This window comes from Roseomonas sp. TS2, from assembly GCF_058833935.1.
Window position 1 is genome coordinate 1 of record NZ_JCACVY010000008.1, and the last position, 54,402, is coordinate 54,402.

The following is a 54,402-nucleotide window of genomic DNA, read 5'->3' on the forward strand; positions in this document are numbered from 1 at the left end:
CCGAGCGCGGCCTCGCCGGCGGCGCGGCGCGCGATACGCTGGCGGAGATCTCCCTCTCCCTCGCGCCCGGCGAGTATGTGGCGCTGCTGGGGCCGAGCGGCGCCGGCAAGTCCACCCTGCTCGCCCTGCTGGCCGGGCTGGCGGAGCCGGGGGCCGGGCGCATCCGCATCGGCGGCGTGCCGCTCGACGCGGCGAATGCCGCCGCGCTGCGCCGCCGCATCGCCTGGGTGGGGCAGCGGCCGCACCTCTTCGCCGGCTCCCGCCACGCCAATGTGGCGCTGGGCCGCGCCGGGCTCGGCCGGCCGGAGACGGCGCGCGCCCTGCGCCTGGCCGGCCTCGGCGCGGAAGGTGGGGTGGGCGAGGGTGGCGCCGGCCTCTCGGGCGGCGAGGCGCTGCGCCTGGCGATGGCCCGTGCCCTGGCCGACCCCGCCGCCACCCTGGTCCTGGCCGACGAGCCCACCGCGCATCTGGACGCCGCCACGGCGGCTGCCCTCACCGAGACACTGCTGGCGCTCTGCCAGGGCCGCACCCTGCTGCTGGCGACGCACGACCCCGTGCTGGCGGCGCGCATGGACCGGGTGATCACGCTATGAAGGCCCTCCTCCCCCTCCTGGCGCTGTTCTGGCGGGAGCGGCGCGGCGCGCTGCTCGGCGGCGCGGCGCTGGCGGCGCTGACCACCCTGGCCGGCGCGGCGCTGCTCGGCCTCTCCGGCTGGTTCATCACCGCCACGGCTCTGGCCGGCGCCTCGGCCGCCGGCGCGCTGGGCTTCGACGTGTTCCGCCCCGCCGCCGGCATCCGTCTTCTCGCCCTCGTCCGCACCGCCGGCCGCTATGGCGAGCGGCTGGTGACGCATGACGCGACCCTCGCCCTGCTGGCGGCGCTGCGCGAGCGGCTGTTCCGCGGCTGGGCCACGCCCGGCGCCGCGCGCCACCTGCTGGCCCGCCCCGCCCGGCTGCTGTTCCGCCTCACCGCCGATGTCGATGCGCTGGACGGGCTCTATCTCCGCCTGCTGGTGCCGGCCGGTGCGCGGGGGCGGCCTCCAGCGCGCCGGGCAGGGCGAGCGCATCAGGCGCGGCCAGGGCGCGCAGGGCGCCGAGCGCGGCCTCGCCGGCGGCGCGGTCGTGCCAGGCGGCGCACATCTCGCGCAGCGGCTCGAAGAAGGCCGGCGCCAGCAGCAGGATGAACAACCCGCCGCCGAGGCTGAGCGGCGCGCCCCAGCTTCCGGCCTCCAACTGCCCGAGCAGGTGGAAACCGACATAGACGGCCACCAGCGCCACGCCGAGCGCCGAGAACAGCTCCATCACCGCCGAGGAGAGGAAGGCGATGCGCAGCACCGCCATGCTCCGCTCCCGCAGGCTTTCCGCCTGGGCGCGCAGCCGGGTGGCGGTGGCCTCCACGGCGCCGAGGGCACGGATGCTGGCCAGCCCCCGCAGCCGGTCCAGCAGGAAGCCGTTCATGCCGCCCAGCTCCAGCAGCCGCGCCTCGCTGGCGGCCTTCGCCCGCAGGCCGATCAGCGCCATGAAGAGCGGGATCAGCGGCGCCGCCAGCAGGAGCGCCAGCGCCGCCAGCCAGGAGAAGGGCAGGATGGCGAGCAGGATGAGTGGCGGCAGCAGCGTGGCGCGCAGCCGCGCGGCGCGGAAGCGCAGCAGGTAGGGCAGCACCGCCTCCGCCTGCTCGGCCAGCACGCTGGCGGCGGCGCCGGAGGCGGGGCGGGTGGCGTCGAGCGGCGAGCGGGCGGCCAGCGCCGCGAGCGCCTCCGCGCGCAGCGTGCCCAGCAGGACGCGCGCGGCGGCGAAGGCGATGCGCCCGCCCCGCGCCTCCAGCCCCGCCCGCGCGAGGCCGAGCAGCGCCACCAGCCCGGCGGGCCACAGCATGTCGGCCAGGCCGCCGCCGTCCGCGAGGCGCGCCACGGCCAGCGCCAGCAGCGCCGCCTGCGGCAGCCAGAGCAGCCCGGCCAGCGCCTGCAGCAGCGCGCCGCGTCGCACGCCGGCGGGCAGCGGAGTGGCGCGCGGCCGGCGCGGAGCGGCAGCCGCCGTTGCCAAGGGCTGCCGGATTGGGTCCGGCGCCTGCGGCAAGGGAGGGCTCTCGAAGCTGAGGGAGGCGGTCTCGCGCGGGGCCACGCCGGAACATCCTTGGTTGCGCGGCGCTGCTTTAGAACCTGGGCTTGGCGGGGGCCTTGCGCTGCATCAAGTTTCAGAACGGAGCGCTTATATATTTGGCCGTTTATGAACGGCCGCTTCACGCGCGGCGCCGCGACCGGCGGCATGGAACTTGCTCTGCCCTGCGTATCCTCATGCAGGGACAGACCGCACGTGATGAAGACGAGCATCATCGCCGCCGCCGCCATGATGGCCGCGGCCAGCTGGGCTGGAATGGGCGGCGCGCAGGCGCAGGCACCGCAGAAGGTGCTGCGCATCGCCATGACCGCCGCCGACGTGCCGACCACCACCGGCATGCCGAACAATGGCTACGAGGGCATGCGCTTCCTCGGCTATCCGGTGTTCGAGAGCCTGGTGCTGTGGGACCTCTCCAGCCCTGACAAGCTGGCCGGCCTGCGCCCCGGCCTCGCCGAGCGCTGGGAGCAGGACCCCTCCGACCCGAAGAAGTGGGTGTTCCACCTGCGCCGCGGCGTCAGCTTCCACGATGGCGCGCCGTTCGACGCCGATGCCGTCATCTGGAACATGGACCGCTTCTTCCGGGAAGGCGCGCCGCAGGCCGAGGCGCAGGGCGCGGCCATCACGCGCGGCCGTGTCGCCGGCCTCGCCGCATACCGCAAGATCGATGACTTCACGGTGGAGATCGAGACGGCGCGGCCGATCTCCTACTTCCCCTACCTCTCCGTCTACATCCTCTTCGCCTCGCCCAAGGCGTGGGAGGATGCGGGGCGGGACTGGGCGAAGGTGGCGCTTGCCCCGGCCGGCACCGGGCCGTTCCGCATCACCCGCTTCGTGCCGCGCCAGAGCGTCGAGCTGACGCGCAACGACAACTACTGGGACACGGCGCGCCGCGCGAAGCTCGACCGCATCGTGCTGATGCCCGTTCCGGAGGCAACCGCGCGCCTGGCCGCGCTGCGCAGCGGGCAGGTGGACTGGATCGAGGTGCCGCCGCCGGATGGCATCCCCTCGCTAAAGCAGGCCGGCTTCCAGGTGGTGACCAATTCCTACCCGCATGTCTGGCCCTGGGTCTTCGCCGCCGGCAAGGCGGGCAGCCCGGTGACCGATGTGCGGGTGCGTCAGGCGCTGAACTACTGCTTCGACCGCGAGGGGCTGGTGGGCCTGCTGAACGGCACGGCCGAGCCGGCGGTGGGCTTCTACAACAAGAGCAACCCGCTCTTCGGCAAGCCTGAGAACGCCTATACGCTGGACCCGAAGCGCGGCCGCGCGCTGCTGGCCGAGGCCGGCTATGGCCCGCAGAAGCCGCTGAAGCTGGTGGTCGGCATCTCCACCTCCGGCTCCGGCCAGATGCTGCCGCTGCCGATGAACGAGGCGCTGCAGGAATCGCTGCGCGAGCATTGCGGCGTCGAGGTCAGCTTCCGCACGGTGGAGTGGAACACGCTGCTCGGCGCGCAGCGCGCGGCACCGGACCAGCCGGCCTGGCTGGGGGCGGATGCGGTCAACATCTCGCTCGTCTCCTCCGACCCGTCGCAGATGGCGCGCTGGTTCCTCGGCGCCAACGCCGCGCCGCGCGGCTCGAATGCCGGCCACTGGATCGACCCGGCCTTCGACGAGGCATTCCGCCGCATCGAGACCACCAGCGACCCGGCGGAATCGCAAGCCGCCATCCGCGCCGCGCATGAGCGCCTGGTCGATGGCGCGCCCTGGCTCTACGTGGTGCACGACCTCAACCCGCGCGCCATGTCCAGCCGCGTCACCGGCTTCGTCTCGGCCCAGTCCTGGTTCCAGGACCTGACGCGGGTGGACATGAAATGAGCGGCGAGACCCCGCTGCACTTCAGGACCATCGCCGAGCTCTCGGCGCTGATCCGCGACCGGCGGCTCTCGCCGGTCGAACTGATGCAGAGCTGCCTCGACCGCATCCACGCGCTGGACGGGCGGCTGAACAGTGTGCTGCTGCTGCTGGAGGAGCCGGCCCTGGCGGCGGCGCGCCAGGCGGAGGCGGAGATCGCCGCCGGGCGCTGGCGCGGGCCGCTGCACGGCATCCCCATCGGCATCAAGGACATCTACGAGACGGCCGGCATCCCCACCACCGGCCACTCCGCCCTGTTCCGCGACCATGTGCCGGCGGAGGACGCCACCACCGTCCGCCGCCTGCGCGAGGCGGGGGCGGTGCTGTTCGGCAAGCTCTCCACCTGGGAGTTCGCCATCGGCGGCACCTCCTTCGACCTGCCCTGGCCGCCGGCGCGCAACCCGTGGGACACGGAGCGCGACCCGACCGGCTCCTCCACCGGCTCGGCGGTGGCCGTGGCGGCGGGGCTCTGCCCGGGTGCGATGGGCACCGACACGGGCGGCTCGATCCGCGCCCCCGCCGCCTGGTGCGGCATCGCCGGCCATAAGCCGACCTATGGGCTGGTCAGCCGGCGCGGCGTGCTGCCGCTGGCCTTCTCGCTCGACCATGCCGGCCCGATGTGCTGGACCGCCGAGGATTGCGCGCTGATGATGGCGGTGCTGGCGGGGCACGACCCGCTGGACCCCGGCAGCGCCGATGTGCCGGTGCCGGACTTCTCCGCCGCGATCGGCGAGCCGGGCAGCCTCGCCGGGCTGCGCGTCGGCGTGGTGCGGCACTTCTACGAGGAGGACGTGCCCTGCGAGCCGGCGGTGCTGGCGGGGGTGGAGGATGCGCTGCGCGCGCTGCGCGGCCTCGGCGCCACCCTCGCCGATGTGCGGCTCTCGCCCTTCGGCCTGTGGAGCGCGGTGGGCAACCTCATCTCGCGCGCCGAATCCTACGCCGTGCACGCGGAATCGCTGAAGGCGACGCCGGAGCTGTATGGCAGCTATGGCCGCCGCCGGCTGATGGCCGGCGCCTTCGTCTCCTCGGCCGACTACATCAACGCCCAGCGCGAACGCGGGCGGCTGGTGGAGGAGGTGCGGGCGGCGCTGCGCGAGGTGGACGTGCTGGTCTTCCCCTCGGCGCGCGACGTGGCGGGGCCGATGGGGGTGGACATGCTGGGCGCGGCGCTGCCGCCCTTCTTCAGCCGGCCCTTCAACCTGACGGGCAGCCCGGCCGTCTCGGTGTGCAGCGGCTTTTCGGCGGAGGGGCTGCCGGTGAGCCTGCAGATCGGCGGCCGTGCCTTCGAGGACCCGCTGGTGCTGAAGGTGGGCAGCGCGGTGGAGCGGGCGCTCGGCACCCGCGCGCGGCGCCCCGCGCTGGCGATGGCGGAGATGGCGGCATGAGCGACGGCTTCGCGCAGCGCCTGCGCGCCCTGGGCCTCTCCGTGCCCGAGAGCGAGATCGCGCCGCTGGAGCGCATGGTGATGGACCTGGAGGCGGCCGCGAAGCTGCTGCGGGTGCCGCGCCCCGTCGCGCAGGAGCCGGTGACGGTGTTCCGGCTGGAGCATCCGGTGCCCGCGCCGGATCACGCCGGCCGCGGTTAGAGGGTTGCCGGGGGGCGAAGCGCGCTTCCCGGTTCTCGTACGGCCGCCCGAGGCTGCCAGAGGCCGTGCCGCCTCCGGCGGCCCTTTCGCGCCGTCCCCGCCATGTCGCTGCCGGCGTGGCAGGCGGCGGGCGGCACGGGCCGGATGACAGCGCCGCCATCTCCATCAACTTTGCTTCCGGCGGCCGCGACAGGCTGGTGAATCCGGGCGCCGGCTGGCCTCGCGGTCCCGGAGCACGCTTGCATCGCCGCGTCAGAATGGCATTATTCTGTATACCGCCGAGTGTATCAGGCCAAAAGACGAGGATACGTTCATGACGAAGATCACCCGCCGCGCGGCCCTGGCCGCGGGCCTGGCCCTGCCATGGCTGGGCGGCACCGCCCGCGCCCAGGCCACCCGCCTGCGCTTCGCCCACCCCCACCCCGAATCCGACAGCTGGCACCGCGCCGCGCTGCTCTTCGCGCAGACGCTGAAGGAACGCTCCAACGGCGCGCTGACCGTGCAGGTCTTCGGCAATGGCGCGCTGGGCAGCGACCCCACCACCATTTCCTCCGCGCGCGGCGGCACGCTCGACATTGCGCTGACGGGCAACCCGTTCTTCACCGGCCTCGCGCCGAAGCTGAACGTGCTCGACCTGCCCTTCCAGTTCCGCGACCGCAAGCATGTGGCCGCCGTGCTGGACGGCCCGATCGGCGACAAGCTGAAGCCCGAGCTGGAAGCCTCCGGCCTGGTCACGCTGGGCTTCTGGGACATCGGCTTCCGCAACCTGACCAATTCCCGGCGCGCGGTGCAGAACGCCGAGGATGTGCGCGGCCTCAAGATCCGCACCACGCCCAACCCGGCGCACATCAAGGCCTTCCAGCTGCTCGGCGCCAACCCGCTGCCGATGCCCTTCACCGAGCTGTTCACCGCCATGGAGACGCGCACCGTGGACGGGCAGGAGAACCCGACCACGCTGATCCTGAACGCGCGCTTCCATGAGGTGCAGAAGCATCTCAGCCTGACGCGGCACGCCTATACCGCCGGCATCCTGGCGATGTCGAAGCAGCGGCTGGAGGCGCTGCCGAAGGCGCAGCAGGATCTGGTGCGCGCCGTCGCCGCCGAGGTCACGCCGAAGCAGCGGCAGATGAACGAGGAGGCCGAGCCCGGCTCCATCGCCAAGCTGAAGCAGGAGGGGATGCAGGTGGTGGAGGCGCCGGACCGCGATTCCATGGCGAAGATCGTCGCCGAGGCGGTGCGCGACGACTACGCCAGCCGCTACGGCGCCGAGCTGCCCGAAGCCATCCTCTCCACCGGCGCCTGAATCGCCGCATCAGCCTGGGAGTACGCGGCGCGATGCGCCTGATCGACCTTTCCATGCCCATCGCGCCGCATTTCCGCTGGCGTACGCAGATCGCCATCGCCGGCGACATCGCCGCCGGCGACCAGTTCCGCATCAGCCGCCTGGATGGCCCCTGCCATGGCTTCAGCCATGTCGACGCGCAGGCGCACATCCTGGCCGATGCCCCCACCATCGAGAGCACGCCGCTCGACCGCGTGGTGGGGCCGGCGCGCATCCTGAACCTGCGCGACGCGCCGGCCAACGCGGCGATCGACGCGGCGCGGCTGCGCGCCGCCGATCCCGGCGGGCCGGAGGGCGAGATCCTGCTGCTCTCCGCCGGCTGGGACCGCCAGCGGGACTACAACACCCGCGAATTCTGGACCGAGGCCCCCTGGCTGACCCGCGACGCGGCGGAGCACCTCGCCACGCTGCGGCCGAAGGCGGTGGCCTTCGACTTCCCGCAGGACTTCCCCATCCGCCTGCTGCTGGACCAGCAGGAGGTGCCCTTCGACCAGCACGTGACGCATGACGTGCTGCTGCGCCACGGCGTCACCCTCATCGAGTACCTGGTGAACACCAGCGCCCTGGCCGGGCCGCGCACCTTCCTCTGCGCCGCGCCGCTGCTGATCCCGGGCGCCGATGGCGCGCCGGCGCGGATCTTCGCCATCGAGGGATTGCCGGAGGGCCTTCCCGCATGATCGGGCGCCTGGCCGACCGCGCCTTCTCCCTGGCGGAGTGGCTGCTGGTGCTGGCGCTGGGGGCCATGGTGATCATGGTGTTCGGCAATGTGGTGCTGCGCTACGCCTTCGATTCCGGCATCACCGTCAGCGACGAGCTGTCGCGCCTGCTGTTCGTCTGGCTCACCTTCCTCGGCGCCGTGGTGGTGCTGCGGCAGGGCGGGCATCTGGGCTTCGACCTGGTGACGAACGCGCTGCCGAAGGCGGGCCGGCGTGTCTGCCGCATCGTCTCCAACCTGCTGATGCTGCTCTGCTGCGGCGTCTTCCTGTGGGGCGCCTGGGCGCAGGCGGCGATGAACATGGGCAACCTGGCGCCCGTCTCCGGCATGCCGCTGGGCTGGACCTATGCGGCGGCGGTGGTGGCGGGGGCCGGCCTCGGCCTCGTCGCCCTGGCCGATCTCGCCGCGGCCCTGGCCGGGCGCGAGCCGCCGGCGCGCGACATGGAAGGGGAGGCGGGGGCATGACGCTCCTCATCTTCGCCGGCGTGCTGCTCGCCGCCATGTCGCTCGGCATGCCGATCGCCTTCGCGCTGATGGTCTCCTCCCTGGCGCTGATGTGGCACCTGGACGCCTTCGACGCGCAGGGCCTGGCGCTGCAGATGATCAACGGCGCGGACAGCTTCCCGCTGCTGGCCATCCCCTTCTTCATGCTGGCCGGCGAGGCGATGAACGCCGGCGGCCTCTCGCGCCGGCTGGTCGGGCTGGGGATGAAGCTGGTCGGCCATGTGCGCGGCGGGCTGGGCTATGTGGCGGTCATCGCCGCCATCTTCCTCGCCTCCCTCTCCGGCTCGGCGGTGGCCGACACGGCGGCGCTGGCGGCGGTGCTGCTGCCGGTGATGAAGCAGGCCGGGCACGACGTGCCGCGCTCGGCCGGGCTGATGGCGGCGGGCGGCATCATCGCCCCCGTCATCCCGCCCTCGATCGGCTACATCGTCTTCGGCGTGGCGGCGAATGTCTCCATCACCTCGCTGTTCCTGGCCGGCATCGTGCCGGGCATCCTGATGGGTCTGGCGCTGGCGGTCACCTGGGCGGTCTGCGCTCGCAACGAGGGGGCGGCGGTGCTGCCGCGGGCGAGCTGGGCCGAGCGGCTGCAGGCGCTGCGGGAGGCGGGGCTGGCGCTCGGCCTGCCGGCGCTGATCATCGGCGGCCTGCGCTTCGGCATCTTCACGCCCACCGAGGCGGCGGTGGTCGCGGCGGTCTATGCGCTGGCGGTGGGCATGCTGGTCTATCGCGAGCTGCACCCGCGCGACCTGCCGAAGGTGATGCTGGCCGCCGTGCGCACCAGCGCGGCGGTGATGTTCCTGGTGGCCGCGGCCGCCGTCTCCGCCTACCTCATCACCATCGCCGACATCCCCGGCGAGGTGCGCGGCCTGCTCGAGCCCTTCATGGGCGAGCGCATCCTCCTGATGCTGGCGATCATGCTGCTGGTGGTGGTGGTCGGCACGGCGCTCGACTTCATCCCCACCATCCTGATCCTGACGCCGGTGCTGATGCCCATCGTGCGCGAGGCGGGGATCGACCCGGTCTATTTCGGCGTGCTGTTCATCATGAACAACGCCATCGGCCTGCTGACGCCGCCGGTGGGCACGGTGCTGAACGTGGTCTGCTCGGTGGGGCGGGTCCGCATGGGCGCGGTGGTGCGGGGCGTGATGCCTTTCCTCACCGCGCAGATCGTGGTGCTGCTGGCGCTGGTGATGATGCCCTGGCTGGTGCTGGGCCCGCTGCGCTGGATGCGCTGAAGACGGACAGAAAAAAGAAGAGGGGGCACCGGGGGAGAATTCATTCTCCCCCGGCCTTTCTTCATCCCGCTGCCGGAAGGCCGAGCCGGTAGAGCCGGATGGCGTTGTCGTGGAACAGCGCAAGCTGCTCTGCCCAGGGCAGGTCCTCGACGGCGGCGCGGAAGCCGTCGAAGATGGTCTCGAAGCTGCCGCACAGCCCGTCCACCGGGAAGTTGGAGGCGAACAGGCAGCGCCCGGCGCCGAAGATCTCGATCGTCTCGCGGATGATGGCGCGGTTGTCCTCCAGCCGCCAGGGCCGCCCTGGCAGCCCGAGGCCGGAGATCTTCACCCAGACCTGCGGCGCCGTGGCGAGCCGCCGCATCGCCGCGCGCCAGCCGGCCAGCCCTTCCTCGCTGCGGTCGGAGGGCAGGCCGGTGTGGTTGAGCACCAGCGGCGTCTCCGGGTGCGCCGCGATCAGGTCGAGCGCCTCGTCGAGATGCCACCAGGGCGTCTGCAGCTCGAAGTGCAGCCCGTGCGCGGCGAGGCGGGCATAGCCGGCGCGCCAGCCCGGGTCGCCCATCGAGCCGGGGGCGCCGCGCTCCACCTGGGCGGGGGAGGGGGCGGCGCGCGGCTTGTGCCGCACCCCCTTCACCAGCGGCAGCGCGGCCTGGGCGGCCAGCACCGCCTCCACATCCGTCCGGTCCAGCCAGGCCTGGGCGACATGCGCGGCCGGCCGCCCGGTGCGTGCCGCCAGCCCGGCCATCCACCGGCTCTCGCCGGTGGGGTCGGCCGGGTTCCATTCCCCCTCCATCGTCACGCTGGCGACGACGCGGTGGTGGCCGGTCAGCGCGTCGTAATCCTCCGGCAGGAAGGGCCGGCCGCGCATGGCCCCATAGTCGCCATAGCGGAAGGGGATCATCGGCCGGGCGGGGTCCAGCCAGGGGTAGTCGTTGCGCACCGGGTCCCAGAAATGGTGGTGCGCGTCGATGATCGGCAGGTCACGCATGGGCGGGGCGGCTTCGGAAGGTCTTCCAGGCTGTGCCGAGCCAGAGGCCGAGCACGGCCAGCGCCAGCACGGCCGCGATCGGGCGGGAGACGAGGGTGAGCGGATCGCCCTCGCCCTTCATCAGCGTCTGGATGAAGTTGAACTCCACCACCTTGCCCAGCACCAGGCCCAGGATGGCCGGCGCCACGGGGATGTCGTTCTCCTCCATGAACCAGCCGAGCGCGCCCATCGCCAGCATCATGCCGACATCGAACAGCGCGTTGTTGATGGCGTAGGCGCCGACGATGCAGGCCACCAGGATGAAGGCCGCGATGATGCCGCGCGGCACGGCCAGGATGTGCCGCGCCGCGCGGATGACCAGCAGCCCGAGCGGGATCATCAGCAGGTTGGCCAGGATGAAGACGATGAACACGGCGTAGATCAGGTCCGGCGACTTGACGAAGATGGCCGGCCCTGGCTCCATCCCCTTCAGCACCAGCACGCCGATGACGATGGCGGTGATGGAATCGCCCGGGATGCCGAAGACGATGGTGGGCACCCAGGCGCCGGCCAGCGCGGAGTTGTTGGAGGCGCCGGCCTCGGCCAGCCCCTCGACATGGCCGGTGCCGAACTTCTCCGGCGTGCGCGAGAACTTGCGGCTGATGGCGTAGGAGATCCAGGCGGCGATGTCCGCCCCGGCGCCAGGCAGCGCGCCGATCAGCGTGCCCACGATGTTGCCGCGCAGGATCTGCTTCCGCCAGGTCCACACGTCGCGCATCATGCCGCGCAGCGGGCTGCTGTAGGGCGGCACGCGCACCGTCGCGCCGCCGCGCACCGTCATCAGCCGGATCAGCTCCGGAATGGCGAAGAAGCCGATCAGCGCCGGCACGAAGTCCACGCCCCCCATCAGCTCGGTGGAGCCGAAGGCGAAGCGGGTGACGCCCGTCGCCACGTCGATGCCGACGCAGGAGAGGAACAGGCCGAGCAGCAGCGCCAGCAGCCCGCGCAGCGGCGAGCCGACGGCCAGGAAGGCGGCGCAGGTGAGGCCCAGCATGCCGAGCCAGAAATACTCGGGCGAGGAGAAGCGGGTGGCGAAGATGGCCAGCGTCGGCGCCGCCATGATCAGCACCAGCGTGCCGAACACCCCGCCGATGGCGGAGGAGACCATGCACATGCCGAGGCCGCGCCAGGGCTCGCCCCGCTGCGTCATCTTGTAGGCTTCGTCGGCATAGGCGGCGGAGGCCGGGGTGCCGGGGATGCGCAGCAGCGCCGCCGGAATGTCGCCCGAGAAGATGGCCATGGCCGTCAGCGCGACGATCGAGGCGATGGCCGGCACCGGCTCCATGAAGAAGGTGAAGGGCACCAGCAGCGCCGTGCCCATCACCGCCGTCAGCCCGGGGATGGCGCCCAGCACGATGCCAAGGCCGCTGGCGAGCAGGATGACGCCCAGCGTGCCGGGGCTCAGCACATGGCCGAAGGCGAGCAGCAGGCTGTCCATCAGAGCCAGCCCTCCAGCAGGCCCGGCGGCAGCGGCACGCGCAGCACCATGACGAAGAGCAGGTGGAAGCCGATGGCGCCCAGCACCGCCGTGAGCGCCGCGCGCCCCGGCGCGATACCGAGGCGGAGCTGCACCGCCAGCAGGATGGCGATGGCGAGGGGGATGAAGCCCACCGTCTCGGCCAGCAGGGCGAAGAGGACGATGCTGGCCACCAGCAGCGCCACATTGGTGGCCGCCCAGCGGTCCCGCATCCAGGCGGGGGCGCGCAGCCACGGCCCCCCCGGCTGCCGGCCGGCGGCCAGCAGCAGGCCGGTGCCGGCGGCCATCACGCCGCCGCCCAGGAGCGCGGGGAAGAACCCCGCCCCCAGCTCCTGCCCCGGCACGCCCGGCAGGCGCAGGGAGGCCGCCAGCAGCAGCCCCCCCAGCCCGAGCGTCAGCACGCCCAGCGCGCGGTCGTTCAGCCGCATGTGGCTCAGCCCCGCGCCAGGCCCAGCTCGCCCAGCAGCGTGGCCGCCGTCCGGCCGAAGCGGGTGGTGAACTCGGCGAAGGCCTCCGGCGTCTCCCAGACCGGCACGATGCCGCGCGCGGTCATGGTCTGGCGCACCTCGGGGCGGGCATGGCCGCGGCCGGCCGCCTCGATCAGCCGGGTGCGCACCGGGGCGGGCAGGCCGCGCGGCGCCACCATCGCGAACCAGTTCTCATAGACCCAGTCGACGCCCAGCTCCTTCAGCGTCGGCACGTCGGGGAAGGAGGTCACGCGCTTCTCCGCCATCACCGCCAGCACGCGCACCTGCCCCGCCTCGACCAGCGGCTTGGCCTCGATGGGCGAGCCGGTGAAGACCGAGATGCCGCCCGCCACCAGGTCCTGCAGCGCCGGCGCGCCGCCCTGGCTCGGGATCCAGCGGATGCTGTCCGCCTCCATCCCCAGCGCCTTGGCCAGGCCGGCGGCGGCGAGGTGCCAGGAGCCGCCGGTGGAGACGCCCGAGCCGGTGAACTGTCCCTTGCGCGCCTCGCGCAGCGCCGCGGCGAAGGACTTGAAGTCCTGCCACGGCCCGTCCGCCTTCACCGTGATGCCGGCCGGGATGCTGGCGATGCGCGAGATCAGGTCGAAGCTCTGCGGCCCGATGTCGGACTGGCCGAGCGTCTTGAAGTTGACGAATTCCGAGGTGCCGCAGCCGATGGTGTAGCCATCGCGCGCGGCGTTGGCGATGGCGGCGTGGCCGACGATGCCGTTGCCGCCGGTGCGGTTGACCACGTTCACCGGCTGGCCGAATTCCGGCTCCAGCCCGGAGGCGAGGATGCGCGTGACGGTGTCGGCGCCGCCGCCGGCCGCCCAGGGCACCACCATGGTGACGGGCCGGCTAGGCCAGGACTGCGCCCGCGCGCGGCCCGGCAGCAGGGCCGGCAAGGCGAGGGCTCCGGCCAAGCCGGCGAGACCACGACGTGAGATCATTCTTGTTCCTCCTCCTCATGACGGGTGGCGCGGGAATGGCTGCCCCGGACCACGCATCCATGTCTCCCCTCCTCCCATGCGGCCGGGCCGGTTCGTCCGGTGCGTGGCGGAGGAATTTTTTTGTCGGAGTTTTGTGCTCTGTATGTAGTATGATTGCAAGAGGCATCGCATCGCCGCCGCCGATGCGGCATAATGCGCCGGGCGGCGCCCTTTCCGCTGCAGGAACAAGACCCTATCGATGCAAGACGCCGACCTCGCGCCCAGCACTGCCGCCTCTTCCGCCGGGGCCGCCGAGAACGCGCCCATCGCCCGGCAGACGCTGCACGAGCAGGTGGCGAGCCGGCTGCGGGACATGGTGACCGATGGCCGGCTGGCGCCTGGCCAGCGCATCAACGAGGTGGCGCTGGGCCAGACGCTCGGCGTCTCCCGCACGCCGCTGCGCGAGGCGCTGAAGACCCTGGCCGGGGAAGGGCTGGTGGAGCTGGTGCCGGCGCGCGGCGCCGTGGTGCGCGCCTTCACCATGCAGGACGTGGCGGAGAGCATGGAGGTGCTGAAGGTGCTGGAGCAGCAGGCCGCCCGCCGCGCCTGCGAGCACGCCCCGGAGGCGGAGATCGGCCGCATCCTCGCGCTGCACGCGATGATGCGCGAGCGCTACGCGGCGCGCGACCGGCTGCCCTACTTCAAGCTGAACCAGGCCGTGCACTCAGCCATCGTCGCCGCCTCGGGCAACCAGACCCTGGCACGGCATTACGACATGCTGCAGGCGCAGATGAAGCGTATCCGCTTCATCGGCCATGAGGGGGCGGACAAATGGGCCGCCGCCATGGCCGAGCATGAGGAGATGATGGAATGCCTCGCGCGGCGCGACGGCGCCGGGCTGGCCGCGGTGGTCGGCCGCCACCATGACAGGGGCGTGGAGCGCATGCGCGGCTCCCTGTAGCCACCTTTGCGCTGCGGGAGCCGCGCCGGCCGGGCTCCGTGGCAACGCCGCCCGGGTGAGGCGCAGCGCCGGCTGTGACAGCGCGCGTTTTGCCTTATAAGGCCATTGATGGAATAATCTGCTGTCATAGGCAGTGATATCCGCGTTCATCCGCCATTGGGGGAGGGGGATGCCTCGTGGAGCGTGTGGGTCGGAGCGACATGCCTGATCTCGGCAGCAGAAGCCGGAACCTCCTGTCCCGCCGCCTGCTCTGGAGCGGAGCTTTCTGCGGATGGCTGTTCTGCTCCCTCGCGGCCTGGTGGGTTGCGGAGCATTCGGCCGCCCGGATCGACCGGGAGGCACGCAGCGCCGCGCTGGCACGGGTGGAGGTGGCGGCGGAGGCGGTGCAGCAGAACATGCTGCGGCTGCTGGAGGCCGTCCACGGCCTGTACGACCTCGCCCAGACCCGCCAGAACCTGGTGGCGGAGCACCGGGGGACGATGGCCGTCATGCTGGAGCAGCACCTGGCCTCCGTCGCCGAGGCCGGCCGCTTCGGGCTGCTGCAGGTGGGGGTGATCGGCGCCGATGGATGGCTGGCCTGGTCCTCCGTGCCGGGCTGGGACCGCGTCTATCTGGGCGACCGGGAGCATTTCACCGTCCATCTCAACCGTCCTCCGGCGTTGTTCGTCAGCAAGCCGCTGGTCGGGCGCGCCTCGGGGCGCTGGAGCGTGCAGTTCACCCGGCCGTTGCAGAGCCTGACCGGCGGCTTCGGCGGCGTGGTGGTGGTCTCGATCGATCCGCTGAAGCTGTCGGAGGATCTCGCCCTGCTGCGCAAAGGCACGGAGGGCTCGTCGCTCCTGCTGCGCGAGGATGGCGGGGTGCTGGCCTACAGTCACGATGTCGGGCCCCTGCTGGGAAAGAGCCTCGGCGCCAAATCGGCCCTGTTCCAGCTCCATTCCGCCCGTCCGGCAGGCAGCTTCGAGACGGTCAGCATCATCGACGGCCGGCCCAAATTCGTCGGCTTCCGCAAGCTGGCGGAGGCGCCGATCATTGTCTGCGCGGCCATGGATGTTGAGTCCGAGATGGCGGCGACGGCCTTCGTGGCGCCCTCCCTGCGGGTCGCGGCGGCGGCCTTCGCGGCGCTGCTGCTGGCCACCATGGCGCTCGGCCTGCTGTGGCTCGACCGCCGCCGTGCCCTGCGCGACCTGAAGCGCGCCCGGCGGGAGAACGAGGCGGCGATGCAGCGCCTCTCCCAATCCGACCGGATGGAGGCGCTGGGCCGGCTGGCGGGCGGCATCGCGCATGACTTCAACAACATCCTCCAGGCCGTGCTGGGCGGCACCAAGCTGATCAGCCGCCGGTCCAGGGACGCCGCCCAGGTCGAGCGGCTGGCGCGGATGATCACCGAGGCGGCGGAGCGCGGCGCCTCCGTCTCGCGCCGCCTGCTCACCTTCGCGCGGCGGGCCGAGCTGCATGCCACGCCCGTCCAGGTGGGCGAGCTGCTGGCCGGGCTGCACGAGATCCTCAGCCATACGCTGGGACCCTCCGTGCAGGTGCGGCTGTCCATCGCCCCGGACCTGCCCCCCGCCCTGCTGGACCGAGGGCAGCTCGAGACGGTGCTGATCAACCTCGCGGTGAATGCGCGGGACGCGATGGAGCCGATGGGCGGCGGCCAGCTGACCCTGGCGGTCTCGATGGACACGCTGGCGGCCGCGCGCGCGCAGGCAGCGGGCCTGAGGTCCGGTCCCTACCTGCGGCTGGAAGTGGCCGACACCGGCATCGGCATGGATGCGGCGACGCTCGGCCGCGCCATGGAGCCCTTTTTCACCACCAAGCCGAAGGGCAAGGGCACCGGCCTCGGCCTGGCCATGGCCAAGGGCTTCGCCGAGCAGTCCGGCGGCATGCTCGTCATCGACAGCCAGCCCAGGCGTGGCACCATCGTGCGGCTCTGGCTGCCGGTGCCCGAGATTCCGGTGCCTGAGGTGCCGGCCTCCGGGCCGGCCCCTGGCGCGCCGCTGACCGGCCAGGGCGACGTGGCGGAGGACCCCGCGGAAGCGCCAGCGGAAACGCCCACCGGGCGCCTCCTCCTGGTGGATGACGAGGCCAGCCTGCGCGAGACGCTGGCCGCCTGCCTGCGCGAGCAGGGCCATGCGGTGCTGGAGGCGGAGTCCGGCGTCGCCGCCCTGGCGCAGCTTTCCGCCGCCCGGCACATCGACATCCTGGTCACCGATCTGGCGATGCCGGGGATGGACGGGCTCGCCCTGCTGGATGCGGTGCGGCAGCGCCTGCCCGCGCTGCCGGCGCTGCTGTTCACCGGCTTCGCCGGGGATGCCAGCGTCGCGGCCTTCACCGATGCGGCGCGCTCCGGCCCCTTCGCGGTGCTGCGCAAGCCGGCCTCGCCGGACGCCGTCATCGCGCAGGTGGGCGTGCTGCTGGCGGCCAGCCGCGTGCATGGCCCGCAGCAGGATCGACGGCAGGAGAAGGCCTGCGACGCCTGAGCCGCCCCGCCAGGCGGACGGACTTTCGCCGCGCCCCGCCTGCGGGCAGAATGGGAACAAAGGAGGGCCGCATGGCACAGAGGCGAAGCTGCTCCGGTGCGTGGCATGGCTGAGGCGCCGGTTCCCGAGGCGGCCATGTCCGATGCGCCGGCGCTCAGCGTCGAAGGCTTCGAGGGGCCGCTCGATTTCCTGCTGGAGATGGTGCGGCGGCATCGGGTCGATCTGGGCCGGCTGTCCATCGTGACACTGACCGACCAGTTCGTCGCCGCGCTGGAGGCCAGCGCCGGCCGCGTGCCGCTGGAGCGGCGCACCGCCTGGGTGGTGATGGCCAGCGACCTCATCCTGCTGCGCTCGCAGCTGCTCACCCCGGCGAGCCTGGCCGAGGCGGCGCAGGCGGAACAGGAGGCGGAGCGCCGCCTGGAGATGCTGAGCGAGCTGGCCCGGATGCGCACCGCCGCCGCCTGGCTCGCCGGCCGGCCGCAATTGCGGCAGGAGGTGCATGGCCGGGGCGATGTCCGGCGCGCCGCGCGCCCGCAGCCGGAGCTGCTGCTGGCCTTCCTGGAGGCCACGCTGGTGCTGCTGGAAGGCCGCCCGCGCTCCGGCAGCGGGGCGGAGGCCGCCGCCCCGGCACGCGTGGCGCCGCTCGACCTCTGGCGCATCCCGGAGGCGCTCGAGCGGCTGCGGGCCCTGCTGGCCGGGCGCCCCATGCCCCTGCCGCTGGCCGAGGCGCTGCCGCCCGCCGCGCCCGCCGGCCGCCCGGCGGGCCGGCTGCGCCGCCGTTCGGCCTGGGCCAGCACCTTCCTGGCCGGGCTCGAGCTGGAGCGGCTGGGCGAGGCGACGCTGTCCCAGGCCGCGCCCTTCGGCGCCATCGCGCTGCACGCCGCCCCGGCGGACCGGGCGGCGGCCTGAAGCCTTTTCCGCTCGCACCGGCTCACGGAAAAGGCTTTTGGCTCGTTGTTTCCACGAGCATCTTCACGCGGTCAGGCGAAGCGGCCCGCTCGCGATCCGCTCTAGCTTGTCGGGGAGCCGGCGGCGGGAGACTGCACGCCGGCCCGCACCCGCAGGCGCTCCTCCGGCAGGGGGATGAACTCCTGCTCGTCGCCGGGCACCTTGGCGAAGCGGCCGGACTTCCAGTCCGCCTTGGCCTGCTCGATGCGCTCGCGCGAGGAGGAGACGAAGTTCCAGAACAGGTAGCGCGGCCCGTCCATCGCCGCGCCGCCCAGCAGCAGCAGCCGGGCGCCGCGCGGGCCGGCCCGCAGCGCCAGGCGGTCCCCCGCGCGGAACACCAGCATGCGGCCGGGATCGAACGCCTCGCCCGCCACGCTCACCGAGCCCTTCAGCACATAGGCGGCGCGTTCCTCATGGTGGTCGGGCAGGGGCAGGGCGGCCCCGGCGGCGAGCACCGCATCGGCGTAGAACAGCCCGTCCTGGCCGCCGGCGGGGGAGCGCGCGCCCCAGCCTTCGCCGGCGATCAGCCGCAGGCGCAGCCCCGGCTCCTCCAGCACGGGGAGGGCGGCGGCAGGATGATGCGCGAAATCCGGCGCGCGCTCCTCCTGCGCCTTCGGCAGCGCCACCCAGGACTGGATGCCGAACAGCCGGCTGCCACTGGCGCGCAGCGCCGGGGCGGTGCGCTCGGAATGGGCGATGCCGCGGCCCGCCGTCATCCAGTTCACGTCGCCCGGCAGGATGGGCTGGTCGCTGCCCAGGCTGTCCTTGTGCTGGATGGCGCCCTCGAACAGGTAGGTGACGGTGGAGAGGCCGATATGCGGGTGTGGCCGCACATCCAGCCCGCGCCCGGAGAGGAACTCGCCGGGGCCCATCTGGTCGAAGAAGATGAAGGGGCCGACCATCTGCCGCCCCCGCGCCGGCAGGGCGCGGCGCACCTCGAAGCCGCCCACGTCATGCGCCCGCGGCAGCAGCACGGCTTCCACCCCCGCCGGCAGGGGCGGCAGCTTCCCGGCGGGATCGTTCTCAACGCTCATGGCCAGCCCTCCCGTTCAAGGGCGCAGCATGGGGGAGGCGCCGCCCGCCCCGCAAGCCCGGCGCCGGCCGGTCTGTTCCGCTTCCGATCAGAACCGGGGGCGCCGGCGGGCACCGGTGCGGAAGGCCGTGGGACACGAGCCCCAGCGCCTGGAAACGGGGACTGGCAGGCCACGTGAACCTTGCGCTGCGCCGTGGGTTAACCCCCCGCAAGCAAGGGAGCTGCCGATGAAAGCGCTGACATGGCATGGCAAGGGCGACATCCGGTGCGACAGCGTGCCGGACCCCCGGATCGAGCATCCGCGCGATGCCATCATCAAGGTCACGGCCTGCGCGATCTGCGGCTCGGACCTGCACCTGTTCGACGGCGTGATGCCCTCGATGAAGAGCGGCGACGTGCTCGGCCATGAGACGATGGGCGAGGTGGTCGAGGTCGGGCCCGAGACCAAGAACCTGAAGGTGGGGGACCGGGTGGTGGTGCCCTTCACCATCTCCTGCGGCGAGTGCTTCTTCTGCAAGCGCGGCTTCTACTCGGGCTGCGAGCGCAGCAACCCCAACCACGCCATGGCCGAGAAGATGTGGGGCCATTCGCCGGCGGGCCTGTTCGGCTACTCGCACATGCTGGGCGGCTATGCGGGCGGGCAGGCGGAATACCTGCGCGTGCCCTATGCCGATGTCGGCCCGATCAAGGTGCCCTCGCACCTGACGGACGAGCAGGTGCTGTTCCTGTCGGACATCTTCCCCACCGGCTACATGGCGGCGGATTTCTGCAACATCCAGCAGGGCGACACCATCGCCATCTGGGGCTGCGGGCCAGTGGGCCTCATGGCCATCCGCAGCGCCTTCCTGCTCGGCGCGGGGCGCGTCATCGCCATCGACACGGTGCCGGAGCGGCTGGCGATGGCGCGGCAGGCCGGCGCGCTCACCCTCGACTTCCATGACGAGGACATCTACGAGCGCATCCAGGACCTGACGAATGGCCGCGGCGCCGATGCTTGCATTGACGCGGTGGGCACCGAGGCGGATGGCACGGCCAGCATCGATTCCGTGGTCGACCGGGTGAAGGCCGCCGTCTACCTGGGCACCGACCGGCCGCATGTGCTGCGGCAGGCCATCCATTGCTGCCGCAACTTCGGCACCGTCTCCATCGTCGGCGTCTATGGCGGGCTGCTGGACAAGGTGCCGATGGGCTCGGCCATCAACCGCGGCCTCACCTTCCGCATGGCGCAGACCCCGGTGCAGCACTACATGCCGAAGCTGCTGGAGCGCATCGAGAAGGGCGAGATCGACCCCTCCTTCATCATCACCCACCGCGCCGGGCTGGAAGACGGCCCCGAGCTCTACAAGAAGTTCCGCGACAAGCAGGATGGCTGCGTGAAGGTCGTGCTCAAGCCCTGAGCCGAGGGGCGAGATGGAAGGGGCGGGGGGAGCGATCCCCCCGCCCTTTTTTCATGACCCGCGCGGCAGCGCGTAGGCGATCACGTGGTCGCCGGTCTTGGTGCCGAGCGAGCCATGCCCGCCGGCCACGACCAGCAGGTACTGCCGCCCGTCCCGCCCGCGATAGGTCATCGGCGTGGCCTGCCCGCCTGCCGGCAGGCGGCTTTCCCAGAGCTGGCGGCCATCCGTCACGTCATAGGCCCGCACATAGTAGTCGATGGTGCCGGAGAGGAAGGCGACGCCGCCGGCCGTGACCATCGGCCCGCCGAGGTTCGGCACGCCCATGCGGAACGGCAGGGGCACCGGCGCGGCATCCCGCGTCGTGCCGTTCCTGTGCTTCCAGACGATCTCGCCCGTGGTCAGGTCGGCGCCGGCCACGTAGCCCCAGGGCGGCGCCTGGCAGGGCAGGCCGAGGGCGGAGGTGAAGGGATAGAGCTGCACGGCGTAGGGCGCGCCGAAATTCTCGTTCAGCGCCGGCAGGCTGCCATCCGGCCGGTTGCTGCCCTGCACGTAGAGCGTGGTGTCGTCGTGCCGCGGCACCAGGCGGGAGATGAAGGCGAGGTAGGCGGGGGTGGTGAAGGCCACCTGCCGCGCCGGGTCCACCGCGACGCTGCCCCAGTTGAACACGCCGAAATTGCCCGGATAGACCAGCGAGCCCTGCAGCGAGGGCGGGGTGTAGCGCCCCTCGTAGCGCAGCCGGCGGAGCTGGATGCGGCAGGCGAGCTGGTCGAACAGCGTGGCGCCCCACATGTCGGCGCCCGTCAGCGGCGGCGGATCGTAGGAGAGGCGGGAGACGGGCTGGGTGGGCGCCGTGCGGTCGCCCTCCACGGCACCCTGCGGGACGGGCTGCTCGGTCACCGGCAGGACCGGCTCGCCCGTCTCGCGGTTCAGCACGTAGAGCTCGCCCTGCTTGGTGGGCTGCACCAGGGCCGGCACGCGCCGGCCGTTGACGGTGAGGTCCAGCAGGCTGGGCTGCGAGGGCACGTCGTAATCCCACAGATCGTGGTGCACGGTCTGGAACACCCAGCGCACCCGCCCCGTCGCCAGCTCCAGCGCCACCACGGCGGAAGAATAGCGGGCGCTGTCCTCGTCGCGGTTGGCGCCCCACTGGTCCGGCGGCTGGTTGCCCATCGGGACATAGACCAGGCCCAGCGCCTCGTCGACGCTGGAGATCGACCAGCTGTTGGGCGAGTTGGGCGTATAGGTCTGGCCGGCCGGCAGCGGCTCGGTCTGTTCCGGGTTGCCGGAATCCCAGTTCCACACCAGCCCGCCGCTGTTCACGTCGAAGGCGCGGATGACGCCGGAGGGCTCGCGGGTCGAGACATTGTCCAGCACCGTGCCGCCGACGATGACGAGGTTGCGCGTCACCACCACGGGCGAGGTGGAGTAGTAGCCGCCTGGATTGGGGTTGGGCATGTTGGCCCAGAGGTTGATCTGGCCGCCTTCGCCGAAGCTGGTGCAGACGCCGCCCGTCTCCGGGTCCAGCGCGATCAGCCGGCCGTCGGCGGTCGGCATGAAGAGCTTGCGCGCGCAGTTGTCCACGCCGCGCGCCCCTTCGGTGGCCGCGGGCACGGAGACGGAGGTGGCGGCCGTGTTCTCCATCGCCGGGCGGGCCCCCTCGGGCGCTGTGGCGGCGGCGGCGCCCGCCGGGTAGGCGGCCGGGTCGTGGTAGGACAGGCCGCGGCAGGTCAGGTGCTGCAGTGCCAAGCCGTCCCGGATCTTCGGCTCGTAGCGCCAGATCTCCTGCCCCGTATCGGCATCGAGGGCGATGACGTTCTGATGCGGGGTGCAGAGATACAGCCGCCCGCCCACCTTCAGCGGCGTCACCTGGAAGGTGGTCTCCACCGGGTCGCCCGGCTGGCCGGGGATGTCGCCTGTGCGGTACTGCCAGGCCACCTCCAGCCTGTCCACGTTCTGCGGCGTGATCTGGTCCAGCGGCGAATAGCGCTGGCCCATGCCGGTGCGGCCATAGGCGTGCCACTCGCCCTCGGGGATGGTGCGGGCCTCGGGCGGCAGCGTCGCGCGCGCCTCGGGCAGGCGGCCCTCGATGCGGTGCGGGTCGTTGAACAGGGCGGCGCCGGCGACGCCCAGGGCCAGCACCAGCACCACCGAAAGCGCCAGCCCGCTGCCGCGCAGCGCGCTGACGCGGCGCGCCTCGCCCGGCTCGCCCAGGGCCCGCGTCACCCACGGGGTCAGCAGCAGCGCGCCGAGCACGAAGATCACGTCGCCGCGCGCCGCCAGCGGCCACCAGTCGAGCCCGGCCTCCCACACCGCCCAGACCAGCGTGGCCAGGGTCAGCAGGGCGTAGAGCAGGAGGGCCGCCGGCCGCCGGCGCCAGAGCAGCCATGCCGTGCCCAGCATCGCCGCACCGGCGAGCGAATAATACCAGGAGCCTCCCAGGACGATCAGCCAGAGCCCGCCGCCCAGGGCGGCCAGGCCGAGCAGCGCCAGGAGGATGGCCAGCAGCCGTGGCGCCCAGCCCGATGATGATGTGCGCGATGTCTGCATGATGCACCCAGGTTCCATGACGGGGCGCCGGCCGCACAAAGCGCGACGCCACCCTGGCTTGTGAACCCAGGCGAGGGAACTTCGTTCCTTGGAAGGGTGGCTTTTCGGCGCCGGGGAAGCGGCGGGCGAAGCCTCAGCGGCGGCGTAGCAGCACGAAGGCCACCAGCGCGGCCGCCGCCGCCAGCAGGCCCATCATGGCCTGCACCACCGGGTAGTTCTCCGCCTCGCGTCCGACCAGCAGCGTGGCCAGCGCGCCACCCAGCAGCAGAATCACGCGCACGACAAGCCCCATGGCACGGCCTTTCCCGAAACAGGACCATCCTGCGCCAGCATCGGCCGCGCGGCCTTGACGCAGGTCAAGCAGTGGGAGCCGCGCGGCCGGGGCCGCGCGGCGGTGCCTCAGGCCTCAGGCCTCCGGCTCGTCCGGGTCGTTGATCGGCACCAGGAACATCACCTCGAGGGCGTCCTCGTCGTCCTCATCCTCATCCTCTTCGTCCTCCTCCTCCTCGTCCTCGCCCTCGTCGGACTGGAAGTCGGCGGCCTCCTCCTCCGTGGCGGGGCGCAGCGTGAGGGCGGCCTGGCCGTCCCAGAGCGGCGTGGCATCGTGCAGCAGGCGGCGCAGGTCGGCCTGGAAGGCCTCGCTTTCCACGATGTCGCGGGCCTCCTCCTCATCCGCCCCGATGACGGCGATGGGCCGGCCGGCGATTTCCAGCGTGAACATGGCAGTTCTGTCTCCAGCGTTGGTGGGTTGCTTGCGGTGCGGGGCCGACCCGCCCCCTGGGCACCTGTGCCCCGGGCCGAACCGGCCGCCACCAGGCCGCGGCCCGATGGAGGACCGGATACCGCCCGCCTCCGGCGGCAAGATGCGCAGCATTGCCGGCTTCTGGCTACCGTCTGCCGCAGATTTCATGGCGCGCGGCGCGCCACCCCTTGACCGGCCGGGAGGGAAAGGTCCTTTGACACGGAAGCGCCGGCCGCCTTCATTTGCGGCCCGGAGCGCCCGCCCCCGTCCACCGGGGCACGCCAGACACGAAGGACCGACCGCATGACTCACGACCCGGCCGCGGCGGCGCGGCAGGAGGCACCCCAGCAGACCTTCGGCACCGCCAACATCGCGCCCCTGGAGCGCCCGAGCGCGACCACGCGCTTCTTCATGGGCATCGTCGCGGCGGCGGAGCGGCTGAACCTGCGCTGTTCCAAGGTCGGCAACCCGCCCGTCTACGACAACGCCACCTTCCCCTGGGCCGCCGAGATCGAGCGCGAATGGCCGCTGATCCGCCGGGAGCTGGAGCAGGTGCTGCTGCGGCAGAGCGAGCTGCCGAGCTTCCACGACATCTCCACCGACGTGCAGACCATCAGCAAGGACAGCGCGTGGAAGACCTTCTTCCTGGCCGGCTATGGCCTGTCCTCGCAGGAGAACATCCGGCGCTGCCCGGAGACCTGGCGGATCGTGCAGAAGATCCCCGGCCTCAAGACGGCGATGTTCTCGATCTTCGAGCCGGGCAAGCACCTGCCGCCGCACCGGGGGCCCTATAACGGCGTGCTGCGCCTGCATCTCGGCCTGATCGTGCCGGAGCAGAGCGACCGCCTCGCCATCCGCGTCGACAAGCAGGTCTGCCACTGGCATGAGGGCCGCGCGCTGATCTTCGACGACGCCTACGAGCACGAGGCGTGGAACCACACCGACAAGACCCGGGTGGTGCTGTTCGTGGATTTCGTCAAGCCGCTGCGCTTCCCGGCCCGGCTGGCGAACTGGCTGCTGCTGAACATGGCGGTGTTCACCCCCTTCATCCGCGAAGGGCTCGACAACCACAAGGCGTGGGAGAAGAAGTTCTACGCCGAGGCCGAGGCCCTGCGGAACCGCAAGGACTGAGCGGGGCGGCGCCGCGCCCGGAAGCCGGGGCGGCGCCGCGTCTTCACCCTCAGGCGGCCTGCGAGGTTTCCATCATCCAGGCGCGGTGCCGCTTCTCGTCCTGCAGCGCCCGCTCGAACACCTGCCGCACCTCCGCCGGCGCCTCGCTGTGCGCGCTGGCGCGCTCATAGGCGGTGACGGTGTCCTCCTCATTGCTGCGCATCGCCTGCAGGATGGCGCCATCGCCCATGATGCTCGCCATCGCCACCTTGCCGGTGGTGAGCAGCTGCTTCATGTCGCCTTCCATGGGGGCGTCGGTGCCGAGCTGGTTCGCCATCTGCGTCAGCTCCTGCACATGCCGGTCATGGTCGCCCTTGAAGCTGGCGATCTGCTGCTTGTAGGCCGGGTTGTCGAGGCGCGCGATCACCTGCTCATAGGCGGCGATGGCGTCATGCTCGAGCAGCAGCAGGTTCTTGACCAGCTTGGGCAGGGTGCTCTCGGTGCCGACGGTGGTGACCATGGTGCTCTCCTTGTCGTTGTTGCGGAGTCGTCTTGCGGGCAGGGCTGCGGCGCAGCCCTCACATGCCCGGCGGCTTGCCGATCTGCTCCGCCTGGGCGCCGGACCCGGCGCGGGCCGGACCGAGCACCGGCTCCTCGCCCAGCGCCGTGTTCTGCATCACGCTGAACTGCGCCTTGCCGTCCATCGACGGGCCGGTGGTGAAGCGCCCCTCCGGCGGCGGCGCGCCCGTCGCGTCCGTGCCCAGGAAGACGTAGCTGAAATCCTGCCGCTCCAGCGCCTGGTCGAAGCTGTTCGGGATCGGCAGCGCGGCGCTGCCGCCCATCTCCTCGATCGCCGCCAGCCATTGCTGCTGGTGCATGGTGTCGCGCGCGATGAGGAAGCTCAGCATGTCCTTCATGCCGGGATCATGCGCGGCGTTGTAGAGGCGGACGGCCAGGGTGCGGCCCGTCGCCTCGGCCGTGACATTGGCGTACATGTCGGCGGCCAGATTGCCGCTGGCATAGACATGCGAGCAGTCGAAGGGGACGCCGTCCGCGTTGGTGGGCATCGCGGCGAGGCCGGTGGACAGCAGGTGACGCTGCAGCATCCCCTCCACGATGTGCCGCGGCCGCTCGCCGCCCATCACCGCGTTCACCACCGGGTTGGCCTCGGCGGCGCTTTCCTGCAGGCTGAGCGGCGCGGTCTCGAGGTTCATCGCCACGGCCGTGGCCAGCATCTCGATATGGCCGATTTCTTCCGTCGCCGTGTGCAGCAGCATGTCGCGGTACTTGGTGTTCGGACCGCGCGCGCCCCAGGCCTGGAAGAAGTACTGCAGGCAGACGCGGATCTCACCCTCGACGCCGCCGATCGCCTGCTGCAACTGGCGGGCGAAAAGCGGGTCCGGCGTCTCGACACGAACCGGATACTGCAGTCGCTTGTCGTGGAAGTACATGCGGATTTCCCCTGCTTCGAGTGGCCCTGATCATGGGCATCGCCCCTCAGCAAACGGGCCGCCCCGCGAAGGTTCCCGTGAAAGCGCTACCTGGATTTACGCGCGGCCGCGGGACGGTGATGCTGCCGGCCGCGCGCCGCGCGGTGCGGCGCTGAGGGGACATACGGATGGAATCGGAGACGGGCGCTTTCCTGCCAGGCCCACGCCTGGAGATCGCCGGCGCCGCGGAGGGCCCGCTCGCCGGACTGCGCTTCGCCGCGAAGGACCTGTTCGACGTGGCGGGCCACCCGACCGCCGCCGGCAACCCGGACTGGGCGCGGGGCCGGCCGCTGCCGCAGCGCCATGCCTGGGCGGTGCGGGCGCTGCTCGAGGCCGGGGCCAGCCTGGTGGGCAAGACCGTCACCTGCGAGATCTCGCTTGGCATCCTGGGCTTCAACGCGCATTGCGGCACGCCGCCCAACCCGGCGGCGCCCGGCTGCCTGCCGGGCGGCTCCTCCAGCGGCTCCGCCTCGGCCGTGGCGGCGGGGCTGGCCGACATCGCGCTCGGCACGGATAGCGGCGGCTCGGTGCGGGTGCCCGCCAGCCTCTGCGGCCTCCACGGGCTGCGGCCGACCCATGGGCGCATCCCCTTCGAGGGTGTCTGTGCCCAGGCGCCGAGCTTCGACACCGCCGGCTGGTTCGCCCGCGACGCGGAGACCTTCGCGCGGGCCGGCGCCGTGCTGCTGGGCGAGGCGCCGGTGGAGCCGGCGCCGGCGCCCCTGCTGCTCGCGGAGGACGCCTTTGCCCTGGCGGACGGGCCGGTGCAGGCGGCGCTGCGCCCGCAGGCGGCGCGGGTGGCAGCGCTGCTCGGCGGCGCGCCGCGCGCCATGACGCTGGGCGAGGCGGGGGAGCTGGCCGCCTGGGGCTCGCAGCGCAACGTGCTGCAGCGCGCCGAGGGCTGGCAGACCTTCCGCGGCTGGATCGACGCGGTGAATCCGCGCCTCGCCTTCAACGTGGCGCGCAACCTGAGCTTCGCGGCCAGCCTGACGGAGGCGCAGATCGCCGTCGCCGCCGCGCTGCGGCACCGGGTGCGGGAGCGGGCGCGCAGCCTGCTGGAAGGCGGCGCCATCCTCTGCATCCCCACCACGCCTTTCACCGCGCCGCCCCTGGGCCTGCCGCTGCAGGAGCTGGATGCGCTGTCGGAGCGGATCGGGCTGCTGACCTCCTTCGCCGGGCTGACCGGCGTGCCGCAGCTCAGCCTGCCGCTGGCGCAGGTGGCGGGGCGTCCGGTCGGCCTGTCGCTGCTGGCCTGGCGGGGGCAGGATGCGCGGCTGCTCGGCATCGCGCGCGCCCTGGCCGGCTGAGGCGCGGCTTGGCGGCGCGGCCGCCGGCTGCTTCCATGCCGCCGCAACCGAGGAGGCGCCGCCAATGCCCGATTACCGCACCGACCCCCGCATGGACCCGGAGATGGCCGCCTTCCAGGCCATGATGGACGAGCGGGCGAAGGACTTCCCGCCGATCCGCCTGGAGCGCCCCTTCGACGCGGCGCGCGCCAGCAACGACGCGCTGAACCTCACCCTCGGCGGCGGCCCGGAGATGGCCGAGAGCCGCGACATCTGGCTGCTGGTGCGCGGCCGCCGCATCGCCTGCCGGCTGCACCGGCCGGCCGGCGCCGAGGGCCAGCTGCCCGTGCTGGTCTATCTGCATGGCGGCGGCTGGGTGTGGAACAGCATCGACACGCATGACCGCACCATGCGCGAGTATGCCGCCGCCTCGGGCTGCGCCGTGCTGGGGCCGGATTATGCGCTGAGCCCGGAGGCGGTGTTCCCGCAGGCGCTGGAGGAATGTGCCGGGGTGGCGCGGCAGCTGGCCGCGCGCGGCGCGGAATGGGGGCTGGATGGCACCCGCCTGGTGCTGGGCGGCGATTCCGCCGGCGCCAACCTCGCCCTCGGCGCCGCGCTGCTGCTGCGCCAGCAGGCGCCGGAGCTGGCGCTGCGCGGCCTGCTGCTCGGCTACGGCGTCTATGACAGCCGGCTCGACACGCCCTCCTACGAGGAGTTCGCCGAGGGCTACGGCCTGACCCGCGCGCGGATGCGCTTCTACTGGGATGCCTACGCGCCGCAGCAGGCGGACCGCCACGGCCCCTTCGCCGCGCCGCTGCGCGCCGACCTGCGCGGCCTGCCGCCGGTGCACATGACGCTGACGGAACTCGACGTGCTGGCCAGCGAGAACCTCGCCATGGCCGATGCGCTCCGCGCGGCGGGCGTGGCGGTGGAGGCGGCGACCTTCCCCGGCACTGTGCACGGCTTCCTGCGCGCCGCCGGCCATGTCGGCGCCGCCGACCGGGCCTTCGCGCAGGCCGGGGCCTGGCTGCGCCGCGTTCTGGGCTGAACGCGGCGCGGCACGGCCTCAGGCGCGGCGCACGCCCCAGGGATAGGGCATGCTGCCCTGCACGAAGCCGCTCAGGTTGTTGCGGTAGGCGGTGCGGGCGACGAACTGGCCGAGCGGGATGGTGGCCACATCGTCCTGCGCCAGGGCGTTGATCTGGTCGGCCAGGGATTTGCGGGAGGCCTCGTCCGGCGCTTCCAGCCAGGACTGGATCATCGCCTCCATGCGCGGGCTCTCATACCAGCCGAACCAGCCCGACGCACCCGGCCCCTTCACCAGCGAGGACACGCCCGGATTGGCATAGCCCATGGCCGAGCCATAGGTGTGGAAGATGCTCCAGCCGCCCTTCTCCACCGGCTCGCGGCTGACGCGGCGCTGCACCACCGTGCCCCAGTCCGTCTCGGCCAGCTCGACATTCATGCCGATCTGCCGCAGCAGGTCGGCCGTCACCTGGCCGTGCGGGCCGATCAGCGGGAAGTCGGTGGGGTTGATGATCACCACCTTCTCCCCCTTGTAGCCGGATTCCGCCAGCCGGGCCTTGGCGCTGTCCAGGCCGCGCGGCGGCCGGGTCAGCTCGGAGAGATCCTCCGTGCCGTAGGGGGTGCCGCAGGGGAACAGGCTGCGGCACTCGCGCCACAGCGCCTTGTCCTGCCCGATCGTCACCTGCATGTAGTCGGCCTGGTTCACCGCCAGCGCCACGGCCTGCCGCGTCTTCAGGTCGTTGAAGGGCGGCTGCAGGTGGTTCAGCCGCATCAGGCTCATGAAGCCGGCGGGGAACAGCGTGTCCAGCTTGATGTTGCGGTTGCGCTGCAGGGTGGGCTGCAGGTCGATCAGCGGCTGCTCGACCCAGTCCACCTCGCCGGCCTGGAGTGCCGCGGCGGCGGTCGCCGGGTCGGGCATGATGTGCCACTCGACGCGCTCGAAATGCGCCACCTTGCCGCCGCTGGCCCATTCCGGCGCTTCCTGGCGCGGCCGGTAGCCGTCGAACTTCGTGTAGACGGCGCGGCTGCCGGCGACGAACTCATCCGCCCTGAAGCGGTACGGGCCGGAACCCACCACCTCGCTCACCTGCGCGTTGGCGTCGGTGCGCGCCAGCCGCTCCGGCATGACGAAGGCCACGTTGGCGTCCGGCTTGGCGATGGCGTCCAGCAGCATCGGGAAGGGGCGCGTCAGGCGGATTTCCACCGTGCGGTCGTCGGCGGCGCCCCAGCGCTCCACCACCTTGGCCAGCAATTGCCCGAAGGGGTCGCGCTTCGACCAGCGCTCAAGGCTGGCGGCGGCGTCCTGCGCGCGCACCGGCTCGCCATCGTGGAAGCGCAGCCCCTCGCGCAGGCGGATGCGCCAGACGCGGCCATCGTCGGAAACGGTGTGGCCCTCGGCCATCTGCGGCTGCGGCTTCTGCGCGGCGTTCACCGCGTAGAGCGTGTCGTACACATGGTAGCCGTGGATCTGCGTGACGATCGCCGAGGTCCAGATCGGGTCCAGCGCCGTGAGGTTGGCCTGCGGCACGAAGCGCAGCGTGGCGGCGCGCGAGGCCTGGGCGAGGCCGGGCGATGCGAGCGGCGGCAGGGCGAGGGCGAGACCCCCCAGCCCGGCGCCCTGGAGGAGCGAGCGGCGTTGCATGGCGTATTCCTTCCCTGATCCCCGTCTTTGGGCGGTTGCCGGGAGGCTAGGCAGCGTATCGCCGGAGGGTCAAGGCATGGCTGGCTGGTCTTGACGGGCACTGACCGGCGCCATACCGTGGTCTTACCAGTTGGCCCCCGAATGGCCCGGAGAGAGAACGCTTGGAGGAAACGCTGCGCATCACCCGCCCCGACGAGGCGGGCGCCAAGGGCTTCGACAAGGTCTTCGCCTTCCTGCGCGAGCAGTTGCTGAACGGCACCATCCGTCCCGGCGACCGCCTCATCGCGGAACGCGAGCTGGCCGTGCAGCTCGGCGTCAGCCGCCCGGTCCTGCGCGAGGCGCTGCGGGCGCTGGCCATGCTCGGCGTGGTGGAGATCCGCCAGGGCATGGGCACGGTGGTGCGCCGGCCGGACGTCTCGGTGCTCGGCGAGTTCTTCACCTTCGTGCTGGCGCAGCAATCCGACATCACCGACGACGTGATGCAGGCACGCATCGCCATCGAGTGCCAGGCGGTGCGGCTGGCCTGCCAGCGCGCCATGGAGTCCGACTTCACCCGGCTGCGCGAGGCGCTGGCGCGGATCGAGGCGACGATCGACGAGCCGGTGGCCGGTGGCCTGGCCGACTTCGCCTTCCACCAGCTTCTCGTCGAGGCCGCGCATTCCGCCACGCTGCGCAGCGTCTACAGCGCCATCAGCGACCTGCTGACCCGCTCCCACATCGCCCGGCGCGAGGTGGTGCGCGTCAGCCCCGAGATGCGCGCGCATCTCGTCGAGGACCACCGCCGCATCTACATCGCGCTGCTCTCGCGCGACGAGCGGCAGGTGGACGAGACGCTGCGCGAGCATTTCGCCATCGGCCATGAATTCCGCCTCCGCAATGCCATGGAGGCGGCGCGCCGGGCCCCGGCGCCGCAGGAGAACACCGAATGAAGATCGTCATCGGCAGCGACCATGCCGGCTTTCCGCTGAAGGCGGACGTCATCGCCCATATCCGCGCCCTCGGCCACGAGGTGCAGGATGTCGGCTCCTTCACGCCCGACCCGGTGGACTTCCCCGACATCGCCCGCGCGGTGTGCGACACGGTGCGGAAGGGTGGCGCCGAGCGCGGCCTGCTGGTCTGCGGCACCGGCGTCGGCGCCGTCATCGCCGCCAACAAGATGCGCGGCATCCGCGCCGCCGTCTGCCACGACGCGCATTCCGCCCACCAGTCGGTGGAGCATGACGACGTGAACGTCATGTGCATCGGCGCGCAGATCGTCGGCCCCTGGCTGGCGCGCGACCTGGTGGCGAGCTTCCTCGCCGCCGAGTTCCACGCGACCGAGGACCATGTGCGCCGCGTGCAGAAGCTGCACGCCATGGAAAACGAGGACTGATCCGCCGCCCCCGGCGGGGGCGGACACGGGAGGGAATGGCATGACGGGAACCGTCGGATTCATCGGCCTCGGCACCATGGGCTGCGACATGGCGCGCAACCTGCTGAAGGCGGGCTGGCGCGTGCAGGGCCACGATGTGCGCGAAGGCGCGGCGCAGGCCATGGCGGCGGAGGGGCTGGTGCCCGCCGCCAGCGTGGCGGAGGCCGCCGCGGGCGCCGACATCGTCGTCACCATGCTGCCGGACACGCCGCATGTGCAGGCGGTGGTGCTGGGCGAGGGCGGGCTGCTGGCCAACCCGCCCGCCGGGCGGCTGGTGGTGGACATGAGCACCATCGCCCCCACCGCCGTGCGCGAGATGCACGTCCGGCTGAAGGCGGCCGGCACCGGCTTCCTCGACGCGCCCGTCTCCGGCGGGCCGCAGGGGGCGAAGGCCGGCACGCTCAGCATCATGGTGGGCGGCGAGGCGGCGGATTTCGCCCGCGCCCGGCCGGTGCTGGCGGCCATGGGCACCACCATCAACCATGTGGGCGGCAGCGGCGCGGGCCAGACGGTGAAGCTGTGCAACCAGCTCATCTGCGGCATCAACCTGCAGGCGGTGTGCGAGGCTCTGGCGCTCGGCCGTGCCGCCGGCGTCGACCTGTCGCAGATGCGCGAGGTGCTGCTGGGCGGTTCCGCCGCCTCCTGGATGCTCGACCGGCTGGGCCCGGCCATGATCGCCGGCGAGACGGGGGCGGGGTTCCGCATCGACCTGATGCTGAAGGACCTCCGCCTGGTGCGCGAGCTGTCCGATGCCCTGGCCGTGCCGCTGCCCGGCACCGCGCTGGTGACGACGCAGTATGTCGAGGCCCGCGCGCATGGCGAGGGCGGCAACGGCAACCAGGCGCTGTTCAAGGTCTATGACCGCATGACGAACCAGGCGGCGGGCTGAGCCGGATGGGGGCGCGGCCATGAACCTCCGCCTGGATTTCGGCGTCGTCTGGGAGCGCTGGCCGCTGTTCGTGGACGGCGCCTGGATGACGCTGCAACTGGCGGTGCTGGCGACGCTGTTCGGCTTCGCCCTCGGCGCGCTCTGCGCCGTGGGGCGGCGCAGCGGCCCGCCCTGGCTGGCCGGGCTCTGCGGCGCCTATGTCGAGGCGATCCGCAACACGCCGCTGCTGGTGCAGATCTTCCTGGTGTATTTCGGCCTCGCCAGCCTCGGCTTCTCGCTCTCCGCCTTCACCGTGGCGGCGTTGGCGCTGACCATCAATGTCGGCGCCTACACCACCGAGATCATGCGCGCGGGCTTCGACTCCATCCCCCGCGGGCAGCTCGAGGCGGGGGAGTGCCTCGGCCTCTCCCAGCGGCAGGTCTACTGGCACGTGCTGCTGCTGCCGGCGATGGAACGCGTCTATCCGGCGCTGACCAGCCAGTTCGTGCTGCTGATGCTGGCCTCCTCCGTCACCTCGCAGATCTCGGCGGAGGAGCTGACGGCGGTGGCCAACTACATCCAGTCCGACACCTACCGCGCCTTCGAATCCTACATCACCGTGGCGGTGTTCTACCTGGCGCTGTCCTTCGTCATGCGGCTGGGCTTCTGGGGGCTGGGGCTGCTGCTCTTCCCGCGCCGCCGCCGCCTTGGCACGCCGCTGTGAGGAGGACGCCATGATCGCGACCCAACTCGGCGCCTCGCATCTCCAGTTCCTGCTCCAGGGCGCGCTGTGGACGGTGGTGCTCTCCGCCATCGCGCTGGTGGGCGGCGGGCTGCTGGGCTTCCTGGTGGCGCTGTGCCGCGTCTCCGCCAGCCGCGCCGTGCGCATCGCTTCCGGCATCTATGTGCAGGTGGTGCAGGGCACGCCGCTGCTGGTCATCATGTTCCTGGTGTTCTTCGGCCTGCCGCCGCTGGGCATCAACGTCTCGCCGCTCACCGCCGCCAGCGCCTCGCTGATCCTCTATGTCAGCGCCTATATGGGCGAGATCTGGCGCGGCTGCATCGAATCCGTGCCGAAGCCGCAATGGGAAGCCGCCGAGTGCCTGGCGATGAGCCGCACCCAGCGCATGTTCTACGTGGTGCTGCCGCAGGCGGTGCGCATCGCCACGCCGCCCACGGTCGGCTTCCTGGTGCAGATCGTCAAGAACACCTCGCTCGCCTCCGTGGTCGGCTTCGTCGAGCTGGCGCGCGCCGGGCAGATCATCAACAACAGCCTGTTCGAGCCCTTCCTCGTCTATCTCATCATCGCGCTGCTCTACTTCGCGATGTGCTATCCGCTCTCCCGCTGGAGCCGGCGGCTCGAACGCAGGACCGGCTATGCGCGCCGGCAGCAGGTGGTGACCCCATGAGCCAGCCCACTTCCTCCTCCGCCGGCCCCGTCGTCGCGCTGCGCGACGTGCACAAGAGCTTCGGCAGCCTGAAGGTGCTCGACGGCGTCTCCTTCGAGGTGGCGCGCGGCGAGGTGCTGGCCATCATCGGCCGCAGCGGCTCCGGCAAGAGCACGGCGCTGCGCTGCATCGACCGGCTGGAGACCATCGAATCCGGCGAGATCACCGTCTGCGGCCACCGCGTCAGCGACCCGAAGCTGCCGCTGCGCGCGCTGCGGCTCGATGTCGGCATCGTCTTCCAGAGCTACAACCTGTTTCCGCACCTGACCATCGAGGAGAACATCTGCCTCGCGCCGGTGACGGTGAAGGGACGGCGCCGTGCCGAGGCGCGCGAGACGGCGCGCCGCGTGCTGGGCCAGGTGGGCCTCGGCGACAAGCTCGATGCCTACCCCGAGCAGCTCTCCGGCGGCCAGCAGCAGCGCGCCGCCATCGCCCGCAGCCTGGCGATGGAGCCGCAGGTGATGCTGTTCGACGAGGTGACCTCCGCCCTCGACCCGGAGCTGACGGGGGAGGTGCTGCGCGTCATCGAGCAGCTCGCCGCCGGCGGCATGACGATGGTGATGGTGACGCACGAGATGGGCTTCGCCCGACGCGTGGCCGACCGCATCGTGTTCATGCACCGCGGCAAGGTCTGGGAGACGGGCCCGGCCACGATTCTCGAAACGCCGGAGACGGCCGAGCTGCGGCAGTTCGTCGGCAGCGGCCTCTGATTCCACAAACAGGACACGGGAGAGTTCCAGAATGAGCAACGTCACACGCAAGCAGTTCCTCGGCGGCGGCGCCGCGCTGGCCGCGCTCGTCGCGCTCGGCGGCCGCCCCGCCCGCGCCGACCAGCTCGACGACATCATGCGCGCCAAGAAGATCCGCGTGGCCACCGACCTCGCCATCCCGCCCTCCGGCATGATGAGCCCGCAGATGGAGCCGATCGGATCCGACGTGGAGGTGGCCAAGCTGCTGGCGCAGGATTGGGGCCTGGAGCTGGAGTTCGTGCAGACCACGGGCGCCACCCGCATCCCGAACGTGCAGACCAACAAGGCCGACATCATCATCTCCACCCTCTCCGTCACGCCGGAGCGGGCGAAGGTCGTCGCCTTCTCCAAGCCGTATGCGGCGCTGCAATCGGTGGTGGGCGGCGCGCGCGACCTGCCGGTGAAGGGCCTGGCCGACCTGCGCGGCCGCGCCGTCACCGTCACCCGCGGCACGACGCAGGACACCGAGCTGACCGGCCTCGCCCGCGAGCACGGCTTCCGCGTCGTCCGCTACGACGACGACGCCACGATGGTGACGGCGGCGGTGAGCGGGCAGGCGGAGATGGTGGCCACCTCCGCCACCCTGGTGGCGCAGATCGGCCAGCGCATCCCGGCCAAGAACTTCGAGCCGAAATTCGTGCTGCGCAACTTCGACCTCGCCATGGGGCTGCGCCAGGGCGAGACGGCGCTGATGGAGAAGGTCAATGCCTGGATCGACACCAACATCCGCAACGGCAAGCTGAACGCCATCTACAAGAAGTACCACGGCGCCGAGCTGCCCGAGCATATGCGCGGCACGGGCGCCTGAGCATCACTCCCTGGGGCGGCATGGCATGATCCTGGTCTTCGGCTCGATCAATCTCGACCTCGTGGCGCGGGTGCGCGCCATTCCCCGCCCCGGGGAGACGGTGCTGTCGGAGCGCTACGACCTCTCCTTCGGCGGCAAGGGCGCCAACCAGGCGGTGGCCGCGGCGCGCGCCCGGAAAGACACGGCGCTCGCCGTGCGCATGGCCAGCGCCGTGGGCGAGGATGATTTCGGCCGCTCGGCGCTGGACAACCTGGCGCGGAACGGAGTGGACATCGCGGCGGTGCGCGCCGTCGGCCTGCCCACGGGCTGCGCCTTCATCACCGTCAGCGCGGCGGGGGAGAACGCCATCACCGTGGCCAGCGGCGCCAACCGCGCCGTCTCCAGCGCGGCGCTGCCCGATGCGCTGCTGGAGGGGGTGCGGGTCCTGGTGTTGCAGATGGAGGTGCCGCCGGCCGAGGCGCTGGCGGTGGCCCGCCGCGCCCGCGCCCGCGGCGCCCGGGTGTTGCTGAACCTCGCCCCCGCGCCGGGCGAGGCCGAGGCGGCGCTGCTGCCCAGCCTCCTGGCGGAGACCGACCTGCTGGTGGCGAACGAGCACGAGGCGCTCACCGCCCTGGCGCTGCTGGGCGAGGCGGAGACGGACCCGGAAGCGGCCATGCGGCGCCTCGCCACGCGCTGCGGCGAGGCCGGCATCGTCACCCTCGGCCGGGCCGGCGCCATGGCCTTCACTGGCGCGGGCGAGATGCTGCGGGCCGCCGCCCTGCCCGTGGAAGCGGTGGACACCACCGGCGCCGGCGACACCTTCATGGGCATCCTGGCCGCCGCGCTGGCGGAGGGGAGGCCGCTGGCGCCAGCCCTCTCGCGCGCCTGCGCCGGGGCCTCCATGGCCTGCCTCCACCCGGGCGCGCAGGCCGGCATGCCAAACGCGGCGGCGCTGGACGCGGCCGGCTAGGAAAGCGCCGCCAGCCGCCCTTCCAGCCAGCCTGCCAGCCGCTCCACCGCATCGGGCAGGCGGCGGCCGGCGCGCGCCAGCAGGTGTGCCGTCGCGTGGCGCAGCAGCGGGTCGGCCAGCGGCACGGCGACGAGCTGGCCCGCGCGCAGCTCCTCCAGCGCGGCGAAGCCGGGCAGGAAGGCGACGCCCAGCCCCGCCCGCACGAAGCGCCGCTGCAACTCGAACGCCTCCGTCTCCAGCCGGGGTGAGAGGCGGAAACCCTCATCCGCCTCCACCCGCGCCAGCAGGCGGCGCACGCCATGGTCCTCGGGCGGCAGGGCGGCGGGCAGGGTGGCGAAGGCGCGCAGCGGCCGGGGCGTGCCATCCTCGGCCAAAGCGTGGCCCGGCGGCAGCAGCGCCGCCAGCGGCTGCGGCGCCAGGCGGCGCGACACCACCCCCACATGCGCCGGCGGGTTGTAGGCCAGGCCGAGATCCGCCTCCCCCTCGGCCACGGCGCGCAGGATCTCGCCCGTGGTGCCGAGCGCCACGCGGTAGGCGACGCCCGGATGCGCCGTGGCGAAGCCGGCCAGCCCGTTCTCCAGCAGGTCGGGCAGGAAGCCGGCGCCGCAGCGCAGCCGGACCGTGCCCTGCGGCGCGCCGCGCAGCCGGCGCAGGCGGTCCTCCAGGAAGGCGGCTTCCTCGGCCTGCCGCTCGGCATGCTCGGCCAGGATGCGGCCGGCCTCGGTGGGGGCCACGCCGCGCGGCAGGCGCTCCAGCAGCGCGGTGCCGTGATGCGCCTCCAGCTCCGCCACCTGACGGCTGACCGCCGAGGGCGCCACATGCAGCGCCTCCGCCGCGCCGCGCACCGAGCCGGCGCGCACCACCGCCAGGAAGTAGCGCAGCGCGCGCGGGTTCATCGGCGGGGCAAGGGGCTCATGCGGCGGCATCCTGCGGCCCCGTCGGCGGGCTGGCAATCCGCCGCCGCCGGCTTGCGCGGGGCGCCATTCGGCGCAGGATGCGGGGCGACAGCAGGGGAGCAGGCGAAATGCGGGTGATCGTCGTCGGCGCGGGCATCCTGGGGGCCAGCGCGGCCTATCATCTGGCCCGGGGCGGGGCGGAGGTCGTCATCCTCGACCCGATGCTGGAGGGACGCGCGACGGCGGCCGGGGCGGGCATCGTCTGCCCCTGGGCCTCCCGCGTCATCGATGCCGACTGGTACCGCCTCTCCGGCGGCGGCGCGCGCGACTATCCGGCGCTGGTGGCACAGCTTGCCGAGGATGGCGAGACGGATCTCGGCTACCGGCGCGTCGGCGCGCTGTGCATCGCCGGCGAGGAAGCCGGGCTGGAGGAGACCGAGGCGCGCATCCGCGCCCGCCTGCCGGAGGCGCCGGAGGCCGGCACCCTCTCCCGCCTGGCGCCGGAGGAGGCGCGCGCGCTGTTCCCGCCGCTGCGGCCGGGGGAGCCGGCGCTGCATCTGAGCGGCGCGGCGCGGGTGGACGGGCGGCTGCTGGCGGCGGCGCTGCTGCGCGCGGCGCAGCGGCACGGCGCCGTGGCGCACCGGGACGTGGTGACGGGGCTGGCCACCGAGGCCGGCCGGGTCTGTGGCGCTTGGGCGGGCGGGCGGCTGTTCGGCGGCGATGCGGTGCTGCTCGCGGCTGGCGCCTGGGCGCCGCCGCTGCTGGCGCCGCTCGGCATCGATCTGGCGGTGCAGCCGCAGCGCGGCCAGATCCTGCACCTGCTGCTGCCCGGCCAGCAGACACGGGACTGGCCCGTGCTGCTGCCCATGAGCAGCCACTACCTGCTGGCTTTCGACGATTCCCGCATCGTGGTGGGCGCCACGCGGGAGGTGGGGTCGGGCTTCGATCACCGGCTGACGGCGGGCGGCGTGATGCAGGTGCTGCGGCAGGCGCTGGGCGTGGCGCCCGGGCTGGAGACGGCGACGCTGCACGAGATGCGCATCGGCATGCGGCCGATGGGGCCGGACCTGAAGCCGCTGCTCGGCCCGGTGCCGGTGGTGGAGGGGCTGGTGATCGGCAACGGGCTGGGTGCCGGCGGGCTGACCATGGGCCCCTATGCCGGGCGGCTGCTGGCGCAGCACCTGTTGCAGGGCGGCGCCGACATACCGCTGGCGCCCTACGACCCGTTGCGGCGCTGAGCGCCGGCTGCCGCTCAGGCGGCCGGGCGCCCCTCCTCCACCGCCTGCAGAGCCTGCAGCTCGCCCGAGAGGCAGATCCGGTTGCGGCCTGCCCGCTTGGCGGCATAGAGGGCGCGGTCGGCCTCGGAATACAGCGCGTCGAAGCCGCGCTGGCCGCCAATGGCGGCACCGGCCGAGATGGTGATCCGCATGGCCGCGCCCTCGGCCAGCATCGGCCGGGCGGCGAAGCGGTCGCGCAGCGCCTCCAGCCGCTCCAGCATCCGCCGGCAGGGCTGGGTGGTGGAGATGAGGGCGAATTCCTCGCCACCCAGCCGGCCGAGCAGGCCGAACTCGCCGAGCATCTCCCCCATCAGCCGGCCGGCGGCGCACAGCACGGCGTCCCCCGTGCGGTGGCCATGCGTGTCGTTGACGCGCTTGAAGTGGTCGATGTCGATGATCACCAGCACCATCCAGGCGGTGCCGGCGCGCTCGGCCTCCTCCATCAGGGCGCGGCGGTTGGGCAGGCCGGTCAGCGAATCGGTGCGGCTGAGCTGCTCGAACTGCCGGCGCGATTCGGCGAGGGCCAGATGCGCCCGCCCGATCCAGGAGAGGATGGGCGCGGCGACGACCAGCGCGATGAGGATCGTCACCGCCCAGGAGCGCAGTGCGGCGGTCCAGTCGATGAAGAAGACGAGCTGGTTGACGACATCCATCAGCAGCGCCGCGACCACGGCGGCGGCGGTGGCCCCGGCCACGTAGCGGCGCAGCCCGCGCCGGTCCTGGATCTGGGGGGCGACAATCAGCCTCAGAGGGCTTCGCATGACCACAACCCTCTGGGAGAGAGATCCGGTTGGTAGCACACCTTTGCGTTACCTTTCCAAGACCTGTCTTTTCGTCCCGCGGCTTGCCAGGAGCGCCAGGTCATGGCCAAGCAGGCGGGCCGCAGCCAAGCCGATGAGGAGGCCTCCTTGCACAGCCGCCAGAACCCGGACAAGGCTGCCGCCCCCGATGCGGCGCCGATGTCCTCGCCAGCGCCGCCCTATACCGACTGGCTGCGTCACCGCCTGACCATCAGCGGCCCGGCCGAGGCCATGGCCCGGTTCCGCGCCGCGGCGGCGGGGCCGGGGCTGATCCCCTGGGTGCTGGATCTCGGGCGCATGGAGGAGGATTGGCGGCTGCAATTGCTGGCGCCGCTGGAGGGCGAGCCGGCGATCAGCCCGGCCGGGGCGCGCATCCTCTCCCGCCGCCTGCGGGATGCGGCGGCGGCCAACCACCAGGCCGCCCTGGCCCGCGCCGCGGCGGACCGCGGCTGCCCCTTCGACCTGCACCGCCTGGTGCCGGTGCCCGCCGCCATCCTGGCGCTGGGGCCCGACGACCCGGCGGCGCGGCGCTGGCTGTGGGCGCAATGGGGCACCACCCGGGCGCTGCGCCATGTTCGCGCCCTGCCCGGCATGGAGGATGGGCGCAGCACGCGGACGGACCGGATGGCGGTGGAGTTCTGGTCGGCCGACTGGTCGCCCTGGCGCGCGCTGCTGCGCCTGCGCCAGGATTGGCCCACGCTGGTGTGGGACCTGCGGCCCGACTACCAGCGGGAGGAGGAGGGCGCCGCCCCGGCCGCGCGGGGCCGCAAACGGCGCTGAGCCCGCGTCACTCGATGCGGATGTTGGCCTTGCGCGCCACCTCGGCCCAGCGCGCCGTCTCGGCGGCGACGAAGCTGCGGAACGCCTCCGGCGTGCTGCCCACCGGGGTGATGCCGAGATCCTTCAGCCGGCCGGAGACGGCGGGGCTGTGCAGCGCCGCCACGGCCTCCTTGTGCAGCCGGGCGACGATGGCGGGCGGGGTCGCCGCCGGCGCGAAGAAGCCGTGCCAGGAGAGGCTCTCGAAGCCCGGCACCACGCTGGCGACCGTCGGGATCTCCGGCGCCACGGCGGCCGGCCCGGTGGAGGTGACGCCGAGGATGCGCAGCTTGCCCTCCCGCGCGAAGGGCAGCACGGAGGAGAGGTTGTCGAACGCCATCGGCACCTCGCCGGTCAGCAGGGCGGTCGTCACCTGGCCGCTGCCGCGATAGGGGATGTGCTCGATCTGCGTGCCGGTGAGCTGGGCGAAGAGCGAGCCGGCCAGGTGGATCGAGGTGCCGACGCCGGAGGTGGCGTAGCTGGCCGCGCCGGGCTTGGCCTTCAGCTGCGCGATCAGCTCCGGCAGGGTACGGGCCGGGTTGTCGTTGCTCACCGCCAGCGCGTTGGGCTGCGAGGCGAGCTGCGTGACCGGCGCGAAGTCCTTCTGCACGTCATAGGGCATCTTCGGGTAGATGCCGGGATTGATGGCGTGGCTGCTGATGGTGCCGAGGCAGAAGGTGTAGCCATCCGGCGTCGCGCGGGCGCAGGCCTCGCTGCCGATGTTGCCGCCGGCGCCGGGGCGGTTCTCCACCACGATGGGCTGGCCCAGCGCCTTGCTCATCTCCTGCCCGACCAGCCGCGCCAGCGTGTCGGAGGTGCCGGCGGCGAAGGGCACGATCAGGCGGATCGGCTGCGCCGGGTAGGCCGGCTGGGCCTGCGCGGGGGAGGGCGCCAGGGCCAGCCCGGCCGGCGCGGCGAGCAGGGACATCAGCGCGAGGCTCAGGCCACGGCGGGACAGGCGGGACATGCGGAGTTCCTCCTCGTGGTGCCATTGGCGGCACGCATTGCGGGCGGCGCACGCGACAGGGCGGCGCCCGGATGCAAACTGATATATTAGATTTTGGTCGTCAAGCGCTCCGTGGCCCTGGGGCCGGCGCTTTGCTAAGCCTGTCCCCATGCGCCTCTCTCCCGCCCCGCCGGACCGCGACATGCCCGAGGCCGGCGCCACGCTGGCGCCCATGGCCCGCCGCCGCTCCGCCGCGGACAATGCCTATGATTCGCTGCGCGCGGCGGTGATCTCGCTGGCCCTGCCGCCGGGCACCGCCCTCTCGCGCACCGCCATCGCCCGGCGGCTCGGCGTCAGCCAGACGCCGGTGCGGGAAGCCCTGATCCGCCTGCAGGAGGAGGGGCTGATCGCGGTGGTGCCGCAATCGGCCACACGCGTCGCCCGCATCGACCTCGCCAGCGCGCGCGAGGCTGGCTTCCTGCGGCTGGCGCTGGAACTGGCGGTCGTGCGGCGCCTGGCGGAGGCGCCGCCGCCGGGGCTGGAGGCGGCGTTGCAGACCGAGCTGGCACGGATGCGCGCCAGCGCCGACGAGGATGGTTTCACCGCCGCCGACGCGGCCTTCCACGGCGTGCTCTACGCCGCCGCCGGCGTGCCGGGGCTGCACGAGTTGGTGCGCAGCCGCAGCGGGCACCTGGACCGGCTGCGCCGCCTGCACCTGCCGAGCCCCGGCAAGGCCGAGGCCGTGCTGCGCCAGCACGCGGAACTGGCCGCCGCCATCCTGCGCCGCCAGCCGGCGGAGGCCGAGCGGCTGCTGCGGGACCACCTCTCCAACACCTTCGCCGAGCTCGCGCGCATCCGCGACCGCTTCCCCGAATTCTTCTGAGCGCCGCGCAAGCCGGCAGGCGCGCCGCGCGATGCGCCTTTCCGGGGCATTTCCGGCGCCGCGCCGGCCGGTGCCCGCCCTCCCGCCGATTGCCCCGCCTTCCGAACTCTGTTCATCATGCGGAAACAGTTGCTCAGGAGGCTTTCCCATGGATTTCCGGATCTCCCGCCGCGCGGCGCTGGCCGGCTCGGCCCTCGCCCTGCCCTTCATCCGCCGCGCCGCGGCGCAGCAGACCCTGGAATTCGTGGCCGGCTCGCTGGGCGGCGGCTGGTACACCATGGCCGCCGGCGTCGCCGCCCTGGTGCGCGACGAGAACCCCGAGATCCAGATCCGCGTCGTCCCCGGCGGCGGCCTGGCCAACCCGACGCGCGTCAACAACGGGCAGAGCCAGATGGGCTGGGGCATCGATGCCTTCACCGCCGCCGCCGCGCGCGGCGAGGAGCCCTACAAGGCCAAGCATGAGCGGCTGCGCTCGCTCGGCACCGGCTACTCGCCCACCGAGCACAACTTCCTCCGCCGCGCCGATGGCGGCCCGGCCGACATGAAGGCGATCCTGACGCAGAAGGGCGTGCGCATCGGCTGCCCGCAGCGCTCCTCGACCGACGAGATGACGCTGCAGCGCATCCTGAAGTTCTGCGGCACCTCGCCCGAGAAGATCCGCGACGAGGGCGGCCGCTACCTGAACGGCTCCTACAACGACATCGCCGGCGCCTTCGGCGACGGGCAGGTGGATTACCTCTACGTGGCGCTGGCCAAGCCCGCCGCCATCCTCACCGAGATCGGCCAGGGCCGGCGCGCGGCGAAGCTGGTGGCCTTCCCCGAGGATGTGCGCAAGCACCTGATCGACACCTACGCCTACAACCAGGGCGTCATCCCCGCCTCGACCTATCCGGCGCTGCAGGATGCCGACGTGCCGGTGACGACCATGGACAGCGTCATCCTGGTGCACGACACCCTGCCCGAGCCGGTGGCCTATGCGGTGACGCGCACCCTGATCAAGGCCAAGGGCGCGCGTCTGACGCAGATCCATGCCTCGATGGGCGCCTACGACCCCGCCGTGGCCTGGAAGTATGCCGGCGTGCCGCTGCACCCGGGCGCCGAGCGCGCCTACCGCGAAGCCGGCGTGATGCAGGGCTGAAGGAGGCGTGCGCCAGCTTCGCGGCCCGCTCGGCGTCATCCTCCCGGCCTGGCTGGCCGGGGTGGTGGCACTCCATCTCTACTTCGGCGGCTTCGGCTTCCCCGAGCCGATCGCCATGCGCGGCTTCCACCTGCTGGCCTTCGTGCCGCCGATCTTCCTGCTGTGGCCCGCCCTCGCCAGCAGCCCGAAGGACAGGCCGAGCGCGCCCGACTGGCTGTGGGCGGCGCTGGCGGCGGCGCCGCACCTGTGGGTGTGGCTGAATGCCGCCGCCGTCTCCGACCGGATGGAGTATGTCGATCCCTTCGGGCAGGAGATGGTGGTGCTCGCCCTGCTCGCCATCGTCACGCTGCTGGAGGCGACGCGGCGCGCGGTGGAGCCCGGCCTCGCGGTGATGGTGCTGGTCAGCATCGGCTACATGGTGTTCGGCAACCACCTGCCGGGCGTGCTGAACACCCGCGTGTTCAGCCTTGAGGAGATCCTGGAAGCCTCCTGGCTGGTGCCCACGGCGGGCGGCGTCTATGGCCCGCTCACCGGCATCGTCGCCACCACCATCGCGGTGTTCATCACCTTCGGCGCCTTCATGCAGGGCAGCGGCACGGGGCGGCTGTTCAGCAATCTCGGCGCCGCGGCGGCGGGGCGCTACACGGCGGGGCCGGCCAAGGTGGCCGTCATCACCTCCGGCCTGTTCGGCACGATGAGCGGCTCCTCCGTCTCCAACGTCATCACCACCGGCGCCATGACCATCCCGCTGATGAAGCGGATCGGCTATCCGGCGGCGGTCGCGGGCGGCATCGAGAGCGCGGCCAGCGTCGGCGGCGCGCTGATGCCGCCGGTGATGGGGGCGGCCGCCTTCGTCATGGCCGAGATCACCAACATCGCCTATGGCGAGATCCTGATCGCGGCGACGCTGGGGGCGGTGCTCTACTATTTCGCCATCTACGTGGCGGTGCATTTCGAGGGGCGGCGCCTCGGCGTCTCGGCCATGGCGGAGGCCGACATCCCCTCCTGGCGGGAGGTGCTGGCCGATTGCCACCTGCTGCTGCCCATCGCCGTGCTGGTCTGGCTGATGATGGAGCGCTGGAGCGGCAACTTCGCCGCCTTATGCGCCACCATGGCGATGATCGCGGTGGCCATGCTGCGCAAGCGCAGCCGCATGTCGCCGCGCGCCATCTTCGACAGCCTGGTGCAGGCGGGGCTGACCATGGCGCCGCTGGCGGTGGCCATCGCCGGTGCCGGCATCGTCGTCTCGGCGCTGACGGCCACCGGCATGGTGGTGGCCTTCGGCGGCATCATCAAGGACATCGCCGGCGGCTCGCTGCCGCTGCTGCTGGTGCTGCTGGCGCTCACCGTGCTGGTGCTGGGCATGGGGCTGCCCACCACCCCCTCCTACATCATCGCCGCCGCCATCGGCGTGCCGCAGCTGATGGAGATGGGGGTCGGCATGCTGCCGGCGCACCTGTTCCTGTTCTACTTCGCGGTGCTGGCGGATGCGACGCCGCCCGTGGCGGCCGCCGCCTTCGCCGCCGCCTCGGTGGCCAAGGCGCCGCCCACGCTCACCAGCCTGCACGCCACGCGCTTCGGCATCGCCGGCTTCACCGTGGGCTTCGCCTTCGTCTACGACCCCGGCATCATGATGCAGGGCAGCCTGCCCGACATCCTGCTCGCCTTCGGCGTGCAGATGGCGGCGCTGACGGCGCTGACGGCGGCCTATGCCGGCTTCCTCGCCGGGCCTCTGGCCCTGCCGCTGCGCCTGCTGCTGGGGGCGTCGGGGATGGTCGCCGCCTTCGTCCACGTGCTGCCGGCGCCGGGGCGGCTGGCCGTGGTGCTGGCGGTGCTGGCCCTGGCCTGGACGATCAGCCGCGCCGCGGCGCCGCTGCCGGCCCGTGGCGCCGCCCCGCCGGGCTGAGCCTCAACCCGGGCGGGCGGCCCCGCCCGGGACGATCCGCCCGGGGGCGCCGGCGGGCAGGGCGCCCGTCTCCAGCCAGTGGCGGGCCAGCGGCCACAGCGTTTCCCGGAAGCGCTCGTGGAAGAAGGCGAAGTGGCCGATGGCGGCCACGCCGGCATCCTTGGGTGCCAGCCGCAGATGCGTCCGCGCGCTGCCGCGGTAATAGGCCAGCAGCCGCTCGATGGCGGGGATGGTGCCGAACGGGTCGTCCTCCAGCCCGATTGCCAGGATCGGCGCGCCGATGGCGGCGAAGCGGGCGGGCAGGGCGGCGCCGTCCCGCAGCGTGTGCTCGAAGCGGGCGGCCATCCGGCTCCAGTCCCGCGCCACGCCGGCGGGGGTGTCTTCCATCCAGCCCAGGCGGCGGGCGGGGAGGTAGCCGAGCAGCCGGGCCAGCGCCGGCATCGCCACATGCCAGCGCAGCAGCATGGGCAGGCGGGCGGCGGGGGCGTAGTCCCGCCAATGGGCATACTGCGCGCCGACGGTGACGATGCGCCGCACCTGCCGCGCCGAGGGTGCCAACCCCACCGCGAAGCCGCCGATGGAATGCGCCACCACATCCACCGGCCGGCCGGGGAAGCGCGCCATGGCCAGGCGCAGCGCGGCCTCCAGGTCGAGCTCGCCCCAGTCCCGCCAGTCCGCGCGGAAGCCGCGCAGCCGGGCGGGGCGGGATTCGCCGATGCCCCGGTAGTCGAAGGTGACGACATCGAAGCCGGCCCCGGCGAGATGGGCGGCGAAGCGGCCATAGTAGCGGCTGCGCACCGAGGTGGCGGGGCTGACCACCACCACGGAGCGGCCCGGAACCGGCTGCCTGGCCGGCCAGAGATGGCCGCCCAGCATCATGCCATCCGCCGCCTGGAAGCGGAGAGGCTCGCCCGCCTGCCCAGACGCCATGCCCATCCTGCCCTCCCGCTCCGCGTGCCGGTCTCCTGGCCATGCGGCGGGATGACGGCGACGGTCAAGACAGGACGAGGGGAGGAGCGCTTGACGCAACTTGGATACAAGAATACTAGTATACAAGTCCAGGAGTGAGGGAACGGACCATGACGGGTCTGGTGCTGGAGCACCGTGCGCCGATCGCCCGCGAGCTGTACGCGGCGCTGCGCCAGCGCATCCTCACCGGCGCGCTGGAACCCGGCACCACCATCTCCGAGACTTCCTATGCCGGGCAGATGGGCGTCAGCCGCACCCCGGTGCGCGAGGTGTTCCGCCGCCTGGCGGATGAGGGGCTGCTGGAGGTCCGGCCGCAGGTCGGCACCTATGTCGCCGCCATCAGCCTGACCGCGGTGCATGACAGCCAGTTCGTGCGCGAGACGCTGGAATGCCGCACCGTGCGCATGGCGGTGGAGCGTGCCCGGCCCGAGGATGACGCGGCCCTTCGCGCGCATCTGGAGCGGCAGCGCCCGGCCGTGCTGGCGGGCGACTACATCGCCTTCTTCCCCGCCGACGAGGCGCTGCATGTCGAGCTGATCCGGATGGCCGGCCGCGCCGCCATCTGGAGCGTCATCCAGGACGTCAAGACGCAGCTCGACCGCGTCCGCTACCTCTCCTTCGAAAGCCGCGACTGGCTCGGCAAGATCTTCGCCGAGCATGAGCGGATCGTGGAGCGCGTCATCGCCCGCGACGCCGACGGCGCCGAGGCGATCATGCGCGAGCACCTGCGCACCGTCTTCACCGCCATCGAGCGCCTGATGGCCAGCAAGCCCCATTTCTTCGCGCCCAGCCGCTGACAGCGGCGCAGCCAGGACGAATCCCCATGGTCGCCATCTCGGTCACCAGGCCGCATGTGCTGGAACTGTTCGACAACGCTCCCCTGCCCCCGCAGGCGGGGGAGGTGCAGATCCGCGTGCAGCGCGCCGGCATCTGCGGCTCGGACCTGCACATCTTCCACGGCAGCAACCCCTTCGCGAAGTATCCGCGCATCATCGGCCACGAATTCGCGGGGCAGGTGGAGGCAGTGGGCGAGGGCGTCGAGGGCCTGGCGCCCGGCGACCGCGTGGTGGTGGACCCGGTGGTCTCCTGCGGCCATTGCTACGCCTGCCGCATCGGCCGCTCCAATGTGTGCGGCAGGCTGGAGGTGCTGGGCGTCCATCGCGACGGCGGCTTCCGCGACCGCGTGACGGTGCCCGCCGCCAACGCCGTGAAGGTGCCGGGCGGCCTGCCGATCGAGCTGGCCGCCCTGGCCGAGCCCTTCTCCATCGCCGCCAACATGCTGACGCGCACCGGCATCGACGCGGGGGATTCCGTGCTGATCTACGGCGCCGGCACGGTGGGGCTGACGGTGCTGCAGGTGGCGAAGCTGCACGGCGCCCGCTGCATCGTGGCCGATCTCGACGCGGCGCGGCTGGAGCGGGCGCGGAGCTTCGGCGCCGATGTGGTGGTGAACTCCGCCACGCACTCCGTGCCCGAGGCGGTGGCCGGCGAGCATGACGGGCTCGGCCCTTCGCTGGTGATCGACGGCGCCGGCGTGCCGGCGTTGCTGGAGGAGGCCTGCCGCGTGGCCAGTCCCGCCGCGCGCATCGGCATCCTCGGCTTCTCGCCCGCGCCCTGCAATGTGAGCCAGCAGGAGATCGTCAAGAAGGAGCTGACCCTGGTCGGCTCCCGCCTGAACCGGCGGCTGCTGCCGCAGGTGGTGCAATGGCTGGCCGAGGGCCGCCTGCGCCCCGCCGCCATGATCACCCAGACCTTCGCGGCGGCCGACGCGCCCGCCGCCTTCGAGCTCATCGAGAAGGACCCGGGCAGCACCGTGAAGGTGCAGCTCGCCTTCGACGCCTGACATCCGCCCTTCGGAGGAAAGCAAGAATGGCCATCACCCTCGCCCCCCGCCGCCGCACCGTGCTGGGCGGCCTCGCCGGCATCCTCGCCGCGGGCGTCGCCCCCGCCCACAAGGCCCATGCGGCGACGACGCTGAAGCTCGGCCACCTCGGCAACGAGGACAACACCTGGCACAAGGCCAGCCTGAAGTTCGCCGAGGAGGTGGCGCGCCGCACCAAGGGCGCCATCGAGATCCGCGTCTTCCCGAACGAGCAGCTCGGCAAGGAGACGGACCTCATCAAGGGCATCCAGCTCGGCACGGTGGACTTCACCATCACCGGTGAGTCGCTGCAGAACTGGGCGCCCTCCGCCGCGCTGCTGGCCGTGCCCTACGCGGTGCGCGACCTCGCGCACATGGACCGCGTCGTCAGCGGCCCGATCGGCGCCAGGATCGCCGAGGACATCGCGGCGAAGACGCAGCTGAAGACGCTGGCCTATTTCGCCCGCGGCCCGCGCTACCTCACCTCCAACCGGCCGATCACCCGCCCCGAGGAGCTGAACGGGCTGAAGCTGCGCGTGCCGAACGTGCCGCTCTTCGTCAAGTTCTGGGAGGCGCTGGGCGCCAAGCCGACGCCGATGGCCTTCTCCGAGGTGTTCACCTCGCTGCAGAACCACACCATCGACGCGCAGGAGAACCCGCTGGCGCTGATCAAGTCGGCCAGCTTCAGCGAGGTGCAGAGCACCATCAACCGCACCGAGCATGTGCTGAGCTGGATCTACATCGTCGGCGGCACGCGCAAGCTGGGCCGCCTGCCGGCCGAGCAGCAGGCGGCCATCGCCGAGGCGGCCAAGGCCGCGCAGGAATATGAGCGCGGCCTGTTCCTGGAGGACGAGAAGAACCTCGCCGCCGAGCTGACCGCCAAGGGCATGAAGTTCGTCGACGTGGACAAGGCCGCCTTCGCCAGCAAGGGCAAGGAAGCGGTGGCCGGCGCGCTGAACGCCGAGATCCGCCCGCTCTACGAGCAGATCATCGCCGCCTGAGCCCCGGCCGGGGCGGCGGGGGCCGGCCCCCGTCGCCTCCCGCGCGGAAGGAAACTCCATGCGCCTCGTCCTCGCCGCCGTGCTGGCGGCCATCCGCTCGGTGTGCCGCGCCGGCACGCTGCTGGCCTTCGCCGTGCTGATCGGCGTCGTCACCATCCAGGTGCTCGGCCGCATCCCCGGCTTCCCCTCCTTCTCCTGGACGGAGGAGGTGGCGCGCTTCGCCCTGGTCTATCTGGTCGGCTTCTCCTGCGGCCTGGCGCTGCTGCGCGGCGAGATGGTCAATGTCGACCTCTTCGTGGCGCCGCTGCCGGCCGGCCTGCGCCGCGCCATCGAGCGGCTGGTGGACGCGATCGTGCTGGCCTTCAGCCTGCTCATCATCCCCGGCGCCTGGGATTACGTGACCTTCAGCATGGGCGAGCGCGCCCGCTCCATCGACATGCCGATGATCGTGATCTACGCGGTGATGCTGCTGATCCCGGTGTCGCTGGCCCTCTTCTCCGCCTTCCGGCTGCTCGGCCATGCCGAGACCCCGCCCGCCTCGCACGGGGAGCTCACCTGATGCTCGTCACGCTGCTCTTCGCCACCTTCGCCCTCTGCCTGGTGCTAGGCGCGCCGGTCGGCATCGCCCTGGGCCTCGCCGGCGCCGTCTACCTGATCGGCGCCGACATCGACCTCTCGGTGGTGGCGCAGTTCACCTATGCGGGCATGGACAGCTTCGTGCTGCTCTGCATCCCCGGCTTCGTGCTGGCCGGCAACCTGATGAATGGCGGCGGCATCACCGACCAGATCGTGCGCTTCGGCAATTCGCTGGTCGGCCACATCCGCGGCGGCCTCGGGCTTGCCAACGTCACGGGCTCGATGATCTTCGCCGGCATCTCCGGCACCGCGGTCGCCGAGACGGCCTCGATCGGCTCGGTCATGATCCCGGCCATGCGCCGCTCGGGCTACGACGCGCCCTTCGCCGCCGCCGTCACCGCCGCCGCCTCCACCGTCGGCCCGATCATCCCGCCCAGCGTGCCGATGATCATCGTCGGCACCCTCTCCGGCCTCTCGGTCGGCAAGATGTTCCTGGCTGGCGCCGTCCCCGGGCTGCTGCTCGGCCTCGGCATGATGATCACGGTGTACATCCTCTCGCGCCGGCGCGGCTACCCGAAGGGTCAGTGGGCCGGCTTCGGCGAGATCCTGCGTTCCAGCCGCGGCGCCTTCTGGGCGCTGCTGATGACGGCCGTCATCCTCTACGGCATCGTGGGCGGCCTGTTCACGCCCACCGAGGCCTCGGTGGTCGCGGCGCTCTACGCCTTCGTCGTCGGGCTGTTCATCTACAAGGGCTTCACCCTGCGCGACATCCCCGGCATCCTGCTGGAGAGCGCCATCGGCTCCGGCGCGCTGATCCTGCTGGTGGGCTTCGCCAACGTGTTCGGCTGGATCCTGACCAGCGAGCAGATCCCGCAGCGCATCGCCGAGGCCATGCTCTCGGTCACCGACAACAAGTACCTCATCCTGCTGATGGTGAACGTGCTGCTGCTGATCGTCGGCACCTTCATGGAGACGATCGCGGCGCTGATCATCCTCTTCCCGCCACTGCTGGCGGTGGCCACGGCGGTCGGCATCGACCCGATCCACTTCGCCATCGTCGTCGTGCTGAACCTGATGATCGGGCTGACGACGCCGCCGGTGGGGGTCTGCCTCTTCGTCGCCGCCAACATCGCCAAGGTGTCGCTGGGCGCGGTCAGCCGGGCCATCATACCCTTCCTGATCTGCAACATCATCGTGCTGATGCTGGTCAGCTTCATCCCCGGCATCTCGCTCTGGCTGCCGAGCCTCTACTTCAAGTGAGCCGCGCGGCGGTCCCGCCGGGGCCGCCGTCCCACCTCCTTCCCTCCGGTGCCCCGATGACCGAAGCCGCGCCCCGCCTCTCCCCCGCGACCCTCGGCCGCCTCGCGCCGGGCGGCGCCGTGCTGCTGCCGCGCTACGACCGCGCGGCGCTGCGCCCTGCCATCGTGCATCTCGGCCTCGGCGCCTTCTTCCGCGCCCATGGCGCCCACTACACCGAGGATGTGCTGAACCAGGCCGGCGGCGACTGGGGCATCCTCGGCGTCTCCCTCCAGCGGCCGGACCAGCGGGACCGGCTGGCGCCGCAGGGCGGCCTCTACACCACGCTGGAACGCGGGCCGGACGGCGAGCGGGCGCGCATCGTCGGCTGCCTGCTCGGCGTGATGGTGGCGCCCGAGGACCCCGCCGCCGTGGTGGCGCGGCTGGCCGACCCGGAGACGCGCATCGTCAGCCTGACCGTGACCGAGAAGGGCTACTGCCACGACCCCGCCACGGGCCGGCTGAACCTCGCCCACCCCGACATCGCGCACGACCTGGAGAACCCCGAAGCGCCGCGCAGCGCGGTGGGCTTCCTCGCCGCCGCGCTGCGCCGCCGCCGGGATGCGGGGCAGGCGCCCTTCACCGTGCTGTGCTGCGATAACCTGCCGCACAACGGCGCCCTCGTCGCCGGGCTGGTGCGCGATTTCGCGGCGCGGCGCGACCCGGCCTTCGCCGAATGGATCGCCGCCGAGGTGTGCTTCCCCGCCACCATGGTGGACCGCATCGTGCCCGCCCTCGCGGAGGCCGACCTCGCCGCCGCCGAGGCCACCACAGGCCTGGCCGATCATGCGCCGGTGGGGCACGAGCCCTTCCGCCAATGGGTGATCGAGGACCGCTTCGGCCCCCTGGGACGCCCAGCGTGGGAGATGGCGGGCGCGCAGCTCGTGGCCGATGTGGCGCCCTTCGAGCACATGAAGCTGCGCCTGCTGAATGGCGCGCATTCGGCGCTGGCCTATCTCGGCTACCTCGCCGGGCACGAGACCATCGTGGACGCCGTCTCGGACCCGGTCTTCGCCGCCTATGCCCGGCGGCTCTGGGCCGAGGTCCGGCCCATGGTGCCACAGCCGCCCGGCCAGGACCTCGAGGCCTATACCGAGGCGCTGCTGGCGCGCTTCGGCAACCCCGCCATCCGGCACCGCACCTGGCAGATCGCCATGGATGGCTCGCAGAAGCTGCCGCAGCGCCTGCTCTCCACGGTGCGGGAGCGGCGGGCGGCGGGGCTGCCCATCCCGGCCCTGGCGCTCGCCATCGCCGCCTGGGCGCGCTACGCCGGCGGCACGGACGAGACGGGCGCGCCGATCGACGTGCGTGACCCGCTGGCCGCAGAACTGCGCGCGCGGCTGGACGCCGCCGGCCCCGCGCCCGCCGCGCGCATCGCCGCGCTGCTGGCGGTGGAGGCCGTCTTCGGTACCGACCTGCCGGCCGACCCGGCCTTCGTCAGCGCCGTCACCACGGCTTATGAAACCCTGCTGAGCGCCGGCGCCCGCGCCGCCGTCTCGGCCTGACACGATCCCGCAAGGAGGGATTTCCCCCATGGAAGAAACCTGGCGCTGGTTCGGCCCCGACGACGCGGTGAAGCTGAACCACATCCGGCAGACCGGCGCGCGCGGCATCGTCACCTCGCTGCACCACATCCCCTATGGCGTGGTCTGGTCGGTGGAGGAGATCGAGAAGCGCAAGGCGATCCTGGCGGAGGACGCCTCGCTCGGCCTCTCCTGGAGCGTGGTGGAAAGCCTGCCGGTGCATGAGAAGATCCGCCGCGGCGATGCCGACTGCGCGGCGCTCTTCGAGAACTACCGCGCCTCGATGCGCAACCTCGCCGCCTGCGGTGTCAAGGTCATCTGCTACAACTTCATGCCGGTGCTGGACTGGACGCGCACCGAACTGGCGCATCCGCTGCCGGGCGGCGGCACGGCGCTGCGCTTCAACGCGCACCAGTATGTGGCCTTCGACGTGTTCATGCTGGAGCGCCCCGGCGCGGCGGAGGGCGTGGCGCCCGAGCTGCTGGCCCGCGCCAAGGCATGGGTGGACAACGCCACCCAGGCGCAGAAGGACACGCTGCTCGCCTCCATCATGGCTGGCCTGCCCGGTGCCTTCGACCGCTACGACATCCCCGGCCTGCGCCGCATCCTGGCCGAGTACGGCCAGATGACGCGCGCCGATTTGCAGGCCAACCTGAAGCGCTTCCTGCAGGAGGTGATTCCCACGGCGGAAGAGGTCGGCATCAGCCTCTGCATGCATCCCGATGATCCGCCGCGCCCGCTCTTCGGCCTGCCGCGCATCGTCTCCAACGAGCAGGACATCGCCGACCTGCTGGCCATGGTGGACAGCCCGGCCAACGGGCTGACCCTGTGCAGCGGCTCGCTCGGCGCGGGGCCGGGCAACGACGTGCCGGCCATCGCCCGCCGCTTCGCGGACCGCATCCGCTTCGCGCATCTGCGCAACGTCGCCAAGGAGCCGGACGGCTCCTTCATGGAGGCCGACCATCTCGGCGGCGACGTGAACATGGTGGCCGTGGTCGAGGCGCTGCTGACCGAGCAGAAGCGCCGCCAGGAGGCAGGCATCGCCGACTGGCGCATCCCCTTCCGCCCGGACCACGGGCACGAACTGCTGGACGATGTCGGCAAGCCGACCTTCCCGGGCTACCCGGCGATCGGCCGGATGCGCGGGCTGGCCGAGCTGCGTGGCGTCATCGCGGCCCTTGCCGCGGTGAAGAACCTGCCGGTCTGAGGCCGGGAAGGGCGGGGGAGGCCTCCCCCGCCGGGCCTCAGAGCATCGGGCGGCCGCCGGTCACCGGGATCAGCGCGCCGCTCATGTAGCTGCCCTCGTCGGAAGCCAGCAGAACATAGGCGCCGGCCAGTTCCGCCGGCTGGCCGGGGCGGCCCATCGGCGTGTTCTCGCCGAAGCTCTGCACCGTCTCGCCATCCATCGTCGAGGGGATCAGCGGCGTCCAGATCGGGCCGGGCGCCACGGCGTTCACACGGACGCCCTTCTCCGCCACCAGCTGCGCCAGCCCGGCCGTGAAGTTGGCGATGGCGCCCTTCGTCGTCGCATAGGCCAGCAGGCTGGGCGAGGGGGTCTTGGCGTTGATCGAGCTGGTGTTGATGATGGCGGCCCCCGGCTTCAGGTGCGGCATCGCCGCCTTGCACAGGTAGAACTGGCTGTAGATGTTGGTGCGGAAGGTGACGTCCCACTCCTCCGCGCTGATGTCCTCGATGCCGGAGAAGGTCGCCTGGTGCGCGGCGTTGTTCACCAGGATGTCGAGCCGGCCGAATTCCTGGACCGCGCGCTGCACCAGCGCCTGGCAATGCGCCTCCTGCTTGATGTCGCCCGCCACCAGCACGGCCTTGCGCCCCGCCTGCTCCACCCAGCGGGCGGTCTCGTGCGCATCCTCCTCCTCGTTGTAGTAGGAGATCAGCACATCCGCCCCCTCGCGCGCATAGGCGATGGCGACAGCGCGGCCGATGCCGGAATCCGCGCCGGTGATGAGCGCCGCGCGGCCCTGCAGCTTGCCGCTGCCCTTGTAGCTTTCCTCGCCATGGTCCGGGCGCGGGCGCATCGCCTCGGTGCTGCCGGGCATCTCCTGCTGCTGCTTCGGCAGGGGGTTCTCGATGGTCATGTCGGTCTTCCTCGCATAGGGGCTGCGTGGCTAACCAGCGCGCCGCGCGAGAGTTCCGGCCGCATGCCGGCGCAATGGCCGGATGGCCGGGGGCCCCGCCCGGGCGCCATCCTCCCGGCTCCAGACTTCCGGGAGAGACCCCATGCCCCGCTTCCGCTGCGTGCCGATGCCGACCGGGACGGCGCGCCGCTTCCGCCAGACCGGCTGCGACGACCGCGGCCTGCCGCTGCACCGCCGGGCGGTGGACGGCCCCGGCTTTCCCTGCCGCCACTGCCTGCGCCTCGGCCTG

The 54,402-nt window shown here is 72.3% G+C and carries 53 protein-coding genes (1 of these 53 only partly in view); 36 read left to right on the forward strand and 17 right to left on the reverse strand.

Features of this window, described 5'->3' with window-relative positions; genetic code table 11:
- Positions 1 to 593 (forward strand): ATP-binding cassette domain-containing protein (locus tag ACZJYS_RS02990; RefSeq protein ID WP_493175699.1); only part of this gene is annotated, 593 nt, incomplete at its 5' end.
- A gap of 372 nt (positions 594 to 965) precedes the next feature.
- Here the strand turns inward: ACZJYS_RS02990 and ACZJYS_RS02995 are convergent.
- Positions 966 to 2,120: an ABC transporter transmembrane domain-containing protein gene (locus tag ACZJYS_RS02995; protein ID WP_493175701.1), complete on the reverse strand. Its 1,155-nt coding sequence runs from the start codon at positions 2,118 to 2,120 to the stop codon at positions 966 to 968.
- 195 nt (positions 2,121 to 2,315) lie between these two features.
- On the opposite strand from ACZJYS_RS02995, the gene ACZJYS_RS03000 reads away from it, so the two are divergent.
- From ACZJYS_RS03000 to ACZJYS_RS03030, 7 genes are all read left to right on the forward strand, one after another.
- Positions 2,316 to 3,929 (forward strand): ABC transporter substrate-binding protein, encoded by a 1,614-nt coding sequence (locus ACZJYS_RS03000; protein ID WP_493175703.1) that lies wholly within the window; start codon positions 2,316 to 2,318, stop codon positions 3,927 to 3,929.
- Positions 3,926 to 5,350, forward strand: coding sequence for an amidase (locus tag ACZJYS_RS03005; protein WP_493175704.1), 1,425 nt, complete (start codon positions 3,926 to 3,928; stop codon positions 5,348 to 5,350). The genes ACZJYS_RS03000 and ACZJYS_RS03005 overlap by 4 nt, the downstream gene beginning before the upstream one ends.
- The gene (locus ACZJYS_RS03010; protein WP_109517334.1) at positions 5,347 to 5,550 is read left to right on the forward strand and encodes a hypothetical protein; all 204 of its coding nucleotides are present in this window, start codon (positions 5,347 to 5,349) and stop codon (positions 5,548 to 5,550) included. Before ACZJYS_RS03005 ends, ACZJYS_RS03010 begins: the two co-directional genes overlap by 4 nt.
- Positions 5,551 to 5,863: 313 nt before the next feature.
- Positions 5,864 to 6,853 carry a TRAP transporter substrate-binding protein gene (locus ACZJYS_RS03015; protein WP_493175707.1) on the forward strand — a complete coding sequence of 330 codons (990 nt, stop codon included), beginning with the start codon at positions 5,864 to 5,866 and terminating at the stop codon, positions 6,851 to 6,853.
- A gap of 32 nt (positions 6,854 to 6,885) precedes the next feature.
- Positions 6,886 to 7,569: a cyclase family protein gene (locus ACZJYS_RS03020; protein ID WP_109517336.1), complete on the forward strand. Its 684-nt coding sequence runs from the start codon at positions 6,886 to 6,888 to the stop codon at positions 7,567 to 7,569.
- Positions 7,566 to 8,072: a TRAP transporter small permease gene (locus ACZJYS_RS03025; protein ID WP_493175709.1), complete on the forward strand. Its 507-nt coding sequence runs from the start codon at positions 7,566 to 7,568 to the stop codon at positions 8,070 to 8,072. Before ACZJYS_RS03020 ends, ACZJYS_RS03025 begins: the two co-directional genes overlap by 4 nt.
- Entirely contained in the window at positions 8,069 to 9,346 is a 1,278-nt protein-coding gene (locus tag ACZJYS_RS03030) for a TRAP transporter large permease (RefSeq protein ID WP_493175711.1), read from the forward strand. The genes ACZJYS_RS03025 and ACZJYS_RS03030 overlap by 4 nt, the downstream gene beginning before the upstream one ends.
- Before the next feature lie 61 nt (positions 9,347 to 9,407).
- Here the strand turns inward: ACZJYS_RS03030 and ACZJYS_RS03035 are convergent, their stop codons facing one another.
- From ACZJYS_RS03035 to ACZJYS_RS03050, 4 genes are read right to left on the reverse strand one after another with little or no spacing between them, the layout of a single operon-like run.
- A complete protein-coding gene (locus ACZJYS_RS03035) occupies positions 9,408 to 10,331 on the reverse strand; it encodes an amidohydrolase family protein (RefSeq protein ID WP_493175713.1) in 924 nt (307 codons plus the stop codon).
- A complete protein-coding gene (locus ACZJYS_RS03040) occupies positions 10,324 to 11,808 on the reverse strand; it encodes a tripartite tricarboxylate transporter permease (protein ID WP_379640829.1) in 1,485 nt (494 codons plus the stop codon). Before ACZJYS_RS03040 ends, ACZJYS_RS03035 begins: the two co-directional genes overlap by 8 nt.
- Positions 11,808 to 12,275, reverse strand: coding sequence for a tripartite tricarboxylate transporter TctB family protein (locus ACZJYS_RS03045; protein WP_493175715.1), 468 nt, complete (start codon positions 12,273 to 12,275; stop codon positions 11,808 to 11,810). The genes ACZJYS_RS03040 and ACZJYS_RS03045 overlap by 1 nt, the downstream gene beginning before the upstream one ends.
- A gap of 5 nt (positions 12,276 to 12,280) precedes the next feature.
- Positions 12,281 to 13,261 (reverse strand): tripartite tricarboxylate transporter substrate binding protein, encoded by a 981-nt coding sequence (locus ACZJYS_RS03050; protein ID WP_379652152.1) that lies wholly within the window; start codon positions 13,259 to 13,261, stop codon positions 12,281 to 12,283.
- Between the two features lie 238 nt (positions 13,262 to 13,499).
- On the opposite strand from ACZJYS_RS03050, the gene ACZJYS_RS03055 reads away from it, so the two are divergent.
- The 3 genes from ACZJYS_RS03055 to ACZJYS_RS03065 all read left to right on the forward strand — a co-directional run bounded on the left by ACZJYS_RS03055 (position 13,500) and on the right by ACZJYS_RS03065 (position 17,587).
- Entirely contained in the window at positions 13,500 to 14,201 is a 702-nt protein-coding gene (locus tag ACZJYS_RS03055; protein ID WP_109517343.1) for a GntR family transcriptional regulator, read from the forward strand.
- Positions 14,202 to 14,401: 200 nt separating this feature from the next.
- Positions 14,402 to 16,678: an ATP-binding protein gene (locus ACZJYS_RS03060; protein WP_493175718.1), complete on the forward strand. Its 2,277-nt coding sequence runs from the start codon at positions 14,402 to 14,404 to the stop codon at positions 16,676 to 16,678.
- Between the two features lie 105 nt (positions 16,679 to 16,783).
- A complete protein-coding gene (locus tag ACZJYS_RS03065; RefSeq protein ID WP_493175720.1) occupies positions 16,784 to 17,587 on the forward strand; it encodes a segregation and condensation protein A in 804 nt (267 codons plus the stop codon).
- A 101-nt stretch (positions 17,588 to 17,688) separates the two neighbouring features.
- Here the strand turns inward: ACZJYS_RS03065 and ACZJYS_RS03070 are convergent, their stop codons facing one another.
- Positions 17,689 to 18,660, reverse strand: a complete 972-nt coding sequence (locus tag ACZJYS_RS03070) for a pirin family protein (RefSeq protein ID WP_493175721.1) — start codon at positions 18,658 to 18,660, stop codon at positions 17,689 to 17,691.
- Positions 18,661 to 18,886: 226 nt separating this feature from the next.
- Here ACZJYS_RS03070 and ACZJYS_RS03075 point away from each other — a divergent pair, with 226 nt between their 5' ends.
- Positions 18,887 to 20,056 (forward strand): zinc-dependent alcohol dehydrogenase, encoded by a 1,170-nt coding sequence (locus ACZJYS_RS03075; RefSeq protein ID WP_493175722.1) that lies wholly within the window; start codon positions 18,887 to 18,889, stop codon positions 20,054 to 20,056.
- A gap of 51 nt (positions 20,057 to 20,107) precedes the next feature.
- Here ACZJYS_RS03075 and ACZJYS_RS03080 read toward each other — a convergent pair whose 3' ends face one another.
- The 3 genes from ACZJYS_RS03080 to ACZJYS_RS03090 all read right to left on the reverse strand — a co-directional run bounded on the left by ACZJYS_RS03080 (position 20,108) and on the right by ACZJYS_RS03090 (position 23,324).
- Positions 20,108 to 22,603, reverse strand: coding sequence for a glucose/quinate/shikimate family membrane-bound PQQ-dependent dehydrogenase (locus tag ACZJYS_RS03080; RefSeq protein WP_109517348.1), 2,496 nt, complete (start codon positions 22,601 to 22,603; stop codon positions 20,108 to 20,110).
- A gap of 133 nt (positions 22,604 to 22,736) precedes the next feature.
- A complete protein-coding gene (locus ACZJYS_RS03085) occupies positions 22,737 to 22,895 on the reverse strand; it encodes a hypothetical protein (protein ID WP_493175724.1) in 159 nt (52 codons plus the stop codon).
- A gap of 114 nt (positions 22,896 to 23,009) precedes the next feature.
- Positions 23,010 to 23,324, reverse strand: a complete 315-nt coding sequence (locus ACZJYS_RS03090) for a hypothetical protein (protein WP_493175725.1) — start codon at positions 23,322 to 23,324, stop codon at positions 23,010 to 23,012.
- Positions 23,325 to 23,648: 324 nt separating this feature from the next.
- Between ACZJYS_RS03090 and olsC the strand changes: the two genes are divergently transcribed.
- Positions 23,649 to 24,476, forward strand: a complete 828-nt coding sequence (olsC, locus tag ACZJYS_RS03095; RefSeq protein WP_493175727.1) for an ornithine lipid ester-linked acyl 2-hydroxylase OlsC — start codon at positions 23,649 to 23,651, stop codon at positions 24,474 to 24,476.
- 49 nt (positions 24,477 to 24,525) lie between these two features.
- Here olsC and ACZJYS_RS03100 read toward each other — a convergent pair whose 3' ends face one another.
- Together ACZJYS_RS03100 and ACZJYS_RS03105 are read right to left on the reverse strand one after the other, a co-directional pair.
- Positions 24,526 to 24,975 carry a DUF892 family protein gene (locus ACZJYS_RS03100; protein WP_109517351.1) on the reverse strand — a complete coding sequence of 150 codons (450 nt, stop codon included), beginning with the start codon at positions 24,973 to 24,975 and terminating at the stop codon, positions 24,526 to 24,528.
- 58 nt (positions 24,976 to 25,033) lie between these two features.
- A complete protein-coding gene (locus tag ACZJYS_RS03105) occupies positions 25,034 to 25,906 on the reverse strand; it encodes a manganese catalase family protein (protein WP_109517352.1) in 873 nt (290 codons plus the stop codon).
- A gap of 167 nt (positions 25,907 to 26,073) precedes the next feature.
- Here ACZJYS_RS03105 and ACZJYS_RS03110 point away from each other — a divergent pair, with 167 nt between their 5' ends.
- Both ACZJYS_RS03110 and ACZJYS_RS03115 read left to right on the forward strand, forming a co-directional pair.
- Positions 26,074 to 27,249: an amidase gene (locus ACZJYS_RS03110; RefSeq protein ID WP_493175728.1), complete on the forward strand. Its 1,176-nt coding sequence runs from the start codon at positions 26,074 to 26,076 to the stop codon at positions 27,247 to 27,249.
- Between the two features lie 64 nt (positions 27,250 to 27,313).
- Entirely contained in the window at positions 27,314 to 28,276 is a 963-nt protein-coding gene (locus tag ACZJYS_RS03115; protein WP_493175730.1) for an alpha/beta hydrolase, read from the forward strand.
- Positions 28,277 to 28,294: 18 nt separating this feature from the next.
- On the opposite strand, the gene ACZJYS_RS03120 is transcribed toward ACZJYS_RS03115, so the two are convergent.
- Positions 28,295 to 29,896: an ABC transporter substrate-binding protein gene (locus tag ACZJYS_RS03120; protein WP_109517354.1), complete on the reverse strand. Its 1,602-nt coding sequence runs from the start codon at positions 29,894 to 29,896 to the stop codon at positions 28,295 to 28,297.
- A 161-nt stretch (positions 29,897 to 30,057) separates the two neighbouring features.
- Between ACZJYS_RS03120 and ACZJYS_RS03125 the strand changes: the two genes are divergently transcribed.
- The 8 genes from ACZJYS_RS03125 to ACZJYS_RS03160 are packed head-to-tail and all read left to right on the forward strand — an operon-like array spanning position 30,058 to position 36,129.
- Entirely contained in the window at positions 30,058 to 30,825 is a 768-nt protein-coding gene (locus ACZJYS_RS03125) for a FadR/GntR family transcriptional regulator (RefSeq protein ID WP_109517355.1), read from the forward strand.
- A complete protein-coding gene (gene rpiB, locus ACZJYS_RS03130; protein WP_109517356.1) occupies positions 30,822 to 31,268 on the forward strand; it encodes a ribose 5-phosphate isomerase B in 447 nt (148 codons plus the stop codon). Before ACZJYS_RS03125 ends, rpiB begins: the two co-directional genes overlap by 4 nt.
- A 40-nt stretch (positions 31,269 to 31,308) precedes the next feature.
- Complete coding sequence (locus ACZJYS_RS03135; protein WP_493175732.1) at positions 31,309 to 32,196, forward strand: NAD(P)-dependent oxidoreductase; 888 nt, start codon at positions 31,309 to 31,311, stop codon at positions 32,194 to 32,196.
- Positions 32,197 to 32,215: 19 nt separating this feature from the next.
- Positions 32,216 to 32,899, forward strand: a complete 684-nt coding sequence (locus ACZJYS_RS03140) for an amino acid ABC transporter permease (RefSeq protein ID WP_109517358.1) — start codon at positions 32,216 to 32,218, stop codon at positions 32,897 to 32,899.
- Positions 32,900 to 32,909: 10 nt separating this feature from the next.
- On the forward strand, positions 32,910 to 33,584 hold the full coding sequence (locus tag ACZJYS_RS03145; protein ID WP_493175734.1) for an amino acid ABC transporter permease: 675 nt from the start codon (positions 32,910 to 32,912) through the stop codon (positions 33,582 to 33,584).
- Positions 33,581 to 34,333, forward strand: a complete 753-nt coding sequence (locus tag ACZJYS_RS03150) for an amino acid ABC transporter ATP-binding protein (RefSeq protein ID WP_493175736.1) — start codon at positions 33,581 to 33,583, stop codon at positions 34,331 to 34,333. Before ACZJYS_RS03145 ends, ACZJYS_RS03150 begins: the two co-directional genes overlap by 4 nt.
- 31 nt (positions 34,334 to 34,364) lie before the next feature.
- Positions 34,365 to 35,180: a transporter substrate-binding domain-containing protein gene (locus ACZJYS_RS03155; RefSeq protein ID WP_109517361.1), complete on the forward strand. Its 816-nt coding sequence runs from the start codon at positions 34,365 to 34,367 to the stop codon at positions 35,178 to 35,180.
- Between the two features lie 25 nt (positions 35,181 to 35,205).
- Positions 35,206 to 36,129 (forward strand): ribokinase, encoded by a 924-nt coding sequence (locus tag ACZJYS_RS03160; RefSeq protein ID WP_493175738.1) that lies wholly within the window; start codon positions 35,206 to 35,208, stop codon positions 36,127 to 36,129.
- On the opposite strand, the gene ACZJYS_RS03165 is transcribed toward ACZJYS_RS03160, so the two are convergent.
- Positions 36,126 to 37,055, reverse strand: coding sequence for a LysR family transcriptional regulator (locus ACZJYS_RS03165; RefSeq protein ID WP_493175740.1), 930 nt, complete (start codon positions 37,053 to 37,055; stop codon positions 36,126 to 36,128). The two genes, ACZJYS_RS03160 and ACZJYS_RS03165, sit on opposite strands and share 4 nt — an antisense overlap.
- Positions 37,056 to 37,153: 98 nt before the next feature.
- Between ACZJYS_RS03165 and ACZJYS_RS03170 the strand changes: the two genes are divergently transcribed.
- The gene (locus ACZJYS_RS03170; protein WP_493175742.1) at positions 37,154 to 38,263 is read left to right on the forward strand and encodes an NAD(P)/FAD-dependent oxidoreductase; all 1,110 of its coding nucleotides are present in this window, start codon (positions 37,154 to 37,156) and stop codon (positions 38,261 to 38,263) included.
- Between the two features lie 14 nt (positions 38,264 to 38,277).
- Here the strand turns inward: ACZJYS_RS03170 and ACZJYS_RS03175 are convergent, their stop codons facing one another.
- On the reverse strand, positions 38,278 to 39,063 hold the full coding sequence (locus ACZJYS_RS03175; RefSeq protein WP_379650526.1) for a GGDEF domain-containing protein: 786 nt from the start codon (positions 39,061 to 39,063) through the stop codon (positions 38,278 to 38,280).
- Between the two features lie 102 nt (positions 39,064 to 39,165).
- Between ACZJYS_RS03175 and ACZJYS_RS03180 the strand changes: the two genes are divergently transcribed.
- Positions 39,166 to 39,882, forward strand: coding sequence for a hypothetical protein (locus ACZJYS_RS03180; RefSeq protein ID WP_493175745.1), 717 nt, complete (start codon positions 39,166 to 39,168; stop codon positions 39,880 to 39,882).
- Positions 39,883 to 39,889: 7 nt separating this feature from the next.
- Here ACZJYS_RS03180 and ACZJYS_RS03185 read toward each other — a convergent pair whose 3' ends face one another.
- Positions 39,890 to 40,885 carry a Bug family tripartite tricarboxylate transporter substrate binding protein gene (locus ACZJYS_RS03185; protein ID WP_493175747.1) on the reverse strand — a complete coding sequence of 332 codons (996 nt, stop codon included), beginning with the start codon at positions 40,883 to 40,885 and terminating at the stop codon, positions 39,890 to 39,892.
- Positions 40,886 to 41,033: 148 nt separating this feature from the next.
- Here ACZJYS_RS03185 and ACZJYS_RS03190 point away from each other — a divergent pair, with 148 nt between their 5' ends.
- The 3 genes from ACZJYS_RS03190 to ACZJYS_RS03200 all read left to right on the forward strand — a co-directional run bounded on the left by ACZJYS_RS03190 (position 41,034) and on the right by ACZJYS_RS03200 (position 44,791).
- Positions 41,034 to 41,747, forward strand: coding sequence for a GntR family transcriptional regulator (locus tag ACZJYS_RS03190; RefSeq protein WP_493175749.1), 714 nt, complete (start codon positions 41,034 to 41,036; stop codon positions 41,745 to 41,747).
- Between the two features lie 148 nt (positions 41,748 to 41,895).
- Positions 41,896 to 42,885, forward strand: coding sequence for a TAXI family TRAP transporter solute-binding subunit (locus tag ACZJYS_RS03195; RefSeq protein ID WP_493175751.1), 990 nt, complete (start codon positions 41,896 to 41,898; stop codon positions 42,883 to 42,885).
- Positions 42,886 to 42,892: 7 nt separating this feature from the next.
- Positions 42,893 to 44,791 carry a TRAP transporter permease gene (locus ACZJYS_RS03200; RefSeq protein ID WP_493175753.1) on the forward strand — a complete coding sequence of 633 codons (1,899 nt, stop codon included), beginning with the start codon at positions 42,893 to 42,895 and terminating at the stop codon, positions 44,789 to 44,791.
- Between the two features lie 3 nt (positions 44,792 to 44,794).
- Here the strand turns inward: ACZJYS_RS03200 and ACZJYS_RS03205 are convergent, their stop codons facing one another.
- Complete coding sequence (locus tag ACZJYS_RS03205; protein WP_493175755.1) at positions 44,795 to 45,721, reverse strand: alpha/beta hydrolase family protein; 927 nt, start codon at positions 45,719 to 45,721, stop codon at positions 44,795 to 44,797.
- A gap of 149 nt (positions 45,722 to 45,870) precedes the next feature.
- On the opposite strand from ACZJYS_RS03205, the gene ACZJYS_RS03210 reads away from it, so the two are divergent.
- The 7 genes from ACZJYS_RS03210 to uxuA are packed head-to-tail and all read left to right on the forward strand — an operon-like array spanning position 45,871 to position 53,224.
- A complete protein-coding gene (locus ACZJYS_RS03210; RefSeq protein ID WP_379640862.1) occupies positions 45,871 to 46,557 on the forward strand; it encodes a GntR family transcriptional regulator in 687 nt (228 codons plus the stop codon).
- 26 nt (positions 46,558 to 46,583) lie between these two features.
- Positions 46,584 to 47,603, forward strand: coding sequence for a Zn-dependent oxidoreductase (locus ACZJYS_RS03215; protein WP_493175757.1), 1,020 nt, complete (start codon positions 46,584 to 46,586; stop codon positions 47,601 to 47,603).
- Positions 47,604 to 47,629: 26 nt separating this feature from the next.
- The gene (locus ACZJYS_RS03220; protein WP_493175759.1) at positions 47,630 to 48,622 is read left to right on the forward strand and encodes a TRAP transporter substrate-binding protein; all 993 of its coding nucleotides are present in this window, start codon (positions 47,630 to 47,632) and stop codon (positions 48,620 to 48,622) included.
- 58 nt (positions 48,623 to 48,680) lie between these two features.
- Complete coding sequence (locus ACZJYS_RS03225) at positions 48,681 to 49,181, forward strand: TRAP transporter small permease (RefSeq protein WP_109517373.1); 501 nt, start codon at positions 48,681 to 48,683, stop codon at positions 49,179 to 49,181.
- On the forward strand, positions 49,181 to 50,458 hold the full coding sequence (locus tag ACZJYS_RS03230; RefSeq protein ID WP_493175761.1) for a TRAP transporter large permease: 1,278 nt from the start codon (positions 49,181 to 49,183) through the stop codon (positions 50,456 to 50,458). Before ACZJYS_RS03225 ends, ACZJYS_RS03230 begins: the two co-directional genes overlap by 1 nt.
- Positions 50,459 to 50,514: 56 nt before the next feature.
- Positions 50,515 to 51,999 (forward strand): mannitol dehydrogenase family protein, encoded by a 1,485-nt coding sequence (locus tag ACZJYS_RS03235; RefSeq protein ID WP_493175763.1) that lies wholly within the window; start codon positions 50,515 to 50,517, stop codon positions 51,997 to 51,999.
- Positions 52,000 to 52,027: 28 nt separating this feature from the next.
- Positions 52,028 to 53,224 (forward strand): mannonate dehydratase, encoded by a 1,197-nt coding sequence (gene uxuA / locus ACZJYS_RS03240; protein ID WP_493175765.1) that lies wholly within the window; start codon positions 52,028 to 52,030, stop codon positions 53,222 to 53,224.
- A gap of 37 nt (positions 53,225 to 53,261) precedes the next feature.
- Here uxuA and ACZJYS_RS03245 read toward each other — a convergent pair whose 3' ends face one another.
- On the reverse strand, positions 53,262 to 54,113 hold the full coding sequence (locus tag ACZJYS_RS03245) for an SDR family oxidoreductase (RefSeq protein ID WP_493175767.1): 852 nt from the start codon (positions 54,111 to 54,113) through the stop codon (positions 53,262 to 53,264).
- 142 nt (positions 54,114 to 54,255) lie between these two features.
- Between ACZJYS_RS03245 and ACZJYS_RS03250 the strand changes: the two genes are divergently transcribed.
- Positions 54,256 to 54,402, forward strand: partial view of a DUF1203 domain-containing protein gene (locus ACZJYS_RS03250; RefSeq protein ID WP_493175769.1) — the 5' end (the start) only. It continues 330 nt past the right edge of the window; the window shows 147 of its 477 coding nt (coding positions 1-147); its start codon is at positions 54,256 to 54,258; its stop codon lies off the right edge, out of view.

Bases quoted from the DNA above. Each gene is read 5' to 3' on its own strand.
- ACZJYS_RS03205 (WP_493175755.1), bottom strand. From the start codon at position 45,721: ATGGCGTCTGGGCAGGCGGGCGAGCCTCTCCGCTTCCAGGCGGCGGAT.
- ACZJYS_RS03030 (WP_493175711.1), top strand. From the start codon at position 8,069: ATGACGCTCCTCATCTTCGCCGGCGTGCTGCTCGCCGCCATGTCGCTC.
- ACZJYS_RS03070 (WP_493175721.1), bottom strand. From the start codon at position 18,660: ATGAGCGTTGAGAACGATCCCGCCGGGAAGCTGCCGCCCCTGCCGGCG.
- ACZJYS_RS03100 (WP_109517351.1), bottom strand. From the start codon at position 24,975: ATGGTCACCACCGTCGGCACCGAGAGCACCCTGCCCAAGCTGGTCAAG.
- ACZJYS_RS03155 (WP_109517361.1), top strand. From the start codon at position 34,365: ATGAGCAACGTCACACGCAAGCAGTTCCTCGGCGGCGGCGCCGCGCTG.
- ACZJYS_RS03145 (WP_493175734.1), top strand. From the start codon at position 32,910: ATGATCGCGACCCAACTCGGCGCCTCGCATCTCCAGTTCCTGCTCCAG.
- ACZJYS_RS03025 (WP_493175709.1), top strand. From the start codon at position 7,566: ATGATCGGGCGCCTGGCCGACCGCGCCTTCTCCCTGGCGGAGTGGCTG.
- ACZJYS_RS03110 (WP_493175728.1), top strand. From the start codon at position 26,074: ATGGAATCGGAGACGGGCGCTTTCCTGCCAGGCCCACGCCTGGAGATC.
- ACZJYS_RS03195 (WP_493175751.1), top strand. From the start codon at position 41,896: ATGGATTTCCGGATCTCCCGCCGCGCGGCGCTGGCCGGCTCGGCCCTC.
- ACZJYS_RS03170 (WP_493175742.1), top strand. From the start codon at position 37,154: ATGCGGGTGATCGTCGTCGGCGCGGGCATCCTGGGGGCCAGCGCGGCC.
- ACZJYS_RS03215 (WP_493175757.1), top strand. From the start codon at position 46,584: ATGGTCGCCATCTCGGTCACCAGGCCGCATGTGCTGGAACTGTTCGAC.
- ACZJYS_RS03220 (WP_493175759.1), top strand. From the start codon at position 47,630: ATGGCCATCACCCTCGCCCCCCGCCGCCGCACCGTGCTGGGCGGCCTC.
- ACZJYS_RS03045 (WP_493175715.1), bottom strand. From the start codon at position 12,275: ATGCGGCTGAACGACCGCGCGCTGGGCGTGCTGACGCTCGGGCTGGGG.
- ACZJYS_RS03190 (WP_493175749.1), top strand. From the start codon at position 41,034: ATGCGCCTCTCTCCCGCCCCGCCGGACCGCGACATGCCCGAGGCCGGC.
- ACZJYS_RS03000 (WP_493175703.1), top strand. From the start codon at position 2,316: ATGAAGACGAGCATCATCGCCGCCGCCGCCATGATGGCCGCGGCCAGC.
- ACZJYS_RS03050 (WP_379652152.1), bottom strand. From the start codon at position 13,261: ATGATCTCACGTCGTGGTCTCGCCGGCTTGGCCGGAGCCCTCGCCTTG.
- ACZJYS_RS03210 (WP_379640862.1), top strand. From the start codon at position 45,871: ATGACGGGTCTGGTGCTGGAGCACCGTGCGCCGATCGCCCGCGAGCTG.
- ACZJYS_RS03140 (WP_109517358.1), top strand. From the start codon at position 32,216: ATGAACCTCCGCCTGGATTTCGGCGTCGTCTGGGAGCGCTGGCCGCTG.
- ACZJYS_RS03090 (WP_493175725.1), bottom strand. From the start codon at position 23,324: ATGTTCACGCTGGAAATCGCCGGCCGGCCCATCGCCGTCATCGGGGCG.
- rpiB (WP_109517356.1), top strand. From the start codon at position 30,822: ATGAAGATCGTCATCGGCAGCGACCATGCCGGCTTTCCGCTGAAGGCG.
- ACZJYS_RS03085 (WP_493175724.1), bottom strand. From the start codon at position 22,895: ATGGGGCTTGTCGTGCGCGTGATTCTGCTGCTGGGTGGCGCGCTGGCC.
- ACZJYS_RS03150 (WP_493175736.1), top strand. From the start codon at position 33,581: ATGAGCCAGCCCACTTCCTCCTCCGCCGGCCCCGTCGTCGCGCTGCGC.
- ACZJYS_RS03135 (WP_493175732.1), top strand. From the start codon at position 31,309: ATGACGGGAACCGTCGGATTCATCGGCCTCGGCACCATGGGCTGCGAC.
- ACZJYS_RS03060 (WP_493175718.1), top strand. From the start codon at position 14,402: ATGCCTGATCTCGGCAGCAGAAGCCGGAACCTCCTGTCCCGCCGCCTG.
- ACZJYS_RS03020 (WP_109517336.1), top strand. From the start codon at position 6,886: ATGCGCCTGATCGACCTTTCCATGCCCATCGCGCCGCATTTCCGCTGG.
- uxuA (WP_493175765.1), top strand. From the start codon at position 52,028: ATGGAAGAAACCTGGCGCTGGTTCGGCCCCGACGACGCGGTGAAGCTG.
- ACZJYS_RS03115 (WP_493175730.1), top strand. From the start codon at position 27,314: ATGCCCGATTACCGCACCGACCCCCGCATGGACCCGGAGATGGCCGCC.
- ACZJYS_RS03165 (WP_493175740.1), bottom strand. From the start codon at position 37,055: ATGCCGCCGCATGAGCCCCTTGCCCCGCCGATGAACCCGCGCGCGCTG.
- ACZJYS_RS03075 (WP_493175722.1), top strand. From the start codon at position 18,887: ATGAAAGCGCTGACATGGCATGGCAAGGGCGACATCCGGTGCGACAGC.
- ACZJYS_RS03160 (WP_493175738.1), top strand. From the start codon at position 35,206: ATGATCCTGGTCTTCGGCTCGATCAATCTCGACCTCGTGGCGCGGGTG.
- ACZJYS_RS03175 (WP_379650526.1), bottom strand. From the start codon at position 39,063: ATGCGAAGCCCTCTGAGGCTGATTGTCGCCCCCCAGATCCAGGACCGG.
- ACZJYS_RS03180 (WP_493175745.1), top strand. From the start codon at position 39,166: ATGGCCAAGCAGGCGGGCCGCAGCCAAGCCGATGAGGAGGCCTCCTTG.
- ACZJYS_RS03080 (WP_109517348.1), bottom strand. From the start codon at position 22,603: ATGCAGACATCGCGCACATCATCATCGGGCTGGGCGCCACGGCTGCTG.
- ACZJYS_RS03230 (WP_493175761.1), top strand. From the start codon at position 49,181: ATGCTCGTCACGCTGCTCTTCGCCACCTTCGCCCTCTGCCTGGTGCTA.
- ACZJYS_RS03040 (WP_379640829.1), bottom strand. From the start codon at position 11,808: ATGGACAGCCTGCTGCTCGCCTTCGGCCATGTGCTGAGCCCCGGCACG.
- ACZJYS_RS03120 (WP_109517354.1), bottom strand. From the start codon at position 29,896: ATGCAACGCCGCTCGCTCCTCCAGGGCGCCGGGCTGGGGGGTCTCGCC.
- ACZJYS_RS03065 (WP_493175720.1), top strand. From the start codon at position 16,784: ATGGCTGAGGCGCCGGTTCCCGAGGCGGCCATGTCCGATGCGCCGGCG.
- ACZJYS_RS03005 (WP_493175704.1), top strand. From the start codon at position 3,926: ATGAGCGGCGAGACCCCGCTGCACTTCAGGACCATCGCCGAGCTCTCG.
- ACZJYS_RS03245 (WP_493175767.1), bottom strand. From the start codon at position 54,113: ATGACCATCGAGAACCCCCTGCCGAAGCAGCAGCAGGAGATGCCCGGC.
- olsC (WP_493175727.1), top strand. From the start codon at position 23,649: ATGACTCACGACCCGGCCGCGGCGGCGCGGCAGGAGGCACCCCAGCAG.
- ACZJYS_RS03105 (WP_109517352.1), bottom strand. From the start codon at position 25,906: ATGTACTTCCACGACAAGCGACTGCAGTATCCGGTTCGTGTCGAGACG.
- ACZJYS_RS03225 (WP_109517373.1), top strand. From the start codon at position 48,681: ATGCGCCTCGTCCTCGCCGCCGTGCTGGCGGCCATCCGCTCGGTGTGC.
- ACZJYS_RS03055 (WP_109517343.1), top strand. From the start codon at position 13,500: ATGCAAGACGCCGACCTCGCGCCCAGCACTGCCGCCTCTTCCGCCGGG.
- ACZJYS_RS03035 (WP_493175713.1), bottom strand. From the start codon at position 10,331: ATGCGTGACCTGCCGATCATCGACGCGCACCACCATTTCTGGGACCCG.
- ACZJYS_RS03235 (WP_493175763.1), top strand. From the start codon at position 50,515: ATGACCGAAGCCGCGCCCCGCCTCTCCCCCGCGACCCTCGGCCGCCTC.
- ACZJYS_RS03010 (WP_109517334.1), top strand. From the start codon at position 5,347: ATGAGCGACGGCTTCGCGCAGCGCCTGCGCGCCCTGGGCCTCTCCGTG.
- ACZJYS_RS03185 (WP_493175747.1), bottom strand. From the start codon at position 40,885: ATGTCCCGCCTGTCCCGCCGTGGCCTGAGCCTCGCGCTGATGTCCCTG.
- ACZJYS_RS03015 (WP_493175707.1), top strand. From the start codon at position 5,864: ATGACGAAGATCACCCGCCGCGCGGCCCTGGCCGCGGGCCTGGCCCTG.